We start from the raw sequence: 57,671 nt of genomic DNA, 5'->3' as shown, positions 1-57,671 counted from the left end.
TTCTGTCGTGTCTGTGGGGGCGTGGTAGTCCCTATGTGGGGGCACTCCAAAGTAAAGCCAGGGGATCCCGGCTTTATGTAAAGGGTAATGATCCGACGCCCTGAGCCAATCGACACGCTTTAGCTCCCGCCCAAGTGCTCCGGGGTGGTTAGCCTTGATACATAAGCTGTTTTCTGCGGTGATCCGTTGTCGGATCTGGTTGAAATTTTTAAAGCCTCTCTTACCTTCAAGGTAAATAGCATAGGGTCTACCCGGCCTGCCGATCATATCCAAATTTATTGCCAACTCTATCTGTTCACTAGTGGGAATCGAAGCTGGATTATTCAAGCGTTCAACCAGTGCATAACCTCCGAAGAGTCCCTGTTCCTCGGCATCTGTCGCCACAAACATCAAGTTTGCTCTTTCTGTATTATCTTGAGTGGCGGCGCTTTGAGCTGCGATTTGCAGCATCGCGGCCACTCCAGACGCATTATCATCGGCTCCCGGATGGACTTTGCCTGCTTTTTTTCCTAAATGATCATAATGGGCAATGACGATCCGCCATCGACTGCTTGGTGTGGGAGATTTCAGAACCCCGACTAAGTTGATCCCCTGACGTTGACTGAATTGGTAGTCGTAGGTAAAGGGGATTGCATAATCGACAACATCATCAGATTCGGACGAGGGTAACCAAGGAGTGAGCCCTATCTGTGCAAATCGCTGGGAGATAAACTCTCGACTCAGTTTGGCGCCCCGAGTCCCGGTTTTACGTCCTTGAAGTGCCGGAGAGGTGAGTTGGTTAATATCACTTTTCAGATCAGTGGTGTTGGCCCAGTCGGATGTCACTCTTGCCCTGCATGAGGGAGACGTGTCGGTAGTGCAGCCGGAAATTAAGGTGATAAGAGTGATGACCGATAGGATGTGTGCAATTATCCCTACCTTGTTTAAGCCATGCTCTTGGACGGCAGCCGGACATCTCTTTGACACAATCACCTCAACTCATTAAAAGGCCATACAGACAAGCTAGCAGTAGATGTGAGGGAATGATAGGTGAGAATGACTCCGGCAGAGCATGCCGGAGTCCGGTTTAATTAAAACTGAGCAAATCTCTCTACTTTTCTAACAGGGGTTTAAGGAATCGGGCCGTGTGAGACGCTTCATGTTCCGCTACCTGCTCTGGCGTACCTGTTACCAGAATGGTTCCGCCTCCCGAGCCTCCTTCAGGACCTAAATCGATGATCCAGTCGGCTGTCTTGATGACATCTAAGTTATGCTCGATGACCACGATAGTGTTGCCATGTGCTTTGAGTCTATGTAGAACGTCTAATAACAGCTGAATATCGGCGAAGTGCAACCCTGTCGTCGGTTCATCGAGAATATAGAGGGTCTGGCCGGTATCACGCTTGGAAAGCTCCTTAGCCAATTTGACTCGCTGAGCCTCACCGCCGGATAAGGTGGTCGCACTCTGTCCAAGGCTAATATAAGAGAGGCCGACTTCGATCAGGGTCTGCAGTTTACGAGCGATGGCTGGAACGGCATCGAAGAAGGGACGTGCTTCTTCGACGGTCATATCCAGCACCTCGTGGATACTCTTACCCTTGTATTTAACCTCTAAGGTTTCGCGGTTATACCGCTTACTCTTACAGCTGTCACAGGGTACATAGACATCAGGCAGGAAGTGCATCTCAACTTTAATGAGTCCATCACCCTGACAGGCTTCACAGCGTCCGCCTTTCACATTGAAAGAGAAACGACCTGGCTTGTAGCCACGGGTCCGAGATTCCTGAGTCGCCGCAAACAGCTCCCTTATCGGTGTGAAGATACCTGTATAGGTCGCAGGGTTCGATCTAGGGGTTCGGCCAATGGGACTCTGGTCAATATCGACCACCTTATCGCAATGATCCATCCCTTCGATACTTTTGTATGGCGCGGGCTCATCGACGGTTGCGCCGTTGAGTTGTCGGTGAGCAATCTTGTAAAAAGTATCGTTAATCAGTGTCGACTTTCCGGAGCCCGATACGCCCGTGACACAAGTGAACAAACCCACAGGGATCGTGAGATCGACATCTTTGAGGTTATTACCGCTAGCTCCAAACAGCTCGATAAGCTTATCGCCATTGTAGGCCACACGCTCTTCGGTGATGTGGATCTGTTTCTTGCCTGAGAGATATTGGCCGGTAATAGACTCTTCACAGTTGAGAATATCTTCTAACGTACCATCACTGATAACTTCACCACCGTGGACGCCTGCACCCGGACCGATATCAATAACATGATCGGCCATTTTTATGGCGTCTTCATCGTGTTCGACGACTATGACGGTATTTCCCAGATCCCTGAGATGGATGAGAGTTTGTAGCAGGCGTTCATTGTCACGTTGATGAAGGCCAATCGAGGGTTCATCGAGCACATACATCACACCGACCAGCCCCGCACCAATCTGGCTTGCGAGTCTGATACGTTGTGCCTCACCGCCTGAAAGAGTATCGGCCGAACGTGACAGGCTAAGGTAGTTCAGGCCGACGTTAACGAGGAAGCCTAATCTGTCGCGAACCTCTTTAAGGATCTTATCGGCGATCTGTGCCCTTTGGCCTGTGAGCTCTAGGTTTGAGAAATAGTCCATCGCTTCACCAATTGACCATTGGGTCAACATGGGAAGGTTCAGATCATTGATAAAGACATTTCTCGCCTCTTCACGCAGACGTGAACCGCCGCAGCTCTGACAAGACTGGGTGTTAATAAACTTAGCCAACTCTTCACGGACCGCATTAGACTCAGTTTCACGGTAACGTCTGTCCATGTTATTGAGAATGCCTTCGAAAGGATGGTTACGGACAACCACATCCCCACGGTCATTAATATATTTAAAGGCAATACTCTCGGTACCTGAACCATAGAGCACCAACTTTGTAACTTCTGCACTGAGCTCTTGAAATGGCTTTTCAATATCGAATTTATAATGTTCGGCCAGGGAGGTGAGCATCTGGAAGTAATAAAAGTTGCGTCTATCCCAGCCTCGAATCGCACCACCAGCCAATGAAAGTTCAGAGTTCATGATCACACGTTCAGAATCAAAAAACTGCTGTACGCCTAATCCGTCACAGGTGCCACAGGCTCCGGCCGGATTATTGAAGGAAAATATTCTCGGCTCGAGTTCAGCCATCGAGTAACCACAGTGAGGACAGGCAAAATTGGCGGAGAACAAGAGCTCTTCGCTCTGGGCTGGCTTGTCACTATCCATATTCGCGACGGTGACAATACCGCCGGAAAGTTCGAGGGCAGTCTCGAACGACTCGGCGAGCCTTTGCTTGATCTCTTCACGAACCTTAAATCGATCGACGACCACCTCGATGGTGTGCTTTACATGGAGTTCAAGCTCTGGCGGATCGGTGAGATCGCAGACCTCTCCATCGATGCGGGCGCGAATAAATCCTTGGGCAGAGAGACTGTCCAGCAGTTTTACATGTTCGCCTTTACGGTTATTGACCACAGGAGCCAGCAGCATCTGGCGACTGCCTTCGGGTAACTCAATGACTTTATCGACCATCTGGCTGATGGTTTGCGCCGCCAATGGTTGGCCATGAGTAGGACAGCGTGGCTCACCTACGCGTGCAAAGAGCAAACGCAGATAATCGTAGATCTCTGTGATGGTTCCCACTGTCGAACGTGGGTTATGAGACGTCGATTTTTGCTCGATCGATATGGCCGGACTTAAGCCTTCGATATGGTCGACATCGGGCTTCTCCATTAAGCTTAAAAATTGGCGCGCATAAGCCGATAGTGATTCGACGTAACGTCTCTGGCCTTCGGCATAGAGAGTATCGAATGCCAGAGACGATTTTCCCGATCCCGATAGGCCGGTAATTACGATTAACTTGTCTCTGGGAATTGTCAGGTTGATGTTTTTTAGATTGTGGGTGCGGGCGCCACGTACTTCAATCTTGTCCATCTTTCTCTCTGTATGCCGAATAAAAAAGAGATCGATTATCGCATAAAAATTGACTCAGGTCTCACTTATCAGCTTCCGTAATTATGTATTCATTTGAGCCTGTTCAGAGCTGTGAAGCAGAGTTTATAAGAGAAGCGGCCTGTTCGGCTAACCAGACCCCCCCCCCTTTTACCTGCCTATAGAATGCCTCTTTTATTATTTTCCTTTTGGGCTATTGAAATAATTTGTGATAAATACCAATTCCTATAAGTAGCTAGCCATTCAGCGGGAGTTCAAAGTTCTGTAGGCAAGACAGGCACTTGAAGCTAATAGTTATTCTATATCGAAAGTGTCTAACGAAGCCTGCGGTGCTTTGAAACCCGCCCTAAGGGAGACTCGCAGGCATTCTACTTCAGCGTTGCATTGACTCAAAAGGGAATAACCATTTTCGCATCAATGCGTCTTGAATTAAAAAGCCTGAGAGCCTCTGAACTGGTTACATATTTATAGGAATTGGTATAAACTTCGCGGCTTATTTATGTATTCAGATCAGGGCGGAATATGTCCAATAACGGACTCTCAAAGACCGAGAAAAAAGTCGCGTTTTCTCTAGCCAGTGTATTTGGTTTACGCATGATGGGCTTGTTTATGATCATGCCTGTCTTTGCACTTTACGGGCAGCACTTAGAAGGCTTCTCACCTTTGTGGGTGGGTATTGCGATTGGTGCATATGGTCTCACTCAGGCTGTATTACAGATCCCTATGGGGATCTTATCTGATAAGTTCGGGCGAAAGCCGATCATTCTTGCGGGCCTGCTACTGTTTGCATTCGGTAGCCTGGTCGCAGCCAATGCCGATACTATCTATGGTGTGGTCGCGGGTCGTGCAATTCAGGGAATGGGCGCCATTGCCGCCGCGGTACTGGCCTTGGCTGCCGATCTGACTCGTGATGAGCAGCGCACTAAAGTGATGGCAATTATCGGTATGTGTATCGGATTCTCCTTCGCACTCTCTTTGTTAGTCGGCCCTATCGTCGCTCAGTATCTCGGGTTGTCGGGTCTGTTTGCGATGACGGCGGGTTTAGCTGTATTGGGTATGCTCATTGTGCAATTGTTAGTGCCTACTCCAATCTCTCAGGCCCCTAAGGGCGATACTCTCGCTACACCGGCTAAATTAAAGGCGATGGTGACGGATCCTCAGCTGTTCAGGCTCGATGCGGGGATCTTTATTTTGCATTTAGTACTGACCGCAGTTTTTGTGGCACTGCCATTGGATCTTGTCGATGCCGGCTTGGTGAAAGAGAAGCATTGGATGCTTTATTTCCCGGCATTTATGGGCGCTTTCTTCCTGATGGTGCCGTTGATCATCATAGGTGTGAAGAAGAAAAATACTAAGGCGACTTTCCAGGTTGCTCTACTCCTTATGATGATGGCGTTGGGCGCGATGGCACTATTTGCCAATAACCTCATGGTATTGAGTGTTGCGGTAGTCCTGTTTTTTACCGGATTTAACTATTTAGAAGCCTCACTGCCCAGCTTGATCGCTAAGTTTTGTCCCGTAGGAGATAAAGGCTCGGCGATGGGAGTCTATTCTACCAGTCAGTTCCTGGGTGCCTTCTGTGGTGGTTTATTAGGCGGTGGTGCATATCAGTTAGTCGGAGCCGCTGGTGTGTTCGCGGTCGCGTTATTCTTAATGGCCATCTGGTTAGTATTGACCTTAGGTATGGAAAATCCGGTATTGCTGAAGAGCTATACCCTTGAAGCTACAGTGGAAGGTCGGGATCAAGCTAAAGCGATGGCGACCGAGTTATCTCAGCTTGCAGGGGTTGCCGAGGCAATCGTTGTGCTCGAGGAGAAAGTCGCATATTTAAAAGTTGATGAGCATTTCGATTTGAGAGAAGCTCGAGCTGTGTTAGGCTCTGTCAGTTAATTCGTGTTGGTGTGAAAATAGACCGATTTTTTCGTGGGAAGAGATCCGTTATGCGCTTAATCCTGATGGTATTAAGCCCGGACCAGACGTAAAATTTTTGTAATTTGTAAGAATATCTCAGGAGATTTCAATGGCCAGTCGTGGTGTCAATAAGGTAATTTTGGTCGGTAACTTAGGGAAAGACCCTGAAGTTCGTTACATGCCAAATGGCAATGCCGTAGCCAACTTTACAGTGGCGACGAGTGAGTCTTGGAAAGACCAACAAGGTCAGCCACAAGAGCGTACAGAGTGGCATAACATCGTTATGTATCGTCGTTTAGCGGAAATCGCAGGCGAGTACCTTAAGAAAGGTTCTAAGGTATATATCGAAGGTAAATTGCAAACCAGCAAGTGGCAGGATCAGTCTACTGGCCAAGATCGCTACAAGACAGAGATCAATGCTAACGAAATGCAGATGCTGGATAGCCGTGGTCAAGGTGGCGGACAACAAGGTGGCTATGGCCAACAGCAGGGTCAGCAACAGCAGAACCAGTACAATGCACCTCAGCAGCAGGCTCCGCAGCAAGGTTATGCACCTAAGCCGCAGCAAGCACCTCAGCAGGCTCCACAGCAAGGTTATGCACCTAAGCCGCAGCAAGCACAACAGCAAGCGCCTCAGCAGCAAGCTGCACCTGCTCAGCAGCCAGCTTATGCGCCAAAGCCTCAGCAAGCTGCACCTCAGCAGCGCCCAGCGCCTCAGCCTCAACAGCCAGCGCAAAATTTCACTCCAGATCTGGATGACGGTTGGGATGATGATATCCCGTTCTAGCCCGGAGCGTTTACGCTTAAGGTAAGAGATCTATTTAAAGCCCGGCATTGCCGGGCTTTTTTATACCCTCAGGATATGAAACTCAAAAGTCGTCACGCCCCTTTCGTAACTAACAAGTAGACTAGTGCTAACCACGTTATAATTTAAGTATTAAAACTAATGCGTTAGGTGTGGTAGTCACCAAGTGCCTTATGTTTGTCGCCCTCCCTCCCCCGCGCCCATTGTTCACAATTCGTGCGAACTTGGTTCGCAAATCTACGCGGTATTGTTTTTCGGTATTTAATATTGATTAATGACGATGGGGTTGAGAGTGCTTGTATCGGCTTTTTTCTAGTCAGCTAAGACTGTTGGCGAGATAGGGGCTGAAGGTTTTGTATTGTTTAAATAATTGATTTGAAGACATTTCAAGTGTATCAATTGGGAATGTTTTACATCAGGGACTGCCCAGTTTATGCCTAAGCTTTCATTACCAAGCGAATACGGCCATGTGACCTTCGATAAACCTGGAACGGCCGATCTCATGTATATGACGCGCTCGCCAATGCCGATATTAGCACCCGGCCAAGTACTGATTAAGGTGCACGCCGCCGGTGTCAATGGCCCGGATGTCGCGCAGCGCCGCGGGATCTACCCGCCTCCACAAGAGGCAAGCCCCATACTTGGACTAGAGGTCGCAGGGGAGATCTGTGTCGTCGCGAAGGGAGTGGAGCAGTGGGAGCCTGGCGATATGGTGTGCGCCTTAGTGCCCGGAGGTGGTTACGGCGAGTATGCGGTAGCCTATGCCCGTCACTGTCTGCCGGTGCCTTGTGGTTGGTCATTTCAACAGGCAGCCGCCATTCCAGAAACCTTTTTTACGGTCTGGGGAAACCTGTTTATGCGTGCAGGCTTGAAAGCTGGTGAAACCGTACTTATTAATGGGGCTTCGGGCGGTATAGGCAGTGCGGCCATCGTCTTGGCTAAGGCATTTGGTGCTCGCGTGATAGTGACCTCGGGGAGTGATGAGAAGTGTGCTTATTGTCGAAATCTGGGAGCCGACTTAGCTATCAACTACCAGGATGAGGATTTCGTCGAGCCTGTCATGGAATATACCCAAAACCAAGGTGTGGAGGTCGTATTTGATGTTGCTGGCGGCGATTTTATCAACCTGAACCTTAAAGTGTTAGCCATGGATGGACGAATGGTTTCTGTCGCCATGCAGCGCGGCGCTAAGGCGCAAGTTGATATCTTCCGTATCATGGCTAAGAGAATTAGTTGGGCGGGTTCAACCCTGCGCCCTCAGAGTGTAACGGCTAAAGCCGATATTGCTGAAGAACTCTTGGAATATGTGTGGCCAATGCTTCAGGAGTCGATAAAAGGTGGCTCTAATAAGTTGATTTCCAACTTAATCCCTAATATTTATGCTGAATTTCCTCTGGATGAGTGTGTTTGTGCTCATGAGTTAATGGAGTCGGGAGCCCATAGAGGCAAAATTGTATTGGCCCTTACCTGACATGATTATTAAAAATAAAAACTTGATTAACTGATTCTTTATACTAAATTCGATATGAGTTTAGAAATTCATTTATTGAAGCAATTCTCAGCGACTAAAATGAGATGGTTTGCTCGATACGGTGGGGAACATTGAGATGATGCTTCCCGATATTGTAATGGCATAGGTGAGTGAGATTAGGGACTGGCTTGCATCTCTAACTTAAGTATTTCTCCTGTATGTGTTGATTTAAGGGTATTGGCATATATGTATAACACAGTAAAGACAGCAGTCTGGTATGGCGAATTAAGAGCATCTAGTGGTAATGCTATCGTTATCCATGATAAACAATTTCCGGAAGCTTCGGCTGGGCGCATCTATCTCTATAATGCCGAGAGAGATTCGATAATTGAGTATGCTGAGGAGATCGTCAAAAACAATCTTCATGATCTGGACAAGAAGGCCGTGAAAGCTGCCGAAGAGGCTTACGGAAGCGCCTGGAGTGCTACTCGCTCCGAATTTATGCAAAAACATGAAGGTTGGGTTGAGGCAAATACAACTAAACATATCCCCCTGATTAAGAAGCCGACTCCCAGACCCAAACCCGATGAGGGCAATGATGATAAAGATATCAACAGTGAGGTCGATCTGGAGGGGTCTGAAAGCCTGGACCGTGAGTTTACCGACGGCTGGTCAGGTGGGCTGGAAGAATAATACTAATCGGTATAGATCAAAGCCCGGGCCCTATCATTCAGGTGCCGGGCTCTTTTTCTTTAAAATGTCTCGAATTGATAACGACTGATATGATGATAAACCTGACTTGGTTTTATCCAGGGATCGCCAAGTAACTCTGTTTGATTAGGTGCATCGGGGAGTTGTTGAGGTTCGATACAGACCGCTTGATGACGCTTTAATGTCTGCTTATTTCGGCCCGGGTTACCTTCAAGGAAGTTGGCGCCATAGACCTGTACACCCGGCTGATTGGTATACAGAGTCATGTTGCGACCAGATTCGGGGGCACTAAGATTACCGAAACGAATTAACTCTTTATCAGTATTTTTCATAAGATAACAGTGGTCCAATCCTCCTGTTTCTTGGAGCTCATCGGCCTCCTGAATGCTCGCCAGAGTTTTAGACTTCCTGAAATCCAAGTTACTGTCAGCCCCCGCTATGACATTGGTGGGGATCCCGGTTGAGTTCGTTGCCAGATATTCAGGGCTATCTATTTGCAGACGGTGGTTGCCGTTGCTGTCGGAGCGACTCCCCTCCAGGTTAAAGTAGCTATGCTGAGTCATGCTGAGTGGGCAGGCTTTGTCTGTGGCTGCAAAGATCTCTACATAGAGGTTATTTGCCACCAGACGGTAATCTAGCTGAATGTTACAGTTACCGGGGAATCCCATATCACCATCGGGGCTGACCAGACTCAAGCGAACACCATCGGGAAGCTGACCTATGTTCCACAGCTTTCTATTGAAGCCTTCCTGGCCGCCATGTAGACAGTTATTTGATTGATTTTTATCTAAATTATAATGCTCATCATCGAATGAGATCTGCCCGTTAGCAATTCTGTTTGCATAACGCCCGGCAATCGCGCCTAAATGAGCATCTTGGGCCAGATAATCTTCGGCCGAGTCACAACCCAGGACGATGTTGCCGCGTTCGCCGTCTCTGTCCGGTGTCCACAGAGAGCGGATGATGCCGCCCAGGCTTAATACTTCGAGGGCTAAGATGCCATTATCTATTCTGACACGCTCAATTTGACCACCACGGGGATCATCCCAGGGATCCAGCGGACGAAAACGTACCATAAAATGCATCCTTTCCTTTGTTGTTATATCTATTTCAGCCATTGTCCAAGGGAACAGCCGATAAGGTGTTAGAAGGTTAATAGACCTCTTTATCGATTCGTGTGGCCCCATCGCTGGCAGAGCAGAGGTAAACCGTGGGTTCCAGTCCTGTCTGTTTTGGGTACTCAGCTTCAATGGCTTCGACCACAGCGTCAGTCAGCTCATGGTCAACGAGAGCGACCACACAGCCACCAAAACCGCCGCCAGTCATTCTTACGCCGCCACGGGGGCCGATAACATCAGAGATTATCTCAACCAGTGTATCGATTTGAGGGACCGTGATCTCAAAGTCATCTCGCATAGAGGCATGAGATTGAGCCATGAGTTCGCTTAATGTGCTGATATCTCCGGCTTCCAGTGCATGACAGGCATTCTGAGTTCGCCTGTTTTCGGTAAGCACATGGCGGGCTCGTCGATAACACACATCCGACAGCTCAGATTTTGCGGCTTCAAGCTGAGAAAGTTCAAGGTGTCTCAGGGAATCCAGTCCAAAATGGCTTGCCACCTCTTCGCATTGTTCGCGGCGCAGGTTGTACTCGGAATCGACTAATCCACGTTGAACATTAGAATTGACTATGATGAGAATCAGGCTATCGGGTATATGAACGGGTTCGCTGTCAAAGTCTTCACAATCGATGAGTAGGGCGTGATCCTGTTCACCCAGGGCACTGATCATCTGATCCATGATCCCGCAGGCACATCCCACATACTGGTTCTCACCACGTTGCGCCATTTGAGCGACGGCAAGAGGAGAGAGCCTGAGTTGGCTGCAATCATTAACGGCTGTACCGAATGCGAGTTCCAGTGCCGCAGAGGATGAGAGGCCGGCGCCAAGAGGAACGTTACCGACGACTGCAATATCTAACCCCTTTGCGGGTAACCCTGATGCCGCCATTGCCGCTGTGAACCCTTTGAGATAATTGACCCAGCCATCTTCGGGTGTCATGACACCTTCCTGGCCGAAAGCCCACTCTTTTATCTCACCGGGAAAGGCATCGGAAACGGCGCGGTAGATATCATCCTCACGGCGTTTTACCGCAACGATGGTATGGAAGTTGATTGCTGCTGGCAGAACGAAGCCATCGTTATAGTCGGTGTGTTCACCAATCAAGTTTACCCGGCCCGGTGCCAGGTAAAGGTCATCAGCCGTAGTGCCAAAGGTTTGCACAAATAATTTGTTCGCGCGCTGTGCGGGGTTCGACATGTTTTAATTTTTCTCTATGAATATAAATGCCAGAGACCTGTTTATTTCCTTATGACAGGTTTGCTCGTTGCGATATTTTTTAGACTGTATACTTCGTTATATCACGACTTAACTCTGGCTGTAACTCAGTTTTTACAGAGTTAATCTATTTTTTTTCGTTTGTATCAGGGGTTAGGGTTGAATTTCTGAGTTTGATAATAAAATCTAATAAAATTAGAGCGGGCGATACACAAATCGAACGCTCTCTTTACATTTGGCTAACTTTCGACTGCCGCTAATTGTGGGTCTGTTCGCTGTGCAAAGACGAACTTGCTCAACAGCAAGGTGACCGTAATCGTAGCAACAAGGGTAATGGCCATCATATGAATAAAGTGGAATGGACTCCATATGAAGGTAAAGATGGCATAGATCAGCACGCCGAAGATAAGGCCTAGCTTGATGGCATTGGCATGTACATTTTTGAAGACCAGGGCGCAGATAAATGCGGCCAGTACCGGCATAGAATAGAGGCCGTTAAGCTGTTGCAGCAAGGAGATAATACTCTCAGATTTAGCGAAAATGGGCACAAGTACTACCGATATCAGAGTGAAAACCAGTGCCACCCGAGTCCCTATCTTACGGACGTCAGCATTGGGGTTAACATAGTTTTGATGGATATCGCAGGTATACAGTGCGGCGGCCGAGTTCAAACAAGAGTTAAATGAGCTCAATACGGCCCCGGCAATCACGGCCGCGAAGGCACCGGATAACCAAGGCGGCAGAATGTCACCCACCAATCTGCCATAAGCCACATCGCCAACATCGCCATATAGCTTGAAAGCCACTATACCGGGCAGTACCACAATGATAGGAACGATAAGCTTCATGATAACCGCGGCATATAGGCCCTTCTGTGCTTCCTTTACCGACTTTGCTGCCAGCGCTCTCTGGGTTATTACCATGTTGGTTCCCCAGTAGAATATCTGAATGAAGATCATCCCGGTTAATAGTGTATGCCAGGGAATATCAGACTGATTATCGCCAATAAGCGTGATGCGCTCGATAGGGACGCCGGAAAGATCCCAATTAACGGCGTTCATGGCGAGAAATGAGACCACTATGCCCATCAAGATAAGCCCTATTCCATTTAAACTGTCGGAGATCGCGATCGCCCTAAGACCACCGAAGATGGCATAAACGGCCCCGACAACGGCGAAGATGATCGCGAGTAGCGTGACGGGTATCTGTAAACCAAACATAGACTTCATAAACAGCGAACCGGTATAGAGGACCACTGGCAGTAATATGAAGGCATAGCCCAACATAAAGAGCACAGAGACCATGGCGCGAATGCCCTTGTCATTATATTTACGTTCGAGCAGTTCCGTGGTTGTGGTGCAGTTGTACTTGTAATAGATAGGGATGAGCCATTTAGCCAGAATTATCAGTCCCACGGCGGCGGCTATCTCCCACCAGGCGACGAGTAGCGCTTGAGCACCGTTCATCCCGACAATCTGCTCGGCGCTGATGTTCGTCATCATCAGGGAGCCGGCAACTACGACCCAGCTTAAGCCTCCGCCGGCAAGGAAGTAGTCTCTGCTGTCGCTGCTATCACGTTTGATATTGCGACACTTTAGGTAGGTGATTAATCCCACCGTTGACGTTAGGCCAAAAAATATGGCGAGCTGAACTATCTGTTCCATCTTGATTCCTTGTTTTTCTACTCTTATTTTTATTAATCAGCGACGGCAGACTGCTGAATCTCAGTTATTTAATTGAGCCTGACTTATACCGATTGGAGTTACTCTCGGGCCAGCTGTTGTAGTTGGCTCTGCGCCGTTACGGGGACGAGCCTGAACTCGAAACTCATCTTCTCGGCCTTAATTCTGTACTTGTCATGTACGGGGCGCCCCCATGAGGTATCGCCACCGACTCCCATCTGTTTGAGATCTATATTCCAGGTGACAAAATCACGGAGCGGGATCTCACCACCGTGGTTTTGGGTCACCGGGACTAACCCCGATGCCGAACCTTGTGCATCACCTGCTCTAAAGTCGATATCATTCAGGCTAAAGGGCCATAAGCTGGTTTGCATCTGGTTTGCCGCTACGGCCATCAGCCCGGTCCCAGCGCTGTTTCTGACTGCTGCATAGCTGATCTGGGTTCGTTGCCCAGTCTCCTGGGGACGTGAATACCGGTGAAATAATTTCTCTATCGGCAGTTGGTACCAACCTAAAGGATTACCTGAAGCTCTGTCTGCATAGGTTTCTTCGGGGCCGCGTCCGTAATAACTCAGGTAACGCTGATCAAAAGGCAGGCGAGTCGTAAAGCCAAATTTTGGCAGATCCGGCAGGCTGGCCTTGCCAGGGTTAAAGGTCGTCTTCACCATGAGTTCGCCACGCTTATTTACACGGTATTGGCTCACTAAGGTGAAACCTAATTTGAGATGCTGGTGGGTCACAATCAGGCCGTGCTCCTCGAACGGCTCGATGGACTCGAGGGTGAGTTGAGCCGCGGCATCTTGCCATACTCCTCCCCAGTCTGGCATGCCGTTACCTAAGTCATTATCTGTTGGCGCTCGCCAGAAGTTGGCCATTAAGGGGGCTTCGAGCCGGGATTCACCATCAATCTCTATCTCGGTTAACCAGCCGGAAGTTTTGGATATTGAATAGTGGTTATCCCCGTGGCTGAGTTGCCATCGAGTTTCTGCTTCCGCCAAACTGGTTGCCGTGCTGACGACAGATAGGTTCGGGCTGGCTTCCTGCAGTAAGTATTGAGCAAATGCCAACTCATGGCCTGCGGGGAGCAAAGGTCTGGGGACTGCCAGTGAAACAGAGAGTAGTAACCGGTATTCGTATCTGTTATCGAGTGGAAGCGCTAGCTTGCTTGTGAGCTTGATAGTGACAGATTTGGCTTCACCGGCCGCGATCACAGGCATGGGGTCCTGACCGCTCGCGACGGCTATGCCATCTTTTTGCAGCGACCAGCTCAGTGTCATTCCACTGGTGCTTTGAAAGTCATATTTGTTGGTTAGCCTGATACTGGCACTCTTGTCATCGAGATTGTCATCGAAAGTGCCATCGAACTTGAAATTATCGAACCCTATGGCTTGATAGACCTTCTTTACTTCACTCAGGTGAGGGTGCGGATTTCGGTCCGGATCGACTAAACCGTTATTGAGAAAGTTACCGTCTGTGGGCATATCCGGGTGGTAATCCTTTCCGTATGCCCAATACTCTTCTCCCTTGTCATTGGTGAACTTTAGCGATTGATCCACCCAGTCCCAGATAAAGCCGCCTTGCAGGTTCGGGTACTTTTCTATGACATCCCAGTAGTCCTGAAGGTTGCCAACCGAGTTGCCCATGGCGTGGGCATACTCAATCATGATCAGTGGCCGGTCGGTATGCTCTTTGGCGTATGTTTCAATTCGCTCAATAGAAGGGTACATAGGGGCGACGATATCGGTATAGGCGGCCATGCCTGCGGGTTCATACTGAACCGGACGACTGGGGTCACGCTGTTTAACCCACCGATAGAGTTGTTCAAACAGTTTTCCTTCGCCGGCCTCGTTACCCAGAGACCAGATGATAACCGATGGGTGGTTCTTATCCCGTTCAAGCATGCGCTCGATGCGGGCCAGATGGGCCGGATACCAACTCATTTCGTTACCGAGTTGGGTCTTTTCATCGATGGCGAGAGGATGAGATTCGATATTGGCTTCATCGATAACGTACATGCCGTACTTATCGGTCAGATGGAGCCAGTACGGATCGTTAGGGTAGTGAGAGGAGCGAACGGCATTGATGTTGCTTTGTTTCATCAAACGGATATCTTGTTCCATGCTCTCGCGGCTGACGACATGACCGGTCAGTGGGTCAGTTTCATGGCGGTCGACACCACGAATGGTGATGGCCCGCTTATTGACCAACAATTGCCCCGCCTTGATCTGTATGTGACGAAAACCGATATGTTGGCTACTGGCCTGCAATAACTGCCCCGAGTCATCTTTCATACTCACTATGAGCTGGTAGCGATTTGGTGTTTCGGCGTTCCATAGCAAGGGTGATACCAGCTTAGCCTCGAAATTGATGCTGTTATCCCCCTTCAATATCAGGCGCTGGCTGCCGCTTGCCTCAAGCTCGCCAGCTGGTGAAAATAGTTGATAGCCTACCGAGACAGGGGCTGCAGTTTGATGGTTTTTTAGCTTGAGGCTTAATGCCAGCTCCACTTTGTCTAAGCTGCTATTGAGTCTGTAATTTGCATCGATGTCGCCGATCCTCTGTTGAGGCGTGGCAAAGAGGTAGACATCCCGCTCGATGCCGCTCATGCGCAGCATATCCTGACTTTCAAGATAACTGGCGTCACTCCAGCGAATGATCTTCATCGAAAGCAGGTTTTTTCCCGGCTTGAGGTACTGAGTAATATTAAATTCGGCCGGCGTCTTAGCCCCTTGGCTGTAGCCAACCTCTGCGCCGTTAACCAATAGAGTCAGTGAGGATCTTGCGGCGCCCACATGGAAGAAAACCTGTTTGCCTTGCCAATCTTCGGGCAGGGTGAATTCGCGTCGATAACTGCCCGTCGGGTTATGATCTTCTGGGGCATCGGGCCAGCTGGTGGTGAAGGGGTAGCGCTCATCGAGGTAGATGGCATGACCGTAACCCTGCGTCTCCCAGTTACCGGGAACCTGAATGCTGCCCCAGTTCGTGGGTTCATAGTTGCTGTTGGCAAAGTCTTCAGGGACAGATGCAGGGTTAGGCGCATAATGAAACTGCCATATTCCATTCAGATCCATGAAATTTTTGCTATTTCGATAATTGTCGGCACTCGCCTTCAGGATTGAGCCATAGGCGAAGAAGCTGGCATGTGGAGGCTCTTTGTTGACCTCAAATACCGAGTGATCTTGCCATCGCTCCGCAGCTTGGGAAGTGAGGCTGCATAAGCCGAGGAATAGGGTGCTGGCAAGGGTGATGGCTTTTGACATTAAATGACCTTTTCTATTCTTGTTATTTATCATCGGTATCTGCAATTAATTATCTCGCCCAGACGATGGCAATATGACGATTATCGGGGCTGATAGCGATTCGGGAGGCGCTGTGGTGAGCCGGTGTCGGGGGAGCAAGTTGAGTGACCGCTTGCCACTGAGCACTTTGCCACTGAGTGCTTTGCCATTGGAGAGTCTGGTCTGTGTGATCTGTTTTTGATGTGACAGGCCAGGCTCTGAGCTGGTTTGCCTCAATATTGAAGATCCAGCCATTGCTGCTCCAACCATAATCCTCGCTGCCGTTACCAATACTGATAAGCGGTGTGTGGCTGCCGGAAATGGGGACAAACCGCTTGATCACCCTGTCGCCATCGGGCTGTTTATGCAGGTAACTGAAAGCCTTCTCGTTTGGAATGGCGTGAATACTACGACCGGCATTAGCGACGACAAAGTGCCGTTCATCTGCCTGCGCACCTAAAGGTTCGAAGTAGAGGCTATAGGCGTAACGCGCCCAGATTAGTGTGCCGAGAGAGGAATGATGGGTGTAATATCCACTGGGGATCATGCTATTTATGGCGCGTTGTCGGGGGGAGCCAGCTTTTTCAATCCAAACACTCTGGTGTGGCACGCCTTGTTCGACGACGTAACGAATGCCATTGGCTGCGGGTTGGGGAGAGTACTCACTCTCTTTTGGGGTATCTGTAAGTTGAGTGATCGCGGCTGTTGCTACTCCATCACGAATAAACTGGTACTGGTAGATATCGTTATGGAGGCCGCCCCTGTCAGAGGCAAACAAGATACTGCTGCTATCTAAGGTAAATGATGGTTGATTGTCATAGCCACTGCGATCTGTCAGTAATCGCCCGCTACCAATGCTCCAGCTGAGATCTTGATGATTAAATGCTAGTGGATGGAGGCTGATATCATAACCTGCAGCCAAGGAGGGCATAGCGATTATCGAAGCCAGCAGGGGGAGAGGTGATAGCCTAAGCAGGTTTATCAACTTAGCTGGTTTATTATTGCGTCTAAGCCGCCAGTGTTGTTTGTACTGGGACGGGTTAAGACTACTGTTTGGTGTAGGGGTCATCATAGTATTGTGCTTCCCATCTTACGTAGGATGGGAAATACAATACTAGATTGCTAGGATAATGTATACAATCGGCTTTTGGCTAACCTTTGTTTTTCATCTCTTCGGCGTTTGAGCGTGCCACATGGGAGTCCGGGAGAAGATCATTAACCACATGATCAACAAAACCAGCGCCCGCTGCTTCATAGAGGTTGTAGACACAATGAACACCAGACGCTTTAAGGGATTCAGCATCTTCACTGTATTGGACGATGGCACAGAGTTTACCTTTGTAGTTCAATCTCTGTAGTTGCTCGACCGCAAACTGGTTACCTATGTGGTGTGGCATTGCCAGCAAGACCAGCTCAAGATTCGGGGCATGCTCAAGCTTCTCCCAGAAGTCGGTATCTGATGCATCGCCCTGAACCACGTGTCGTTCATTCTGTTTGTGATAATCGACCAGCTCCTGCTTATGTTCTATACCTAAAATCTCACCGTCGAATTTGGCTTTCAGTTCATCATAGGCACCACTACCAATTCTACCCATACCTAAAATAAGGAACCTTGGATTGCCTACGCGTATCTCTCTATCCTCTGGATGCAGCGGGTGTTTCTCCAGTTTCTTTAGCCTGCCATGAAGCTTCTGGTAGAGGCGGCTGGAGCTTGCATTTAAAGGGGCGGCTACCAGGAAGCTGATACTCAAGGCTACGGCTAAAATGACCATCCATTGTGGTGGTAGCCATCCTTTACTTGTAGCAACGGCCGCCACAATCAACCCGAATTCACTGTAGTTGCCCAGATTAAACGAGGTCATCAGCGAGGTACGGGAGCGCAGTTTAAAGTGGGTTAACAGGTAGAGGAAAAGGGCGACCTTAACAGGAACGACTAACACTAATAGGGTGGCTAAACCTATGTCTGAGAGGGTCGGCAGTCCATTGAGGCCAACCGTTAAGAAGAAGGCAACAAGGAAGAGCTCTTTGAAATAGAAGAGTGACTTTGCCAGCTCCGATGATTTTGGGTGACCCGCTAATAAAATACCGATAATCAGCGCCCCTAAATCGGGCTTAAGACCGACGGCCTCGAATAGCCAGGCACCTAGAACCAGTGCCATCACTAGACCGAATAACACCAGAAGTTCGCCGTGACCGACGCGATCGAAGGCGCGATAGATAAGCGGTCTGGCAAAGGGCAGCAGCAATAACCCGAAGGCCCAGACTGAGGGGACATCCCCTTTCGAGATGGTCAGGAAAGCCACCGCAAAGATATCCTGCATGATCAAGATACCGATCGCGACCCGGCCGTAGAGTGATTGCATATCACCCTTATCTTCCAACACTTTGACGGCAAAAATCGTACTGGAGAAACTGAGTGCAAAGGCCAGCAGGGCCAGTTGATTGAGGTCGAGCCCGGTGAGTTGATCCAGTCCCAGCATTCCAAGTAGCTTGAGTAGCGGGATAAAAAACAACATGGAGCCCATCAGGTGCAGACTGGAGCCCGCCCAGACCTCGGCTTTGAATAAACTTCGGATATCTAATTTCAGGCCGATGGCAAACAGAAGTAAGGTGACGCCGAGCTCAGCCAACTGTTCCAGTAGAGGAAGACTCGATTCATCGATACCGAACAGAAACAGTACAAATCCCGCAACAAGATAGCCAATAAGAGGCGGTAGTCCTACTCGGCTGACTAACATACCGCAAGCTAAGGTGGTGATAAGGATGGCGGGTTCCATGTCTCTCCTGATGATATGAGGGTAACTACCTCTTATTGTATAAGAATTTGTTTAACTTTATATTAAAAATAGAAGAAAATGATTTGAAGTTTGAACTATTTACGCTAGGGAGCGGGCTGACTCGCTGTGGCGGGAGGGAAAGCGACCATTATTTAACCTAGATTCGGGATCGTGAGTGTCTGATTATTTAATCTATCCAGATAAAATAAAGGCCTTCGATTCCGTTGAATCGAAGGCCTAACTCTTCAGTTTAAGCTGGAGTATAAGTTTGCAGCTTATTTTTTCAGTAAGATATCTAAGTGGGCAGCGAAGGCATCGGGCTTCATAAAGCCGGTGACCCGTAGATCGTTACGAAGCTCGCCTTCGGCATCAAACATCAGCAAGGTAGGGAGACCCAGTACATCGTAGCTCTCCAGAAGCTCGATATCTAAGCTGTCATTCTTGGTGACATCGGCCTGAAGAAATACAATCTGTGCCAAACGAGCCTGAACTGCAGGGTCCTTAAAGGTCACTGCTTCGAACTCCTTACAGGCAACGCACCAGTCGGCATAGAGATCTAACATCACCGGCTTGCCCTGAGCCGAGGCCGCTTCGACCTCCGCTTTGAGGTCGGCGACAGACTTGATGCGTTTATGTCCATGAGCCTGTTCGGTGGCGACCTGAGTCTGAGTCTGAAATCCAAGTTTTGTCATTACGGCTTGTAGCCCATATGAGAAACTACCCAAGAGCATAAGGGTCAACAAAACAGAACGAACCGTTTGCTTCCAGTTAAAATCGGTGAGCTTGTTCTGGTGCATCAGGTATCCGACCAATGCTACGCCCCAAATCGACCAGAGCAGATCGGAGAGAAAATCAGGCCAGATCCTGCCTATCATAACGATGGACACGGCGATCAGCAGGAAGCCAAAGACCGTCTTGATAACATCCATCCAACTACCCGCTCTTGGCAGTAACTTACCACCAGAGGTACCTATGATAAGTAGCGGTAATCCCATACCCATACTCAGTACATATAGGGCCAGGAAGCCCTGAAGGAGGTCACCGGTTTGTGCTACGTATACCAAGGCTCCGGAAAGTGGTGCGGTTGTACATGGAGAGGCGACCAGACCCGAGATAATTCCCATAATGAAGACGCCAACAACATTGCCGCCTTTCTGATTGTTGGAGAAGCGGTTCATCTTCTCCTGCCAGCTGGACGGTAATTTGAGATCGTATAGGCCGAACATGGACAAACTTAATACGAAGAAGAGTATGGCTAATACTATGAGTACGGCCGGGTGTTGCAGGGCAGCCTGATATTTCATACCCGCCGACGCGACAACTAAACCGAGTATTGAGTAGGTTATCGCCATGCCCTGTACATAGACCATAGAGAGGCTGAATGCCTTCGCCGTAGAGAGCTTTTCCCCTTGTCCAACGATAATCCCGGATAGAATAGGGTACATAGGGAAGACGCAGGGGGTGAGTGCGAGGCCAATCCCCAGGCCGAAGAAGATCACTAAGGTCCAGAGTAAACTATCACCCGATAACATATTGCTCAGGCTATCTTGTTGCGTGATAGGAGCTTGGGCGGCTTCAGAATTAACTTGAGCGTTTGCAAGTTTTTCACCTGTCGGAAGCTCATTGCTCAGTAAGCCATCATTGATTTCAATTTTACTCAGCAAAGCTGTTTTCTTGGTTGGCGGATAACACAATGTACCTTCGGCACAGCCCATAAAGGTCACGGTCACAGTGCCGCCTTCGACAGCTTCTCTGATCGCGATGGGGATCTCAACGTATGAGTAGTAAACCTCCTGCTCGCCAAAATATTCATCATTGTGCGCCTTGCCGCGAGGGAGCGCTATTTCACCCAATGTTGCACCGTCTGCTTCAAACTTCAGCTTGTCACGGTACATGTAGTAGCCGTCGGCAATGACCCAGCTTACTTTCAGCTGTTCGCCTTGCTGCTGGAAGTCGAAAACGAAGGCCTCATCGACAGGCATCAGCTTAGGTTCATCTTTGAGGAAGCTGAACTTACTGCTGCTGAAAACGCCTTCACTGTGTGCCAAAGGCGATAACAGAAGTAGGGTTGAGAAAACTAATGTAAGAGCTAGGGTAAGTGTTTTTTTCATGGTGTTGTAGTTTCTTTTATCCAATCAAAATAAGCGGGTAACCCGTTAGTCAGGGAGACAGCAATGAGTTCAGGGACTTGGTAGGGATGCAGTTGCTTGACCTTCACCTCTAGGGCTGAATAGTTTTGTGCCGTGCACTTGATCTGCAGGTTAAACTCACTCTCTTCACAGATCTCATCTTCCCAACGATAGATTGAAGTCATAGGGGAGGAAATTTGTATACAAGCGGCAATTTTTGCCTCTACTAAAGCTTTCGCCAGCTTGGTAGCTGACTCTTTAGTGGGGCAAGTTGTCATCACTAACAAAAAATCATCTTGCATTGTATCTGCTGTCATCTCATTCAATAAATTAAAGCTGGCTTAAGCCTGCGTCGATAAACTAACCTAAGATATTCGTTTAGGTAGTTCGTGGTTATTTATGGAGCATACTTTACGTCTTTTCATATCGGCTTGCATTAAGGCATTGCTAAAATAGTGAGCTTATCCAAGTAAACTGAATCACGATATGGGCTAAACTTCAGCTTGCTTACTTGAAAATAGACCCGTTAAGCCCCATTTAGTTTTCATATTGTGTAAAATAGTTTTCATTAATGAGTAAATAGTTTTCTCATTGGTTAGTCGTTGTGAGGTCAGTGTGTTTTTCTTTCTATTAGTTATCTTCATCTTAGTTCCGGTTATAGAGCTAAACGTACTGATCCGTGTCGGTGAGTCGTTCGGGAGCTGGACCACCGTCGGTTTGGTATTTTTCACTGCGATTGTCGGCGTCTCTTTGGTTCGTAGCCAAGGGATCACAACACTAATGCAAGTGCAGCAAAAGCTTGCACGAGGCGAAGCACCCGGTCAGGAGATTGTCGAGGGGATGATGCTGGCGGTTGCCGGCCTGCTGTTGCTTATTCCGGGGTTTGTTACCGATGCCATTGGACTATTGCTGCTGACTCCCTTGACCCGCATCCCTGTTGCCGGCTTTCTTTACAAGCGAATGCAGATGAGAGTCGTTAAAAATGGTGGTTTTCATGCCGGGTTTGGTCCCGGCACCAACGGTACTCAAGGCCCCTTTGGTCATCACCCGTTTGATGATAGTAAGAGTCAAAACCCTGAAGGCGGTGAGACATTCGACGGTGATTTTGAGCATAAGCATGATCCCAGCGACAAGCGTCCGGAAAGCCATCAGATAGAAGATAAAGAAGATCCTAGGACCTAGGACCTAGGACCTTGTTCTTCGGATTCCTTGGATAAAACTTTTCTTCCTTACAATCTATCTGGCTGAACTTTCTGGTGTTTTTGTAGGGGAGTTTCATGAATCCCGAGACCCCTTTCCCCTGTATTTTATTCACGTGACTCAATATTCTATCGAGACTGGCACGGAATGCCGCTTGTTTTCTGGGGTTTAATAACCTTAGATAACTGTGGATCTTCATATGGTTAGGGAGGACTTCGAAGATGATGCAGCCGGTATGATGGATCTTATTGATCCATGCCAGTTCATTTATGATCTCTGCAGGAAGCTCAAGGTTTTCATCGGGATCTCGTCCATCCTCGAAGTAAGAGTGCAAGCGGGATTTATCCTCTAATGAAGGCACGCTTCCGACCTCGAAAGGTAACTGCTGCTCCGGATCGATAAGAAAAGGCTGTGTGGTATCATCACGTTCGAGGTGCAAGGTATCTCTGGCATTGAAGAAGCAAGCCTTAAACACTCCGATTCTTCTTATTCCTCTGGCCAGAGTGACCATATTGTTGACCGCTAAGGTCAATGCCGCTTTTTCCTCGGTTCGATACAGGGCCAGATTGGAATCGATAAAAACGCCGGTTTCTCGCCAGTGAATTGCCAGACCGCCTACAATCGAGTATTGACCGATACGACCGACAGCAGCGATAAACCCTTTCTCGGTATCGCCCATTCCCGCCATGAAGTTACGATAATATTTTTCTAACTGAAGGTCATCCATCTTTTCGATGGGATCTTCCGTATTATGTTCTTTCAGGAATGATTTTCGAGAGCTATAGATAACCGTCTCTACATCGCGTTCACGAGTGAGCTCCCAAATCGGGATCTCCTCTGTCAGCGGTGATTCATCTATATCGGGCAGGTGAAGTCGGTGGCTATGAAGCATACTCTTGAGGAAATAATCCCCTGCTTTATTCCGCTGGACCGGATTTTCACTGAGCATGCCATCTAAGGTTTTTGCCAGCTCTACGGGTAAACCTATGCTGGTGGCTGTTATCACCTTGCTGCCGAAACGACTCGCCTGACCCGATGCAATGGCATATAAGGTTGCTGCGACACCCTGCTCATCGAATCGGGTACTGGAGAGGGAGCCATTGAGTTGCTCCTCTCCAATAAAATAGACATCTCCCATTCTGGCGTTAGTATGTTGCTGATCATTTGAGAGAAGATCCATCACATTTCCATTGACCGGATTACCCAGAGCATCTCGTTGGGCAAATACCGCCGAGCCCCAATCAATAAGTGAAAGATGATTTGTCTTTATGTCGTAGACTAAGTTGGATGGCTTTATATCGCCATGCACCAAAGGACGACCGTGGTGCAGGTATTGCAGTATATTGGCAAGTTGCCTGGCGATATTCATGACCATAGCCACAGGCAGTGCGCCTCGTTTCAAGCAGAGTTGTTCGAGATCCTCACCCGGCGCCCTTGCCATGACCAAAATACCTTGTTTACCGGCATGGGCAAACTTGATAGCGGGAGGCACATTCGGATGCTTGACCTGAGCAAGCATAAACGCCTCCTCCTCGAGCCTATCCTGAACGTGTAGTGGCAGAGTGACGCGTGAGAATTTAAAAACATGAGCCTCGCCTTTGGGGTCGATGCCGGCAAATACAAACCCATAGGCGCCTTTACCAACAAGCTCCAACTCCTTATAGCCTAACTTACCCAGTTGTTGCTTACACAGGCGTATCCAGGCTCTGTGTTTGCGTGCATCATCGGCTTTAAGCAGATAGATTGACTGCTCTTCTGATATATAGAAGTGTTGCAGTTGTGGTGTTGGCTGTTGGCTTGTAGGCATCTTAGGTCATACACGCTTTCTTGAGTACTGGATTCATTAAATCAATAAGCTGAGAATAAGCCAACATTTATTATCGTTAATTATGATCTTATCAAGCGATTCATCAGTGGGTTGATCAACACCATGTTTGTTAGATCAAAAGGTGCCTATCGAACATTTTCGGTGATGATATTGACCTATATCAATTCTGTTACAATATTTCACAGGTAACCTCTTAGATAGAACTAATATATCTTTATAAACGTAAATAAGCCTCTTAGTTGATATTAGTAGGGGCATAATTGAAAGTGAGGAGGGGCATATGACAGAGTTAGACAAGGCCCTGTTAATAGAGTTACTCGAATACCCAAGGAAACGCATCGTTCAATCGATGGAGTTGAAATTTTGTCCTCATGCAGGCTTTTTCAATACCAGTGATGAGCAATGTCAATATTGCCATCAGGGGATGGAATGTATTTGGATGAATCACAACGACGAGTTAGTCGCGGTTGAGGAAAAATCAGTTCAGGAGATCAAACAACAGCTGTTGATCGCCGTAGATTTTATCGATTCCAGCTTGACTCCACATCACCTCTCCAGAAGAAACTGTGAGTGTGAAAATTGTATGTGGTTGAGAAAGGCACAGAAAGTATTAGCGATAAAATAAACATCTAATTTTTATAAATAAAAGTAGCTGCAGCACTTAACTCAGTTTGAATATTTTCTCTTTAAAGATTTAGTCTTAAAGACTTAAATTTTGCATCTCCGTTTTGTTCCCATTAGAGTATCGGAAAATTATTATTTCCAACATTTATGCTTGGCGGTAGTCATGCGTGTGTTGAGGTGAACAGGACAAATTATGGAACCCGGATTTTGGCATAGTAAATGGGATACTCAGCAGATAGGCTTTCATCGAAATGAGGTCAATCCGTTACTGGTAAAATATTGGCCTCGGCTGAACCTGAGTGAGCTAGCTAATGCCAGTGTGTTTGTCCCGCTTTGTGGTAAGACTCTGGATATCTGTTTTCTCGCCGAGTTAGGCCATGAGGTGATCGGCTGTGAGCTCAATCAGACAGCCGTGGAGCATTTTTTTACCGAAAATGATTTAAGTTATTCAACGAGCCGGGTAGGTGGGCTGCAAAAGTTCGTTACCGAACAGGTGAGTATCTACCAAGGTGACCTATTTTCTCTTTCTCCGGATGACTTATCCAGCCAAGAGCATCGAACCATCGGTGCTTTCTATGACAGGGCCGCACTCATCGCCTGGCCCGAAGAGATGCGCCTGGATTATGTGCAGAAGCTTGCTTCGCTCATTCCGCCAAAAAGTATCGGCCTGCTCGTTACCTTAGATTACCCCCAAGAGGCCTTGAAAGGCCCTCCGTTTGCCGTATCGAATGATTGGATAATGGCAAATATGGCGGAGTTTTTTGAAGTCGAAAGATTGGCCTGTGAAGATGTGCTCAGTGAAAACCCGAGGTTTATCAAGAAAGAGGTACCTTGGCTAACAGAATCTGTCTATCGGCTTGTAAGGAAGGGCGAATATAGCGCAGCTATTAGCTCATGAGCGAGAGTCATGGACGACGAACTGGCCTTGTAAATGGATTTACTTAGTAGAACGCTCGCAAGCTCACTTTGACGGCTTCGCCTGTTTATCTGAAAAGCAGCCTTATCTCATAGCCCAAAGGGCATCATCTTAGCCTTTACAGCGGAGCGCCGATTAGCGCGAAGGGTGTCGTCTTAGATTCTATAACAAAGTGTCCAATAGCCCGAAGGGCGTCGTCTTAGCTTTTATAGTGGAGCGTCTAATCACTTTTACAGCGAAGCGTCGACTAGCTACGTAGTAGCGTCATCTTAGTTTGATGCACAAAAAAAGCGACCATCGGGTCGCTTTTTTTATCTAAATTCGCGAAGCGAAATTAGAAGTTGTAACGTACACCAACAGTGAATACGTTGTCATCTTCTAGGTCAACTTTACCGGCTAAAGCAGTATAGTCACCTTCGTACATAGCGTAGTGGCCATATACCATAGTTGATTTAGCGATCTTGTAGTCAGCACCAACAGTGATAGTAGTGATGTTTACATCAGTTGTTTCAGCTGTCTGGATGCCAGAACGCTTAGCGTAAAGACCAAGACCTGCTTCATCTTTACCGTATTCAGCTTTAAGGTTAACGCCGTTTAGGTTGTATGCAACGTTGACGAAGTAAGTGTTACCTTCAAGGTTAGGCTTGCTGATGCTTTCAGAGTTTTGGAACAGACCGCCTAGCTTGAAGCCAGCAACCTTAACTTGAGCAACACCACGGTAAGCATCCATGTCGGCGATGCCCTTGTTGTATGCACCAGCAACGTAGAAGTTTTGAGCCTTAAGCTTCTTATCACCGATAGTCGCGCTTAATGCGTACTGGTCATCAGCATTTTCAACACCAGCTTGAACGTTATCAGTCATCAGGTAAGTCGCGTTAAGCGTTACCAGATCGGCAATCTTTGGAGAGTAGTACCAGATACCATCGGCTACACGTGATTGTGCACCCACAAGACGGTCGATATCGGCGTTAGAGTTACCGAATAGGTCAATGCCACCTTCAGATTGCTTGAATACTGAGTCGTTACGACCAACAAGTACAGTACCTGCAGTAGTCTTAAGACCTAGGAAAGTGTTACGAGCCTTGAAAACATCGCTGTTAGAAGAGGTGTTTTCAACCTGAAATTCCATCTGGTAGATCACGTCGATGTTGTTAGCGATAGTCTCGCTACCTTTAACGCCTACGTGAGAGAAGTTGTTCTCTAGAACAGTGCCTTCTTTTCCTTCGCGAGAAGTCAGGCCATTGTCAGAGTTAGTCACAGACAGATCCAGACGACCGTAGAAGTTAGGGCCTTCGGCTAGCGCGCCAAATGAAGCCATAGTCAGTACTGATGCAACTGTTGCAGAGATTAGTGTTTTTTTCATGTTTTGAGTGCTCCCAAGAACCTAAGTTCTTCTCCATTTATAAATGGTTATTTATGGTTTTTAATTTTGCTACAAGGGTCCATTCTTGTAACAATCATGAGCTCGGATTTTACAGTTTTATCTCGATAAAATTGTGGGCTAGATCATGTTTTTGCCTTCTCTAGCATCCATAGCATGCGTTTTTGTCACAAGTTTGCACTCAAAGTTTAAAAAACAAGCTGAAGAGGTAAAGTGCTTACTTTATATCTACCTATAATTAGGTGGGCTAACAATTATATACAGAACGGGGTGCGGGATCGTTAAGGAAAAGCTAAAATTGTAAACCTAATGATGCCGCGGCTTGCGAGAAGATTTAACAATTGGTCGCGATGGGATATGACATGGCTTTGAGTGTCATGGTCATTCATTATATTTTATTGGGAACAATTGCGAACTTGGAAAAACAGTAGGGAAAAGTGGTTTCTGGGGCTGGATTAAATTGATTTTTATCGGTTATATTAGTAAAAAGCGACCAATGGCCGCTTTTTATATAAATTCATACTAACTGGTTAGGATTGCTGCTAGTTTTTTTCGATTGGAAAAATTCTAGCCCTTGTCCCGTTTGGTTAGAAGTCGTAACGCATACCGACAGTGATGATATCGTCATTCAGGCTTTGCGTGACACTGTTTAGCATCAAGTCACCATCGAACTTAGTGTAGTGTCCGTAAAACAATGTGCTCTTGCTGACACGATAGTCTGCACCGATACTGAATTGCTGCAGATCGACATTAGACACAGTTTCCATCGCTCCGCCATCGGTATTGCCAACGAATCTGCTCACATACTTACCAAGACCCGAGTTGTCGTTACCATACATGGCTTTTAACTTCAGGTTACCCATAACGTAAGCGGCGTTAACGAAGTAAGTGTCGCCTTCCAGATTTGAATACTTATCGTCTAAGTGTTCACTGTTCTGATAGAAGCCACCTAAGATCACATCACCCAGTTTCACTTGTGCCACACCGCGATAGGCCTTGATATCATCGATACCATCGGTATAAGCACCCGATACGAAGTAGTTTTGTGCTTTCAGTGCTTTGTCACCTATGGTGGCACTTAACGCATACATGTTGCCCGCATCTATGCGGTCATTGGTTGTGTCATCATAGGAGACATAGTTATCTTCAACCAGGTAAGTTGCGTTGAATGTCACTAAGTCGGCAATCTTTGGTGAGTAATAGCTGATACCATCGGCGCTGCGAGACTGTCCGGCAGCAAGAAGATCGATATCTGAGTTGGTATTACCGAAGAGATCGAAGCCACCTTCTGCGGCTTTGAATACGGTGTCATTACGACCAACAAGGGCAGTACCGGCAACGCTCTTAAGGCCTAAGTAGGTGTTACGGGCCCCGAAGGTGTCTCCTGAGTTGTCGAAGTTCGTTACGCCAAACTCCATCTGGTAGATCACTTCAAAGTTTTCATTGATCTTCTCGGTGCCTTTAACACCTAACCATGAGAAGTTGTTTTCAATTATGGTGCCCGATTTCTGGTTTTGTGTAGCGACACCGAGATCAGAATTGGTGAATGCAAGATCTGCACGGCCATAGAAATTTGGGCCGTCAGCGAGAGCTGAGAAAGAGGTGATTGCTAGTGTCGATATGATTGATGCAGACAGAACCGTTTTCTTCATTTTTGTATTCCTGTGGCTAGTTGTTTTAACAGCATTTTCTGCTGTCGAGCATTAAGTAAGGCTTGAAAAATTCATGCTGGTAAAGGCTGTGCGATTTAGTGGATGCCAGCCTGTTGAATCTGTAATTGTCGATCGGATTCTGTCATAGATAGGGAACTTTCTTTTGTGATCTTCGTCACGATCGGTGGATCTTGTGTGATATCAGTCATCTTGATTTACAAAGGTTTATACCGATCTAAATATATAATTAACAGTATTAACTACAGTCGGTAAGCTAAGATGGATTTTAGTGAAATTGGTTAACAGGTGTGTGAGTGGCTTGACGGATAAACTTGTTTTAGTTTTTATGGTTGAAATGAGATAAAATTACTCCACTTAATTACTCGTCTGCCACGGTAGTTTAGTCACTATGCTATGCCATTGTGACTTGAAACGGCCAAAGTGGCAGATGTTTAGATGACTAAATATCCTCGTTGGAGTTCGTGTTGGAAGAAGTGATGCTTTCTGAAGCATATATAAATCGATTTGCAGGTATTGGCCGTTTATATGGTCAAAAAGCATTAGCGCAATTCGCGCAGTCACATGTTGCCGTTGTCGGTATCGGTGGTGTGGGAACTTGGGTCGCTGAATCGTTGGCAAGAAGTGGGATCGGTGAGATCACCTTGATCGATCTCGATGATATCTGCGTGACCAATACCAACCGCCAAATTCATGCCTTAAAAGAGACGATCGGTGAATCAAAGGTTGAGGTGATGGCTGAGCGTATTTTGCAGATCAACCCGGAGTGTAAGGTCAACCAAGTGGAAGACTTTATTACAGTGGAAAATCTGGGGGAATACTTTATCGGCAAGAAGCAGGATGGCCCACTTGACTATGTGGTGGACTGTATCGATGCCGTTAAACCCAAGGCGGCGCTTATTGCCTGGTGTAAGAGGCAAAAGCTTCCCATAGTGACTGTGGGTGGCGCGGGCGGTCAGATCGACCCGACGCAGGTTCAGGTTGCGGATTTAGCGAAAACTTACCAAGACCCTCTATTGGCAAAAGTGCGAAACCTGTTACGCCGGGAACATAACTTCTCTAAGAATGTGCAACGACGATTCAGTATAGAAGCGGTTTTCTCTACCGAGCAGCTGGTTTATCCGCAAGCAGATGGCAGCGTATGCAATACCAAGGCGAATGCCGATGGCAGCATGCGCATGGACTGCGCATCCGGCTTTGGTGCGGTGACTGTGGTTACCGGTACATTTGGATTTGTTGCCGCGAGTCGGGTGTTGACTAAGCTGGCAAGAAAAGTGCTTTAAATAGTAACAGAGTACAATAGTAAGCTGAGCTGTAGTAAAGAGTGTGGTGAAAAATTGATGGCCCCAGCTTGCAGGTCGTCAATTAGCAGATCTTCAATCCTGAGTATCAGAGTCAGGCGTCGTCAGTACAATGACGTCGCCTGTTTTCAATTGGTCTTTCGTCACTGAGCGTCCATTTAGCGCCTAAGTCATTTATCAAGTTGACTCCAATTAACTCTGCCGTATCTTTGGCAACACTTTAAATTAACCAAACTTTGATCAAAATCTAATGTTTGCCCAAAATGACTTGATAGACTCAGGTCACTTTTACTTTTGGTAGTCTTCTTATGAGACAAGCACTGTTAGAACGTTTCCTGCGTTATATTAAGATTGATACTCAGTCTGATGGTCAAAATCTTGAGTCCCCTAGTACTTCATCGCAATTTGAATTTGCGAAGCTGCTAAAGCTGGAGCTCGAAGAGTTGGGATTCCATAGAGTTGAACTCTCCGATAAGGGCTACTTGTCTGCGAGCGTACCTAAAACCATCGAGGGTGTACCCTGTATAGGGTTTATCGCACATTTAGATACCGCTCCGGATTTCAGTGGCGCGAATGTGACTCCTCAACTGATCAGTGACTATGATGGCAGCGAGATAAAGCTGGGCGAAGATGAATTATTGAGTCCCGAGCTGTTTCCTGACATGCTCAAATACTTAGGTAAAACCTTAATCACTACCGATGGTACCAGCTTGTTAGGTGGTGATGATAAGGCGGGCGTATCTGAAATTATTACGGCATTACATTTCCTTTTAAAACATCCGGAGATCTCGCACGGAGAGATACGCCTATGCTTTACTCCCGATGAGGAGATAGGACGAGGTGCCGATCATTTTGATGTTCCGGAGTTCGGTGCACAGTGGGCTTACACCATAGATGGTGGCCAGCTCGGTGAGCTTGAATTTGAAAATTTCAATGCCGCAACGGCGGTGATCACTGCAAAAGGTAACAATTGCCACCCAGGAACGGCCTATGGGGTGATGGTGAATGCCCAAACTATGGCCGCTCGCTTCCATGCCAAGATGCCATTGCATGATACGCCTGAGGGCAGTAAAGACTATGATGGTTTTTTCCACCTAATCAATATGCAGGGGCTAACCGAAGAAGCCGAGCTTACCTATATAATTCGGGATTTCGATCTGGAACTATTTGAAAAAAGGAAGACTTGGTTAACGGAGCGCGTCAAGAGCTACAATGCCGATCTTGTTCTTGGTAGCTTAGAGATTGAGATGACCGATAGTTATTTTAATATGAAGGAGCAGATCTTACCTTATCCTCATATTATCGATATTGCTGAACAAGCCATAACTAATCAGGGTGTTACTCCGTTGATTAAGCCTATTAGAGGCGGTACCGATGGTTCGAGACTCTCTTATATGGGATTACCTTGCCCCAATATCTTTACCGGCGGACATAATTTCCATGGCAAACACGAATATATCTGCCTCGAGTCAATGGAGAAGGCTGTCGATGTGATCATCGATATCTGTAAACTTACCGCCGAACAGCAGTAGGTCTAGCAACAAAAAGCCTAGCTTTAATGTCCTGTTAAAGGATGACGGTGATTCTCCTGGAGAAGGCTGTCGTCCTATTGTCCATCCATCGACATCTGTAAGCTCACAGCCGAAGAGCAACAAGTCTAGCTTTAACGCCCTATTAAAGGATTACGTTGATTCTCCTGGAGAAGGCTGTCGTTCCTATTGTCCATCCATCGATATCTGTAAACTGACGGCCGAAGAGCAACAAGCCTAGGTTGATTGAGTATTTCAGCTGGCTGAGAATGTCAGCTGAAAGTTTCAGGTAGAAAGTCTGTGCCTGAATCATGATACGGAACAGTTACCGGGAAAGAGATAAGGAAGCTAGCTCCACCCAAGTCACTCTCGGGTTCAAATTTGATATTTCCCTTTAATAAAGTGGCAGCATTAAATGCAGCTGATAAGCCCAGACCTGTCCCGCCCTGACTACGGTTAGTGGTATAAAATGGCTCAAAAATATGTGTCGAAGCCTCTTTAGATATACCGGAACCATTATCTTGTATTGAAATATGGAGTTGATCCTCTTTCAATTGAGCCTTGATTAAAATGATGCCATTTTCCATTTGCTTGAAGGCGTGTGAGTAAGCATTTGACAGGATATTGGTGATGATCTGCTTTAATAGGCTTTGGTTGGCTGTTATCTCGAGATCAGGATCCAGGTCGAATTGAACATCCACATGTTGCTCACCGAATAGAATCTTCATGGCTTCATGATTATCCACCAGACTCTGTTTTAAATTGAAGCTGCGCTTTTCTTCTAAACTTTGCTGTGCGGCAACGGTTTTAAACTTTTGAATCAGGGTGCTTGCACGCGTGATATTACTGACGATTAGTTCACAACTCTCTTGATACTCTTCCAGAATAGAATTGATCTCCTCCAGAGTCGCATTCTCACTGTGGATTAACTTGATTAACTCTTGGATGTGAATGAGCTGAGAGCTGGCTGCCGTCAAACAGATCCCAATGGGTGTGTTTATTTCATGTGCGACACCCGATACCAGGCCACCTAAAGCCGCCATCTTCTCTTGCTCAACCAGCACTTCCTGGGCACGCTTAAGTACGAGCAAAGATTGCTCTAACTCTTGGGTGCGTTCTTTCACTTGCCTCGATAGCTCATCTTTATAGCTGGTTTCTAACTCGAGTAAACGCTCTCTATCTGCCAGAGATTCCTGAAGTTCCTGTTTAGATTTTTTTATATCGGAGAAGGAGCGACGAATTTGATTTTGCATGCCATTAATCGCAAGCGATACTTGCTGGAACTCATCTTCTTTCTTGTTATTTTTATCAAAAGTAAGGGGGATAGCAGGGGAGTCGAGATCTATCTGTTGGCAATATTGACTTAAACTGTGTAGGTGTCGGGTTACAAAATACCAGACTAAAAAAAGGATGAAGCCAGCAACGATAAAGGTTTTTATCGCATTTGAAAGTAAGATAATAATGGCGCGGTCCAGTAGTTTGTCATAAACGGCTTTCAGATCTGCCTGGACTAATAGGGTACCTACGGGGATGCTGTCACTACCTGAGCTGTAAAATAGCTCAAAAGACTTCTCTATCGTATTTTCTGGTGTAGGTGCACCGGCAATCCATATCTGACCACTATCATCATTAATTGAGATATAGGTAATATCAGGCAATTGAATCAGGCCATTGAGCTGAGTGTTGATTAAACGTTCGTCGATGACCCAGATGCTGGCAGCCAGCACATCTAAATTCACTTTTTCGATACTGCTAAATTGACGAGATATTCTATCGACATCGCCCTTATAGTCATTGACGAGTTGAAAGCCTGTTGTCAGTAGGGTGATGATGGAGCTAAATAAGACTATCGACAAAGTCAGCTTTCGACCTATGGGGCTTTTAATTAACCGGCCTGTAAATGTCTGCATGAACCCTTTTCTGCACCTCGAAGTAAGTAATTATGTTCAATTATGGTGTCAGCTATCCATAAATTGTGCTGCCTTTTGTAGCTATAAGCATAGACCGCTTCTAGCGTTATTGATCAAGTTAGTGCGTTAAAAACAAAGATAAAAGCAGAAATGTCGGCAATGGAACAATTTCATTAATTTATGGCATTATTTTTGCTTTGTATCTTAGTAAGTACAGAATTTTGACACTAGGTCTTCATATGCAGAAACTAAAATTTCAACTCACTAAGCAATCGGCCCCTAAACAGCTTATCTTCAGCTCGATGCTCTGGTTAGCTATAGTGAGCGGTGCGCTGCTATTTATACCTAAAGCACTGCTATCGGCATTGAATTTGGACGAGGCCGTCACAGCTAACTCTCATTTTATAGGCTTAGGTTTAATTATCGGTGTTGCCTATCTCATGACACAAGTGCTTAACTATTTTCTGGATGAAGCGATTGGTTATTTTAAGAACAAACGTAACACAGAGATCATCGAGGAGAAAGTAAAGCTACTCGATCCAACGGAAAGGGCCCTTTTGAGAGAATTTTTTCTCCAAGGCGAGACCGTTTTGACGTTGCCGCAAAATGAACCTGCTGTGAGTAGTCTACTTTCAACAAATATTATTGAACATCTAGGTAACCAGAAACATTATGCTATTCAAGGGCCAACGGCAGACTATAAGATCTCGATGCGAGCTAGAGTCTACCTAAATCGACAAGTCTTAAGGTTACCAGCGGGTGAACCAAGTCAAGAAGAGATGCAAAACCTAATAAAGGCGAGACCACCTTTTGCTCATAATCTGGTCAGTGCCCGAAAGCATGCGGCTTGAATGTTGGCCAACCTAGGATTATCGTTCAGCGAAAAACTGTGAGAATATTAGAGAGAAACAGATAAAAAGATGGGGGCTTCATTGCCCCCATTGCATTAGAAACAGCAAAAAATATTGCTGTTTCATCGAAACCTTGTGTTTATTCTGGCTTAGACTTGTGAATAAACAACCAAATGAGATAGGACATGATGCCTATAGTGGTGAAGATGACTATCATCGACATTAATCCTATCGGATTACCAAACATTAAATCTAACCAGAAAGCCATGAGCGAAATCCTTTTTCACAATACCTGTATTCATTACTCCTCCCTAAATTAGTCTTGTTTCGCTGTCAGCAAGCTGATCTCGATCAATAAAGTTGGCATAAATTTGAACAAGTTGAACCTTGCCCGGGAGAAAAGTCAGCGCTATCTGCGCTTTCGGAGCAGGCTTTTACCTTCAATATCCATCTCGAAAATGATAAATCACATCACTAAAATTATGATGTTTGGTTAGCTATAAGGGTAAAGAGTAAAATTTGTCCGCTTAACACTGTTCCCCTTTTAAAAGGCTTGCCATTATCATCTGCAAAGGTATAATCGCCGTCACTTACTGAGGTCTTAGCTTCAGTTAGTCTATTTGATTAAGCCGGTGTGGTGGAATTGGTAGACACGACGGATTCAAAATCCGTTGCTTTCGAGCGTGACGGTTCAAGTCCGTCCTCCGGTACCAAACTTTAAAACCTTGCTAACGCAGGGTTTTTTTGTATCTTGCATATAGTAAATCTTCAAATATCCCTTTCTATCTTCTCATTTTCAAGTACCAGAATAGCTACCTTTGCATAATTTTTATGAATTCAGGTAGAGATCCATTTTGGCATTGTTGTCGGTGCAATTTAGAAACTCGATGGTATCGGTCTAAAGGTTGCGCTGTGGCTTTCGGTCGAGTTACTCGTCAATACCGCGGTATGATGCAAGAGTGGCAAGATCTTGGTGTGCTTAACTATGAGATGGAGTCTTCGACGCTATTTACCATGTGTGCATCTCAAGGCTGGCGCGCGGCATGTGTTGCCGGTGTGATTGTAAACCGCACACAGCAAGAGATCCCTGATGAAGCTACGATGAAGAAAACTGAAGTGAGCGCCGTGTCTATCGTCGTCGCTGCAGCCAAGAAACTTCTGGCTTAAACCGACAGCTTCAATACCATTTGGTATAAGTTAATAAAAAGGCGCCTCAGGCGCCTTTTTTGATCGGACTTTTTAATCAAGACGTGGTTAAGAGTATTTAACCATAATCCCTTTTAGAAGTGATACTTAGCGATAACCGAATAGGTGTTTTGATCGACGCCTTTTACACCGTACTTGTTCTTCCAGTAATCGTACTCAACGCCAACAAGAAATTTGTTTTTCTTATGGCTACCGAAGATCACTGCACCCAGATCATATTTCAGCTGAGGGTTGAAATGAAAGTTCTCTTCATAGCCCTGGTTATCGGCAGAAAATACCCAGTCAAAGAAGCCATCGAATACGATGTTCGAATTGCCAACGGGAAAGTCCATTCTAAAGGCGGGAGTTAACTGCCAACCATCACTGATATTGCCGCTGCTGATGGCATCGCGGCGGTAGGTGTTGAGTTGAAAGTAGCTAAAATATGGGATGGTAATGTCCATGCCGAGGCCATACAGGAAGCTCTTAACCGGCCCTTCACCCTCTTCGAAGGTCATGGCCAGAGAGAGATCCGTTACGGGACCAAAGCCGATCTGCTTGCCGGAAATTTTACCGGCACTGAGTCGGGTCGAGATCTCGCCGTAGGTAGTGCTGTCGCTGCTGACGTTTGAACCGTTGAAATAGATCAGATCCTGAAACGCAAACCAGTCACCATATTGCCATGCGCCGGCTGTTTCGAAGGTGAAAGTAGTTTGTTTGTCGGACGGTGCCAGATCGTAATTGTCACCGTATAACGCGGTGACGCTGGCATCCCACCAGTGGATCATATTATCGGCCATCGCCTGTGGTGTGGTGAGTAGTGCCAGTAAAAGCCATTTTTTGTTCATCTCATTACCTTTTTATTAATGTAGCCAATAGGCTGTTATCTATTACACGCTTTGCAATCTGTGTTGCATATATAGTTCTTACTGACTCATGGTTTTTCACCGTTGACTCAAACCTACTCACTCAATGACTATCACTTAAGTATCACTCAAGTCGATGCCGCTTAGGTCTGTGGTCAGAGCCACTTAGTCTGCTGAGCCTGAGCGCTTGGCCTTTGCTTTTAGCATGAGTCGTTAAACGTTAGCCGTTATTGGTCAGTGCGCTCCCCTTGGATTGACCGATACGCGTTAATAGGAAGTAACCTATTGAAGCTATCATCAAAGAGTCAATCGATGGGATCCCCGATAGGGTAAACCAGCCATTTACCGTGCAAAAGCCCACCAATGAACCCACACACCAAGCCACAAAAGTCATTGGCTTAATGGCAGGATCTTGTTGTAAGCAGGCTTCATCATAGCCGTTACGACGATTGATAAAGAAGTCGGCAATGTAGATCCCTGCGATGGGAGGGGTCGCGATTCCCAAGAACAACAAGAATGGAATAAACCACGCCATAATATCCATGCTACCCACGATTGCCGCCAAGATACCGAGCACTACGGTTAGCTGCCATTTAGGGAACTTAGTAAACAGCGTTGATACCACTAAGGTGCCCTGGAACATGTTACCCGCGTTACCTGTGATACAAGCAAACACCAGCAAAATAGCTGCAGGTAGAGTGCTGCCAATAATCGCCATGGCAGATAATAGCGAGCCTTCAGAGGTCATAGACCCTGGTATAGCGCCGACAAGGAAGAGCACAGGATAGGCTAAGCCAAAGGTTAATATACCCGCTAATACCGCATGCTTACGATTGTGAACAAAGCTGCCAAAATCGGGTGAGGTGGCCACTAAGACGATAATGGTACCCACAACCGATGACACGGCTGCACCGAAACTTAGGTCACTGACTTTTTCGACCAATGGTACCGAGGCGGTTAATGCCATATAAAGGATCACAAACATCAACAGCACAATGATGGGCACGGCAAATTTTGATACCTTGCCTAACGCTTCAAAGCCAAAGGCGGTAGAAGCAACAAAAATAACACAACCAAGGGCCACAATAAGCGCCACGGGTAGCTCAAGCCCAAATTGTGTTGCCAGCAGATCATGCACGCTGTGGCCAAACATGTTCGCTGTCACCGCTATCCAGCCAAACAAGCTGATGGCCATGATGACATTGATGGCGATAGCGCCTTTGCTGCCAAAGGAGTATTTCACAATGCCGTATGTGGGCAGGCGAGCCTGCTCACCAATGGCAATGTTGATCACCGCAAGCACGGTTAAGATTAAGCTGCCCACAGCAATCACCGCTGCTGCAGAGCCTAATGTTAACTGGCTACCGAGACTCGATGAGGCTAATAGCACTGGGGTAACAAGGATCCCTAGCAGGATCATTGCGATTTGAGCACCGGAGGCGGTGTTGGATTGTTCAGTATTATTTCTGCTACTCATAATTAGTACGCCTTAAATTCACAACTGAATGTGATTGAAGAGATTCCAAAGACAATCGGTGGTGACTTGTCGATGTTATTGTTATTTGTGTATCTCGATTTATGCGTTAATGGTTTATGCCTTGGTTGTCTTGATATAATTGCGCCATCCACCGGTCTCGGTGATTTCACTCTGTCCTTCGACCAGCCATGGCTCACCTAACACCCCAAGTACTTCGCTACCATCGGCAAGCTTTACTTTACCGATAGCAAGGCCTGCAGGCTCATTGCTCAATACCGCTGCGAAGGCTTCCATAGGCAGTTCCCACACTTCAAGGTCGACACTGTTGCTTGGGGCTGTGGTGCGGATCATCGCTGGGTGAACATCATTGATTGACCATAGGCGGTAATGCTGGTCGGTTTTATCTTCACGAATGAATTTACCGCCCACATTGATTAAGTTTGGGTTGAGTTCAAGGTCACGCATTAGGGTGCCGTTTACTGCTAAAAGAGTTGTTTTAGACATAAGATTTACTCCGTAAAAAAGGGCCCGGCCATGCCGGACCTAAATAATTATTAGTGATTGCGGATCCAGGTGCCCGTTGCACCATCAATGGCTTCGATAACTGCGCTGGCTTTAGTGATAAGCCCTGCGCCATTTGGGTTACCTGCTAAGAATTGCAATAAGGCGTCGACTTTAGGCTTCATTGACCCTTCGCCAAATTGGCCTTCCTCACCCAGTTTTTGCGCTTGTGCAGGATCCAATTGACTTAGCCACTCTTGCTCTGGGGTGCCAAAATTGATGGCAACCTTTTCAACGCCAGTTGGAATAATCAGCATGTCGGCGTGTAACTCTTTGGCGAGCATGGCTGAAGCCACATCTTTATCGATGACCGCCTCAACGCCCACCAAATCTCCTTGCGCATTGCGTTCAACCGGAATGCCACCACCGCCAGCGGCGATGATGAGCGCGCCACTGCCGAGCAGGGTTTTAATACTGTCGATCTCGATGATCTCTCGTGGGCTAGGGCTCGCCACGCAGCGGCGCCACCCGCGTCCTGAGTCTTCCATAATGTGCCAACCTAATTCGGTGGCATATTGCTCGGCTGTGGCTTTATCCATAAATGAACCAATGGGCTTATTCGGCGCTTGGAACGCAGGATCATTGGTATCCACGCGGGTTTGGGTTACGAGTGTGACCACTGGGCGAGCAATGCCGCGTCGGCTTAACTCATTGCTTAATGCCTTTTGGAACATATAGCCAATGGCACCTTGGGTATCGCCAACCGCGTAATCAACCGGAACGGGGTCGACTTCATGGGCGGCCAGCTCAGAGCGGCGCAGAATAAAGCCGACTTGAGGGCCATTGCCGTGGGTTAATACCAAATCCCAACCGCGTTCAATTAAATCCACCAAGTAACCTACGTTATTCACTACCGTTTGGTACTGCTCATTGATGGAGCAGTGGTCATCATTGTCTATCAACGCATTGCCGCCAAAGGCGACGACTGCTAAAGGTTTTTTAGTCATAGGTATTCCTAGTGTTCACGTTGAGCGGCAAAGGTTTGTAAAGCATCAACAAAGCACTGCATTGGTGCTGTGGTGATCCCCGCGCCAATTTGGCCTACACCCGCTTGTTTATGGGCGATACCTGTGTTGATGATGGGTAACACAGAGTGATCGGCAACCTTGCGCGCATCGATACCCGCCGCTGTTGGGGCAAAGTTAAGTGCTGGCAAGGTAAAGGCTGGGTTACCGCCTAAGGTGATTGCCTGCATTGCGCGGCTATTATTGGTCGCATCAATCGGCGTGCCGCCGACAAACTTAACAATCGCTGGCGATGAGGCCATGGCAAAACCACCGACACCAGCGGTTTCAGTAATGGCGCTATCGCCTAAATCTGCCGCTGCATCTTCGACGCCATAACCTGGGAAAAACAGCCCATCAACAGGGTTTGCTGGTGCTTGGAACCAAGTGTTACCAGTGCCAGAAAGGCGGATACCAAAGTTAACCCCGTTACGCGCCATTACTGTTACCATGGTGCTGTTAGGGATATTCTCGGCCGCTTTAAGCATGCACTTACACGCTGCCATCGACAGGTTTAAGAAGAAATGATCGTTGGCGGTGATAAAACTAATCACTCGCTGGATCTGCTCTTTGGGCTCAGCAGTATTAAGCAGTGCTGGTACCAGCTGTTTTAACAGTAAGCCGGTTGCTGCCGCATTACGGTTATGTACTTCATCACCCATGTGCAGGGCTTGGGCCATAATGGGCTTTAGCTCGATAGGGCCAGATTGAACCAACATGGCTTTCATCGCTTGTGCCAGCTCAGTTCCCATCCACTCTAGGCGTTCAATCACGGCTGGGCTATTGGCACCAAAACGCAGTACTTTTCCTAAGCCTTCATTAAAGTTGCTGTAGACGCGCTCATTACCATTGTTTGGGTTTTCGACCACCCACAACGGCATTGAACGGCTAATGATCCCAGCCATTGGGCCAACGGCATCAAAGTGATGACAAGGCTCGAAGGTCACTTCACCTGCGTGGATCAGTGCCTCTGCTTGCTCTAGGTCGTCGGCCCATTTTTCAAATAAGATGGCACCTAAAATCGCCCCTTGTACTGGGCCACACATCTCCTGCCACGGAATTGGTGGGCCTGCATGTAGAATCAGTTTTTTCTCTGCCAGCGTGGGTATCGCCTCGCCAGCTAGCATCACATCAACCAACATAGGTTGGGCGGCTAAGTAGCGCTCCATGGCCGTTTGGTTGGCAAGTTCAATCTCTGGTTGGTTGAGTAATTCTGCTAGGGCTAAGCCGCCTTGACGATCGCCACCTGCTGGAGGTTGCCAGTTCATGGCTATCGCTTCACCGCCGGCACGTTCAATGTTAGAGGCGAAACTTGCTAGGCCTGCATTGAGGACTGTCAGTTTCTGAGTGAAAAGTGCTTTCATTTGAATTACCTATTTAGCAAAGTTGAGAAGTGAATTTCGCAGCAAGGTGCGCAGCATCGGCATTGCTATCTGCAATTAATACCCCGGCCTCGCTCAAGGCATCACGGGTTAAATCACGAGACTGGGGATCTAACTCTGTGCCGCACACATGGGCAATAAACAGTGGCGCAGTGGCTGTTTTGCTGCGAACTGTGTCAATCACATCAAGTAGCTCAGTCAGTGGGGCTTCTGAAGCGCCATAACCTAACACCACATCAAACAGGATCACGGCGGTGCCTGGGTCTTGAGCATCTTGTAAAATGCGCTGGTTACGCAATGTGGGGTCGATCATCGGGTGCGGACGACCTTGGGTGAAGGCGTCATCACCGAGATCCACTATGGTGTGTTGCTGGCTTGTCCATACGTCATCAAGCTGGCTGTTACCTTGGGTCGGCGTGTTTGAATAACCATTTATGCCATATTGGCTGGCAATAATTTGCGCTTCGAAGCAGAAGGTACCGCCGGCAAAGACACCTCTAATATAACGCTGGCTAGGCAGTAACTTGGTGCTTAGCTTGGTTAACACTGAGTCATCTTTTGGCTGAGTTTGTACTGCAGGAATCGCTTGCTGGTTTAACACTGCCACTGCAACTTCGGCAGAATGGGCCAATGAGTGAGCAGCATAAACACCATCGAGTGCCATTGAGGAATCTGCCGCGCCAAGAAAATGCACAACAACCGGTTTGTTCACCTGGGCTGCGGTGGCTAAGATCTGTTCTGCAATCGCCTTTGCTGGTGGCTTAGAGATCAGTACTATCACCTTAGTGGCCTCATCATCGGCAAGTGCCTGCAGTCCATGCAGCATAGAGATACCGCCCACATCTTGGTGTAGATCATGACCGCCCGTGCCTAACGCTTGCGATACGCCTTCACCCCGTTGATGAATGCGGCAGGTTGCTTCTTGTAGCCCGGTACCGGATGCTGCGACAACGCCAATCGCGCCGCGGCGCACGACGTTTGCAAAGCCAAGGGGGATGCCGTTGATAATGGCGGTGCCGCAATCGGGTCCCATCACCATCAGTTCTTTTTGCTGGGCCAGTTGTTTGATGGTGCGCTCATCGACTACCGATACATTGTCGCTAAACATCATCACGTTCAGCCCAAGATTTAAGGCTTTTATCGCCTCTGCGGCGGCATATTCACCTGGGACAGAGATCATCGCCAGATTAGCATCAGGATGCTGGGTTAACCCAAGCGCAAAGCTGGTCAGTGGCTGAGAGAACTGCTGGCTGTCATTGACCGCATCGGGTTTTGCCGTGAGCGCCTCAAATGCGATTTCAATCGCTTCTTGGCATGCCGCCTGGTCGCCTTTTACCGCGACAACAAGATCATTGGGCTTAGCAATAATATAGCTGCCAAAACCGGCGTCTGTCATGCGCGCTAAGTTTGCTTCTGTGCCCATAGCAACAGAGGCTTCATCTATGCCACTCATTTTATTGAGGCGGGCTGAAATCTGCATCAAGGAAACGGAATCCTGATAGAGATTTTCAAATTTTTTATATTTAATGGTCATATAAGCACCTGTTAAAATTAGTTTTAATTCAGTAATACGTTATTGAGGCAATACAAGATTCCAGCAAGGGTATCGGCACCGGAGCTGGCTCCAATATTGAGGTTAGCCATCACTCTGTGGTTAAGTGTCGAGGCATCCGTTGCCGTAAATAAATCATGTATTAGCCATTGCACTGGGTGCGAAAAATGGTGAAAAAGAGCCAATGTTAAATAATGTGCGCTAATCTCATTGGTCTTATTAATATCTAACTGTATTGCTGTCTTTATATGATTAAAAAGAGTTTCGGCTTGCGGATGCACTGTTTTTAAACTGGACAGTACCGCTAATACGCCTATTAAAAAGTCATCACCTGATGGTGTGAGTCCCTTACCATGGCCTATATTTTTAGCTAATTTATCTGAATGAATATAAATACAGTTTGGGAGTGTTAATCCTAAGTGTTGAATATATTCAGCTGCAGAGTTAATCGTTAACTGTTTCTTACTGGAAATATATTTTCCAAGTAAGGCTTCCGTCATACCGACATTATTTTTAATGCGGTAATGATTAATCGTTAATAACGCTGGAGCTTGTTGCCACTGGATGGCAGTAAGGGTATTAATTTCTAAGTTTAAAGTGGACTTTAGCCGTATCATGCCACCTCGCATAAATAGCGTGTCGCCCACGTTTATCTTGTTGGTTAATGCCCCTATTGACTCGAAATCACACTGATATGCAGTGGGAGTGGCTGATAAACGTGTATCAAGAAGGGATACCCAAGGCGTGTCAACCAGATCGGTTTTGATATTCATCGACCGCCGAAAAACGCTGTGCACCTTGCCATTAAATGATGTTGTTGGGCAAAGGTATCCCTTAGTGAGCGAGAGCATCATCTCTTCGACTTACTTAAGTCCTTCGATAATATTTTCGCTATTTGATACCCAACCGAATATCGCGCCCTGCGCCTTGAGCATATCAAGGGTCGATTGATGGAATTCGGGAAAGTAAGACCCAACACAATCTTCAGGCACAATGCACTCATAGCCGCGGTCATTGGCTTCTCGCACTGTAGTACCAACGCACACTTCGGTGGTGACGCCACATACAATCAAAGTTTTGATATTGTTGTTTTGGAGGATTAGGTGCAGATCGGTTTGGTAAAATGCCCCTTTACCTGGTTTGTCGATAATCGGCTCGCCAGCGATAGGGTAAAGCTCAGGAATGATATCGTGACCAGCTTCGCCGCGGATAAGAATACGGCCTTTTGGCCCTTTCTCGCCGATAAAGGTTTTGCCGCCACGGGTTAGTTTTGCTGGTGGGCAGTCGGTTAAATCGGCGCGGTGACCCTCGCGGGTATGGATAACCATGATCCCAGCTTCACGGGCGGTGTCTAGTAATTTTCCACAAGGTTCAATCGCGCTGCGCACTAAAGAGACATCGTTACCTAGCGCTTCGCCAAACCCACCAGGCTCAACAAAGTCTCGCTGCATATCAATGACGACTAATGCAGTCGTAGCAGGATCGAAATTCAATGCAAATGGTTCGGCTTGAAATAATCTAGTCATAATTTAATAACCTTTTATAATAATTGGGCCGGGTTAACTCAAAGTGGTTAACACGGTTTGATAGTATCGGGCTAATATTGATTAAAAAAGTGATAAAATCAGGCTTGTGAAATCAAATAATTTGATTGTTTAACGTGTTAAAGCGACCGCTCTCTCAATACGATGATGCGTATAGGGCGCAGGTCTCGTATTAACTCGTATTGGGTTAATATGCGTCAAAATTTTTGACGCATCGCTTCGTTTTAATTGTTTAATGAGGCAGGGGAAGTGTGAGCTAGCTCACATGCTGGTTACCCAGGAGGTGATGCAGGCACTATTGGGTGCGTTATCGCGGTATTAGTCGCACCACTGATTGGCGTTTTGGGGTTGCATTAAGTACTCAATACACCAATTTAATACCGGACTTTCACGATTTGCGTGCCAGGCATAAAACAGCTGGGTGGGTTGCTTGTGCTCGACAATGGCCTTTTTAATCACCTGACCTAAATCGAGCGAGGTTTTAATACGGTGATGCGGGATATAGCCTATCCCTACGCCACGCTCAATTAAGGCTATTGCCGTTGATAACTCTGGTGCATAAATGATTTTTTGTCCGGTGAGGGACCAGGCATCTTGTGGCAGGATATGTTTGGCGGTGTCTTTAACCACAATAACGGGATATTGTCGTAGCTGCTCGGCCGTTAATACATTGATTTGACTGGCTAACGGCGAAGATTGTGCCACGATAAAATCCCACTCAATTTTACCAATTGATTGAGAAACCACCCCTTCCATTTTAGGAGTTGAGTGCGGCGCGCCAATCACCAGATCAGCTCGTCTATCATAAAGTGCATCCCAGCAGCCGTTGTACACCTCAGTGGTGACTGAAATTTTAGTGGATGGGAACTGCTGATTAAGTTGCGCGATTAAATCGATTAACCCATCACGATTTATAATGTTGTTAATCGCAATATTAAAGGTGGCATCAACACCTGTGTAGATCATGGCGCTGTTACGTACCAGCTCGTCGTAGGTATCGAGCATCCACTGACTATGATCAATAAAATATTGCCCTGCTGGGGTGAGTTTAATCTGTCGTCCCTTGCGGTCAAATAGATTAAAGCCAAGCTCTTCTTCCATCTTTTTTACGGTATAACTGACGGCAGAAGGTACGCGATTGAGTCGTTCAGCTGCAACGGCAAAACTCCCTGATTTAGCGATCAGATGAATGGTTTTAAAGGCTTCCTTAGACAAAGGCATGTAGAGATTCGCTTTTGGTAAATGTTTGGCAGTATATGCTTTTGGACGTACTAAGCAAATCCCTTCAGTTGACTCTATGCTGGGGGACTATGAAATCGAGTGGTTAAGTTTGAGCATTGCATCGTGATTGGCATTAAGCTGCGTCATGTTGTTCCAAAAATTGAGCCTATCTGCGACAGTATCCCCAATAAAAAGGTTAAAGGTGTTCGCCCACTCATTCTGATTGGGGTGAGTAATACTGGAAGCGTGAATACTAGACAGTTTTACGAACGTTTTAACCTGTTTATTCGCTAACTTTTCTAATAACTCGTGAGCTTACGAGAGCATAGTGCAACTTCTTAAATTTAATCTGATTTAATAAATAACAGATTAAATTTGAGGTTAACTTAATGGATATTCCTGAGTCACTGTCCACGCTCGCTGCTGATTTCAACACCTGGCGTAAACAAAAAGCAAAAATCAGCACCCCGGTGCCTGATAGCTTACGTCAGCGGGCAATTTCGTTACTCGACTACCATCAAACTGGTCAAGTCACTGCAGCGCTGCGTATTACCACGCTTCAGCTTACTCAGTGGCGGCTGGCACTCCAGCTCGATGCCCCCACCTCTTTTGTTGAAATAACGTCTCAGGCCTTTCCCCTGAGTTTGGATTGTGGACTTAGCAGGTATACGTTGGAACTCTTCAATCCGCCACTTATCAAACTCACGGATCATCTCTTGATCAATGGAAGTAATGAACATGCGATCGAAGTAGGGGATATGGTATTTACGTAGGGCACCTATGTAATCTTTGTAGATTACCTTGCCACCGCCATGCAGCAATTCACTCTGCATCTGGTCAATGGCTTTCTCTGCCACATCTTTAAAGCGTTTACTGTCGAATAAGGTATTGGTCTCGGCTCGTATTTCATAATCCATGAAGATACGGTGTGCCATAGCAATAGCCTCATTCAGGTCTGTTTTCTTGGTAGCCTTGGCGTACCATTTACCGTACAGCACGAAGCGGCAGTACCAGTACTTACTGTTACTCTGAAGGTCGACGTAGAGTTTGTCTGAGATGTTGTGACGCTCGATTTGTTTGCTGTTATTCCATCACAATGAAAAATGCAAATTCTTGCAAAGAATTTGCAAAGGTGTTTTTTGTGATTTTTATCTATTGATATTATTGAGTATTTTTAGAGGTGTTCTTTTCAAAATCCGTTGCTTTCGAGCGTGACGGTTCAAGTCCGTCCTCCGGTACCAAACTTTAAAACCTTGCTAACGCAGGGTTTTTTTGTATCTGGCGTATAGTAAATCCCTTAACCTGCCTTTCTTCGTTTCAACTTCTAATTATTTAGAATGCTACCTTTGCATGGTTTGCCAAAGCACTGTAAGGCTTGTTTAGTGTAGTTACTGGCTAACTTCTTTAACTCATTTCTGCACCTATGCGTGTTAGAGCGACTGTTCTGGTCAAGCTCTATGTTTGGTATCAAATTTGATCTACCACTACACCTACTTTTATTTTGCTAGTTTTCCCCTAGCGTTTTTCACTTAAGTGTTTGCCTTATATTTTACGAAGAGTATATTCTGGCTGTGTGGCTGCTAGTTGAAAATGTATAACTAATTAAAATAATGAGGAATTCATCTTGATGGCTTTCCCTTTTACGCATAAGGAAAGAAAATGGAATATTTTATAGGAGCTATTGTTCTCTATATTTTGTATCGATGGATATCAGGGGGGGAGAGCTCAAGTACGACTAAAAAAGCCAAAGATAGAAATGTATCGCCGCAAACATCAGCGAATAGAACTAGTTCCTCTGCTTCACCCAGCATTAATACATCATCAATTTCTTCATACGACAGAAGTGATGATGACGAATTTGCAACGTTCACGATCGAGACAAACTTTGGTTATGAACCAGAAAAATCATCTAATAAACAAAAGGGTAGATGGATTGGAGAAAGTGAACAGCTAACTATTAATGGTCGAAAACTCAAAAAGGGTCTTTTCTACTTTGGTGGAGTAATGGATTCTCTGGATGGATATGGAATAGAGCCATCGTTAGTTGATGAAAAGAGGCCTGTATCTAAACCTCCTCTAAATGAAAATGCAGAAACACATTCTGATGACTCCTTGGGTTACTGGCCAAGCTACGCATCACTATCGCAAGGCTGTAGAGGAGCATATCTCGATTGGTTAGCTTCAGAGCGTTCAAATCCCAATACACCAATTGGGTATATTTTCATTTATTTCTACGGTTTTGAACGAAGAATCATAGCAAACAAAGCTACCTCTGATGTCTCTGACTCTGAGTTCATAGCTGTCTTCGACGAAGTTCTACGCTTAAATAAAGTATTTAGTGCCAATCGTTCATTTAATCGATATTCATCTGACTTCCTAGAATTGATGACTCTACTCAGGCCTTCTTTACTTGAATATAAGATGGACGAAATTCCTGATACGAATAATGCTTTATCATTCAAAATCAAACTAGCTAATACAGTTATTAATGAACAGCCAGTGGGAGTTAAGTTAGCTCTAGCTTGGTTGAAAAATACTTTTGAGTATTCTCTCAAAATGCCCGCCAGAAGATGCGAAGAAGAATTTAAAACACTTTTTGAAATCCGTTTTGCGCAAAAGTTTGGTGAAGGTATATCTGTTAAGCCTAATAAAACCAAGCTGTGTCTTTCGTATAATGCGGCAAGTAATGGCATTCACGGGGTCGATTTAGCTGTTGAAGAATTACCAGATCCGAGCATTCTAAAAGGGCCTATTAAGAAACTAATTCCCATTGCAGAAAGCTGTACCGAGGAGCTGGCAAGTTACAGCCGATATTTGGGTAAGGCTGAGACTTCTAAAAATGATATTGCAGCGTTAATGCTATTGCCTAAAGAGTTGGTAAATGAGTCAAACTCCCCTGTTATTGGAGAATTTAAAAAGTGGGCTGAACAAGTCATAGAAAACCAAGATGGGCTTACTACTGTTAAAGAGTTTTGGTCCCACACTGGGATGCCATTTCCGAAGGCCATAAATAAAAAAGAACACGAGCTACTAAGCAATCTAGCGACCAAAGCTAATATAGGAATTGCCCCAGATCAACGCTTTCATCAAGCAAAGGTTAAAGTTGATGGCAATATTGTACTGTTCACACCTGCTCATGGTGAGTTCTTTGAACCAAGCCTAGCATTCAATCAAGTTAGCTTAGCTATGAGGCTTGGCGCAATGGTAGCAACAATCGATGGCTACGTTGATCAAGAGGAGAAGCTTGTACTGCAAAGGCTGGTTGATCAAGATGAAAATATCAGTCCATCAGAAAAAAACTCACTCAAAGCCTATTTGATCTGGAGATTAAATAGCCCTGCAAATACAGCTGGATTGAAAGCAAGAATTGAAAAGCTTAAAACTAATGAAATCGAGTTTCTAAAGAAGTTCATGATTTCCATAGCATTAGCTGATGGGAAAGTAGATTCATCAGAAATAAAACAAATCGAAAAACTCTACACCTCACTTGGGTTGGATAGGTCTCTTGTTACTAGTGATATCCATAACTTAACTTCCTCGAATAGCCGTACTTTCACTCGTTCGGAAAGTACCAATACTAGCGCCAATACATTTAAATTGGATGAAGGCATTTTGGCTATGCACGAGAGTGAAACAAGTGACGCCAAGACCATGTTGGAAAATATTTTTGCGGTTGATGGTGAGCCTGAAATGGAGGTTATTAGCGAGCAAGCAGAGCCAGATGGATTGGACCATGCTCATAAAGAGTTATTCGATACATTGCTCATTAAAGAAACATGGTCGCGTAATGAAGTTAATGAGTTTTGTGGCAAGCTTAGCCTCATGGTCGATGGTGCGATAGAAACGATCAATGACTGGGCTTATGAAAAAGTAGATGCTCCTGTTTTGGATGATGATGGTGACATCTATGTCGATCTTGAAATTGTTGAAGAGTTAAAAGGATAAATGATGATTGCGAAAAAAATACGGTCTAAAGAAAGAGATGCAATTATCCAGTCTTTAAAGTCAGGAGTGACGCCAAAAGTAGGAATCCAACACATTCAAGTGGGTCGAGTAAAAGAGCTAAAAGCGCTTATTCAAGATATTGAACGCGTCTCAGATGGTGGCTCTGCTTTTAGGCTCATTATTGGAGAGTATGGTTCAGGGAAAACATTCTTTTTGAGTGTTGTAAGATCAATCGCTCTTGAAAGAAAATTGGTTGCCGTTAATGCTGATCTATCACCGGATCGCCGTATTCATGCTTCATCAGGTCAAGCTCGTAATCTTTACTCTGAGTTAATGCGTAACATGTCGACACGGAATAAGTCTGATGGTAACGCTCTAACAAGTGTCGTTGAAAAATTTATTACTGAAGCGAGAAAAGAAGCTGATGCATCAAACAAAGAAATAACCGTTGTTATTCATGAGCGCCTTTCGTCTTTATCAGAGTTAGTCGGAGGATACGACTTTGCCAAAGTTATCGAAGCATACTGGCTAGGGCATGAGCAAGATAATGATGACTTGAAAAGTCATGCTATCAAGTGGCTTAGAGCGGAGTATTCAACGAAGACGGATGCTCGTAAAGACTTAGGTGTCAGAAGCATAATCACGGATGCATCCTTTTACGACTCTCTAAAACTTTTAAGTCTATTTGTTAGGCAAGCAGGGTACCAAGGCTTGATTGTTAACCTCGATGAATTGGTTAATTTGTACAAGCTACATAGCACTCAAGCAAGAACATCAAATTATGAGCAAATTCTAAGAATGCTTAATGATTGTTTACAAGGGTCAGCGGAGCACCTTGGTTTTCTACTAGGTGGTACGCCGGAGTTCTTATTAGATCCGCGAAAGGGGCTATACAGTTATGACGCTCTTCAGTCTCGTCTAGCAGGAAATACATTTGCTAAGCAAGCAGGTGTAATCGACTACTCCTCACCAGCACTGCATCTGGCTAGCCTTACACCAGAAGAGCTGTATATTCTTTTGAAAAATTTACGACACGTTTATGCTTCTGGTGACCAATCACAGTACCTTGTGCCCGATGAAGCGCTTAAATCATTTCTTCACCACTGTAGTCAAACAGTTGGGGATGCTTATTTCAGGACACCTCGTAATACGATAAAAGCCTTCTTAGACATGCTTGCGGTAGTTGATCAGAATCCATCTATTGTATGGGACAGTTTAATTTCATCGGTCTCTATTGAAGAAGAAAAACCCTCAGATGTCGAACTTGAGGTCGAAGAGAGTGAAGATGGACTTGCTGACTTTAAACTATGATCGACGAATATAAAAAGCTAGACATCAGAGTTCAGCAATGGATCTTTAAGCAAGGCTGGGCAAACTTAAGAGAAATACAATGCTTGTCTATAGAGCCGATACTATCTGCCGAAACTGATGTTCTGATCAGTGCTTCAACAGCAGCTGGTAAGACGGAAGCTTTTTTCTTACCAGCAATAAGTGCCATTGCAGATCAAAAAGAAGGGGTCGGTATTCTATATATCAGTCCATTAAAAGCCTTAATAAATGATCAAGATAGACGTTTAGAGAGCCTTTCGGATTCACTGGATATACCTGTTACCCCATGGCACGGTGATAGCCTACAAAGTAGGAAGAATAAATTAAGGCGTTCACCAGCTGGCATTGTACTGATTACCCCTGAATCACTTGAGTCGCTGCTAGTTCGTGATGCCGGATGGGTAAAGTCTGCATTTTCTAATTTAAAATATATCGTGATTGATGAATTTCATGCCTTTCTAGGCACCGAGCGTGGACATCACTTACTTTCCCTGCTTCATCGTTTGGAGCATCTTCTGGGGAGACTGAAGTCACCAATTCCCAGAACTGCATTGAGTGCAACCCTCGGTGAATTGGAAAAGGTGCCATTGTCACTTAGACCAACCCAATCCTTACCGTGCAAAATAATTAAAGATTCGCACTCTACATCAACATTTAAGATTCAAGTTAAAGGTTATGTAAATTCGGCTGGTGTAGATGATAAGGCTCCTGTCGATGCGGAATACCAAATATGCCAAGATTTGTTTAAATTTTGCCGTGGAGGTAATCATTTAGTCTTTGCAAACAGTCGAAAGCGGACTGAAAGTATTGCTGCAACATTAAGTGATTTTTGTGACCAAAAAATCGTACCTAATGAGTTTTTCCCTCATCATGGTTCACTCTCGAAAGAACTTAGGGAAAGCTTGGAAAAGCGACTTCAAAAAGAGCAATTACCTACGACAGCAGTTTGTACAATGACACTAGAATTGGGTATTGATATTGGAAAAGTAAATTCGGTTGTTCAGGTAACCGCTCCTCATTCCATTTCTAGTTTAAGGCAACGAATGGGGCGTTCAGGGCGGCGTGGAGGTCCATCGATACTTCGAATGTTGATCGCTGAAGATGAGCTAACGAAAGATTCCAGTGTTATCGATAAACTCCGATTGGAGTTAGTGCAATCCCTCGCAATGATCAGGCTACTAATTGGCAATAAATGGTATGAGCCTGCAGATACATCCCTTTACCATTTTTCAGCGCTTCTACATCAGACACTTGCAGTCATTGCGCAATGGGGTGGGATTAGAGCGGAGCAGTTGTTTAAATTGCTTTGTAAGGAAGGTCCTTTTCAGAATGTCGGAGTTGAGAACTATAAAGCTCTTCTGATTCATATGGGACAAACTGAACTGATAACGCAGTTAGGTAACGGTGAGATTGTTTTAGGGCTATTAGGTGAGCGAATTACAAATCACTATTCATTTTATGCTGTATTCAAAACTCCAGAAGAATTCAGGGTTATTAGTGGCGTAAATACAATTGGAACACTGCCTGTTGATTCACTTGTGTTAGTTGGCCAGCACATTATTTTTGCTGGAAAGCGCTGGAGAGTCAAAGATGTCGATACCGACAAAAAAGTAATCTACGTAGAGTTCGCCAAAGGGGGGAAGCCGCCAAAGTTCGGTGGTGGCGGGATGTCAATTCATGACGTCGTGCGCCAAGAAATGTATCGCATGCTTAAAGAAGGCGATTACAGGATATCAGTCGGCGACCAAAAAGTAGATTTTGCAGATACTTCTGCTAAAGAGCTATTCCATGAAAGTATAGGTTTTTTTAATACAGCTGGGCTAACGAACAGGTCATTGCTACAGGCTGGTAATACAACCTACATATTCACATGGTTGGGAGACAAAATAGTAAATACGATCGTAGCTCTTCTTATTAGTGAAGGCTATGAAGCCGGCGCCTATGCAGGCGTTATAGAGGTTGAAAAAACATCGCTTGAAGATGTTAAAACGTCATTGCAAACTCTAGCCCAAGCCCAATTGCCTAACGAAACAATGCTAGCCGAATCTGTATTAGAAAAACAGATTGAAAAGTTTGATGAGTTCTTGCCTGAGGATGTCTTATGTATTGGATATGGAACCAAAACATTTGATACAAATGGCGCCCAAAAATGGCTAGAGAGGTTCTCATTGGAAGCTGGGTAGTTTAATGTTTGTGGTGAAGTGGCCTGGTAAAAACTGGAGGGATATGTACTAGGGCGATAACAACATTGCTACCGCCCTCGGCTTTACTATTTCCTAGCAGTTGTTTCCGCGTGGTGGTGCAGTGAAGTCCCACTTAAATTCAGCATTAGGATCCCGTAATGAATTGGCATGACGGTTAAATGTATCCTGGGCTTCTTTGAGTGTGTGGAAGCCTTCACAGCGACCATAGGGATAGCCTTCGGTTCTTTGCTTAGCCTCGCGGTAGCTTTTGACAATACCGACTATTGCACCAACAAAAACGACATAGAACGGATAATGGCTCTTGAGTGTTTGTTTAACTTTCTTCATAAAATCTTCTCCAATGAGGTAGAGTCAAATTGCCCTACAACTTGGATTTACAGTTTTAGAAAAAGCAGAGTTATTCGGTGGTAACAACTACGTCATAGGCTTTTATTCCCAGGCTATAAGCGAGGAAGTTTTGCTCCCATATTGGGTGAATTTCGCTTGCTTGCTCTAGTGTTGTCACCCCCATCAGGTGTTGAAATATTCCGTTATCAAAGTCGAAGTCCAGCTCCTTGGTTAGCTCGGCTATGTATCCAACACCCACAAAGCTAAAGTCGGTGATGTAGCAGATTCGCCATTGGTCGCCATGATCTGCATTAGCCTCTTTCTCTAGCCTGACCTCTACTGGATGAAACCCACCACTTTCAGCTGAGTAGTTAGGGTCTCTGAAGTTGATGGTAACGGCTGAGGCCGCCTCATGCTCGCTGATAAGATCTGCTAAATGCAGGGCAAACATGGGTGATATGGGCAAGCAGAGGTCTTGGTGTTTTATCTTGATGGTCATAGTGACGTCCTGTTGGCGGCGTGAAAGAAAGCATGGCCCGACTTAGATCAGGCACCTGCTTTGTGTATTGGTGGTTAAGGTCATTGCGTGTCTATTACTTCTTACCGTTAGTCTTATCTTTCTTTGTGCCCGGCTTATCTCCCTTGGTGAGCAAGTGGTCGAGCTCGCCAGCCACCACCGCCTCGATAATGGTGTCGATGGTGCTAACTAAGTCCTCCTCTTCGCCAACTTCAATGGCGTGCATCCCTTTTTGCAGCTCCAGTGGTTTGTTACCGCTACGTACCTCGAAGTAATAACGGTTGTTGCGCTTGTAGAACCAAGGGCTGACCTTCTTCGGTACCTGTACCTTTTCCTTCTCGCCAGTCTCTTCATCTTTGACCCACTTTTCACGGTAGAAGGTATGCACTTCGTTTTCGATAAGGGCTGTGGCCAATATCTTTTGCTGGCCGAGTTTGGTGAGTAGTTTCTCCCTTCGTTGAATGAGTGGGTTGCTACTGCCGTCGGCTGGGCGAACGGTGACCTTGAGTGAACTCAATAATGCTGTTGTCATGGTGATTACCTTTTGTGGTTGGTGGGTGTACTCATGAATGGCCTAGCCCTGTGTAGGGTTAGACGTCATGGTGTTTAACGGGTATGACTTACGGTTGGTGTTACTACTTGAAGCCGATGGTTCTGTTGCCGGGCTTACTGTTGTTTTCGGTGGTGAGAATGGCTAGGCAGTCATCGGTGGTTAGCTTGAAATGATTCAGTTTTTGACGCCGCTTTAAGATAGAAAAGTCGCCTGGGGTCAGCAGTTTAAGCAAACTTAGAGAGTCTATTGTCTGAGTCGACAGCGTATCTGTGCTTGTGACGCTCCTAAAGAGATTCTGAGCTTGTTTCTCTGTCAGATAATCAAACGATAGCTTGAAATCAAATCGGCGCATCACAGCTCTATCTAGACGCTCTGAGAAATTAGTTGCAGCGAAGAATGGCTGATTGAAACACTCCATCTGTGTCAGCAATTCGTTGACTTGTTGTATCTCCCAGCTGGCGTTTAAGCCACCTCTGTCTAGCAGCAGGCTATCCACCTCATCGAAGAACAAGATGCTGTTGTTATTGTCGGCCTGTTGAAAGATACGGGCGATATTCTTCTCGCTTTCCCCCACGTACTTACCGAGTACATCGGAGCACCTAATGGTCACCAGCTCGCGGTTGCAGCTATTGGCCAAGTGCTCAACCACCGCCGTTTTGCCTGTGCCAGGTGGACCTACTAACAAGGTGCGGATATCGCATTGTTGGTTCATGGTCTTCTCTAACTGGCCAATGGCTTGGTTACCGCCCTTGATATTGAGGTACTCGGTAGAGAAGGGAAGTTGTGGCTTATAGCTATTGGTATGGATGTTGTAGCCACAGGCTTCTAAGTTGCTTTTAACCATGGTATCGATATTGTGCTCGGCAGCCTTACCCGTGAGCCCTACAGCATGGCTGACAAATGCGGCATTAGTGACGTTGGCGGGGGCGACATTAGGGCGTGACGCCAATTGTTTCTTAAATACTTTGGATACCCTTAGCCCTTTGAAGCTGTTGTCCATCAGGCTCTCCATCACTCGGTTATCAGGAATGCTGACATTGAGGATATAGGAGAAGCGGCGAATGCAGCTGTTGGGGATGGCATCAATATGATTGGTTATCCAAACCGTGGGTATGGTGTTTTGCTCCATCAGCTCATGCAAAATGTCTTTGCCGCAGCCTTGGTGGGAAATACTTTGTTCAAAGACATCTTCGCACTCGTCAATCAACAGCAGTGTCTTCTCATCGGGAGATACCAGCCTTTGCACTAGGGTGAGGTATTGCAACCTGAGGTTGGCACTAGAGACCTCCTTCTGGTATTTGGGTTTGATATCCTTCAGCTCACTCCCTATGGGCTTAATGGCTAAAAGGTGCGAGTGGGTCTTATCGGCCAGTACCTTGGCGAGTTCAGACTTACCCGTACCGGGCAACCCATAGAGCAGAACATTGATACCCGGCGTGGAGTGATTAATCGTGATATCAAGGAACTGGAGCAAGGTGTCACACTCAAGGTGGCTGAAGTGGCGTAACTTCAGCTCTGATTTGGGCTTAGATTGTATGAAGGGTTCAATCAGATTGACGTAATATTTCACCCTAGGACCGAGCAGCAAGTTAACGATGGGCTGCGGTATATTCATAAAATCAATCAATTCATTATCGAAGAATTGGTCAAACAGGCCCGTGGTGGCTAACGCCTTCAGAATTTGAATTAACAGGCCTTCCTCAAGGTCAAGCATTGATGAAAACATGGCGTTGGCATAGTTATCCTCTGGCAATATTTTGTTGATGAAGTCGAATAGACCGCGATTAGCATTCATCACCACGATAAATTTAACCACCTTCCAGCTATCATTTGGTAGTCCGAGTCCTTTAGCTAGCAGTTGGCAGTTGTGATCTAAGTCGGGTGTCTTGGTCGGGGTTAACCTAGCCTTTAAATGGCGTCGGATAGCCTTGAGCTTGTTGGTTGAATTCTTATCAAAGCCTTTGCCGCACAGCACTTTAATCATGCGGCTTGTGACGTATTCAAGGTCTGAGTTGCCGATAAACCCAGAGGCTAGGGCGTTATAGGCATAGGTGGTCGCACAGCCTTGGTGTCCCCGTATGGGGGATGCTTCCACTATTAAGTTATCAAAAGGATGAGGGGGTTCGAGATGGACTCTAGTCATGTTGACCTCCATCTAGCTGGCCATTAAGTTGGTCATTAAGTTGATAGTTCAGTTGGTCAATAGCCTCTCTCATAACCGATTCATCACGCTTGTCATAGATTTGCGTGGTGGTGACGTTGGCATGGCCTGCCAGTTTGCTGGCGGTACTTAAATCGACCTTCTGGTTAAGTAGTTCGGTAATGAAGGTGCGGCGTAAATCGTGTGGTGAAATGGTGATGCCTGTGGCGGCTAAGGTACGTGCTTTGACAATCTGATAGAGGGCGGCACTACTGAGTCCACGATCATGCTTAATGACATTATTCCAGATGGGATTAAACAAGTCCCCAGGTCGATGAGTTCTTACCCTGAGCCAGTTGTCGATATAGGTTAATGCCCATATGGGTATCGGCTGCTTACGTGGTTTCTTACCCTTGCCGGATTTGACCGTCAAGGTGTGTTTATCAAGGTGGATATCACTGACTGTCAGGTTGGCTAACTCAAAGCGTCTTAGGCCAGTACTCAGGAACAAGGCCAATATGCAGCAGTCCCGTTTGCCGATGTACCGCTTGTCTAGATAGCAGGTGTTAATCAACTCGCCCACGCTACCGGATGATAACGCCTTACCTCGGCTACTCGGGTTGATGGCTAGCCGCTTAACCGCTTGCACCTGCCGCCATTGAATATCGTCCACCACGCCCATCAGGAAGCCAGTCTTAACAATGGCCTTGAGTGCGAACACCACTAGATTGACGGTTCGGGGAGACTTCCCCTCATCCAATCTGTGGCGTTTAACGTATTCGATTTGAGCGTAGTTCAGAGTGTGAAATGGCTGTGCTTCCACTTCACCTTTCCATTTGAACAACTTGAGTACAGTGTTTAGCTGACTGCGCAGCGGTCTACGCCCACTGGGCGCAAGGCGTGACAAAAACAACGCCGTCGGAGTTTGATTGTTCATAAGGGGAGCCTAGATAGAGCGCGAAGAACTTCGCGCTGATATCGCTATTATATCAGGCTGCTGAGAACGGTTTTAGTGGGCATTTCAGACGGTTGGTTTTCATTGAGGGTTAACGAGGTACCAATCTTTCATGAGCTTTATCATGTTGTCTATCTACAGCGTTAGAATTAGCTCATAGTGTAGAGGCGCTGACACCCGACTACTACTCCCCGGGTTTGATACGGTAGTACTTTTGATTTTAGATATTTTCTTGACCGGATTATGAATATGTCCAGACAATATCCAAGTAGGACTAAGTAAGCCTGAATCAATAGCTGCTCTAATTGACTCACAGCCATAATCACCACTGTTATCATTAGATACATCTAATCCATAGGGAGGTTGATGGTAAAGAATAACTTCACAAGAGCGGTAGTCTTCAAGCCTGCTATCACCATAGGGAATACAGCCAAAAGTTATACCATTGATGGTGGTTATCTTTCTATCGGTGAAAACATTTTTAGAACCTAGCTCGTTGATCCATTCAGATGAACTGATCATCACGAGCCTGTAAATAATTTTGTGTAACTACCTTTCAATCAGTACCCTACATGGGTCAATGGAAGGTAGAACATGAACAAAAAAGAACTAGAAGCATTCGCTAAGGAAGCTGCAAAAGGCATTAAAACTG

Annotated in this window: 44 protein-coding genes, 1 tRNA gene and 1 pseudogene (1 of these 46 running past the window's edge); 15 read left to right on the top strand and 31 right to left on the bottom strand. The window is 46.2% G+C overall.

Annotated elements, in window-relative coordinates; all coding sequences use genetic code 11:
* Both EKG38_RS16965 and uvrA read right to left on the bottom strand, forming a co-directional pair.
* On the bottom strand, positions 1 to 966 hold the 5' portion of the coding sequence (locus EKG38_RS16965; RefSeq protein ID WP_126521410.1) for a M28 family peptidase. Its footprint begins 99 nt before the window's first position; the window shows 966 of its 1,065 coding nt (coding positions 1–966); it begins with the start codon at positions 964 to 966; its stop codon lies off the left edge, out of view.
* A gap of 124 nt (positions 967 to 1,090) precedes the next feature.
* The gene (gene uvrA, locus EKG38_RS16960; RefSeq protein ID WP_126521409.1) at positions 1,091 to 3,928 is read right to left on the bottom strand and encodes an excinuclease ABC subunit UvrA; all 2,838 of its coding nucleotides are present in this window, start codon (positions 3,926 to 3,928) and stop codon (positions 1,091 to 1,093) included.
* 540 nt (positions 3,929 to 4,468) lie between these two features.
* On the opposite strand from uvrA, the gene EKG38_RS16955 reads away from it, so the two are divergent.
* From EKG38_RS16955 to EKG38_RS16940, 4 genes are all read left to right on the top strand, one after another.
* Positions 4,469 to 5,836, top strand: coding sequence for an MFS transporter (locus EKG38_RS16955; protein ID WP_126521408.1), 1,368 nt, complete (start codon positions 4,469 to 4,471; stop codon positions 5,834 to 5,836).
* Between the two features lie 130 nt (positions 5,837 to 5,966).
* Positions 5,967 to 6,644, top strand: a complete 678-nt coding sequence (locus tag EKG38_RS16950) for a single-stranded DNA-binding protein (RefSeq protein ID WP_126521407.1) — start codon at positions 5,967 to 5,969, stop codon at positions 6,642 to 6,644.
* A gap of 451 nt (positions 6,645 to 7,095) precedes the next feature.
* The gene (locus tag EKG38_RS16945) at positions 7,096 to 8,133 is read left to right on the top strand and encodes an NAD(P)H-quinone oxidoreductase (RefSeq protein WP_126521406.1); all 1,038 of its coding nucleotides are present in this window, start codon (positions 7,096 to 7,098) and stop codon (positions 8,131 to 8,133) included.
* Between the two features lie 246 nt (positions 8,134 to 8,379).
* On the top strand, positions 8,380 to 8,826 hold the full coding sequence (locus tag EKG38_RS16940; protein ID WP_126521405.1) for a hypothetical protein: 447 nt from the start codon (positions 8,380 to 8,382) through the stop codon (positions 8,824 to 8,826).
* A gap of 59 nt (positions 8,827 to 8,885) precedes the next feature.
* Here EKG38_RS16940 and EKG38_RS16935 read toward each other — a convergent pair whose 3' ends face one another.
* The 8 genes from EKG38_RS16935 to cutA form a co-directional block, all read right to left on the bottom strand.
* Complete coding sequence (locus EKG38_RS16935; protein WP_126521404.1) at positions 8,886 to 9,920, bottom strand: aldose epimerase family protein; 1,035 nt, start codon at positions 9,918 to 9,920, stop codon at positions 8,886 to 8,888.
* 76 nt (positions 9,921 to 9,996) lie between these two features.
* The gene (gene galK / locus EKG38_RS16930) at positions 9,997 to 11,163 is read right to left on the bottom strand and encodes a galactokinase (RefSeq protein ID WP_126521403.1); all 1,167 of its coding nucleotides are present in this window, start codon (positions 11,161 to 11,163) and stop codon (positions 9,997 to 9,999) included.
* 257 nt (positions 11,164 to 11,420) lie between these two features.
* Positions 11,421 to 12,845: a solute:sodium symporter family transporter gene (locus EKG38_RS16925; protein WP_126521402.1), complete on the bottom strand. Its 1,425-nt coding sequence runs from the start codon at positions 12,843 to 12,845 to the stop codon at positions 11,421 to 11,423.
* Positions 12,846 to 12,943: 98 nt separating this feature from the next.
* A complete protein-coding gene (locus EKG38_RS16920; protein ID WP_126521401.1) occupies positions 12,944 to 16,123 on the bottom strand; it encodes a glycoside hydrolase family 2 TIM barrel-domain containing protein in 3,180 nt (1,059 codons plus the stop codon).
* A gap of 49 nt (positions 16,124 to 16,172) precedes the next feature.
* Complete coding sequence (locus tag EKG38_RS16915) at positions 16,173 to 17,213, bottom strand: TolB-like translocation protein (protein ID WP_126521400.1); 1,041 nt, start codon at positions 17,211 to 17,213, stop codon at positions 16,173 to 16,175.
* A 79-nt stretch (positions 17,214 to 17,292) separates the two neighbouring features.
* Complete coding sequence (locus tag EKG38_RS16910; protein ID WP_126521399.1) at positions 17,293 to 18,918, bottom strand: cation:proton antiporter domain-containing protein; 1,626 nt, start codon at positions 18,916 to 18,918, stop codon at positions 17,293 to 17,295.
* A gap of 275 nt (positions 18,919 to 19,193) precedes the next feature.
* A complete protein-coding gene (locus EKG38_RS16905; protein ID WP_126521398.1) occupies positions 19,194 to 21,029 on the bottom strand; it encodes a protein-disulfide reductase DsbD in 1,836 nt (611 codons plus the stop codon).
* Positions 21,026 to 21,349: a divalent-cation tolerance protein CutA gene (gene cutA / locus EKG38_RS16900; RefSeq protein ID WP_185826893.1), complete on the bottom strand. Its 324-nt coding sequence runs from the start codon at positions 21,347 to 21,349 to the stop codon at positions 21,026 to 21,028. Before cutA ends, EKG38_RS16905 begins: the two co-directional genes overlap by 4 nt.
* A 313-nt stretch (positions 21,350 to 21,662) precedes the next feature.
* Here cutA and EKG38_RS16895 point away from each other — a divergent pair, with 313 nt between their 5' ends.
* The gene (locus EKG38_RS16895) at positions 21,663 to 22,229 is read left to right on the top strand and encodes an FxsA family protein (RefSeq protein ID WP_126521396.1); all 567 of its coding nucleotides are present in this window, start codon (positions 21,663 to 21,665) and stop codon (positions 22,227 to 22,229) included.
* On the opposite strand, the gene EKG38_RS16890 is transcribed toward EKG38_RS16895, so the two are convergent.
* A complete protein-coding gene (locus EKG38_RS16890; RefSeq protein WP_126521395.1) occupies positions 22,219 to 24,054 on the bottom strand; it encodes a protein kinase domain-containing protein in 1,836 nt (611 codons plus the stop codon). The two genes, EKG38_RS16895 and EKG38_RS16890, sit on opposite strands and share 11 nt — an antisense overlap.
* Before the next feature lie 301 nt (positions 24,055 to 24,355).
* Between EKG38_RS16890 and EKG38_RS16885 the strand changes: the two genes are divergently transcribed.
* On the top strand, positions 24,356 to 24,700 hold the full coding sequence (locus EKG38_RS16885; RefSeq protein WP_126521394.1) for a hypothetical protein: 345 nt from the start codon (positions 24,356 to 24,358) through the stop codon (positions 24,698 to 24,700).
* A 192-nt stretch (positions 24,701 to 24,892) separates the two neighbouring features.
* The gene (locus tag EKG38_RS16880) at positions 24,893 to 25,597 is read left to right on the top strand and encodes a thiopurine S-methyltransferase (protein WP_126521393.1); all 705 of its coding nucleotides are present in this window, start codon (positions 24,893 to 24,895) and stop codon (positions 25,595 to 25,597) included.
* Positions 25,598 to 25,949: 352 nt separating this feature from the next.
* Here the strand turns inward: EKG38_RS16880 and EKG38_RS16875 are convergent, their stop codons facing one another.
* Together EKG38_RS16875 and EKG38_RS16870 are read right to left on the bottom strand one after the other, a co-directional pair.
* Complete coding sequence (locus EKG38_RS16875) at positions 25,950 to 26,978, bottom strand: porin (protein ID WP_126521392.1); 1,029 nt, start codon at positions 26,976 to 26,978, stop codon at positions 25,950 to 25,952.
* A gap of 605 nt (positions 26,979 to 27,583) precedes the next feature.
* Positions 27,584 to 28,648 carry a porin gene (locus tag EKG38_RS16870; RefSeq protein ID WP_126521391.1) on the bottom strand — a complete coding sequence of 355 codons (1,065 nt, stop codon included), beginning with the start codon at positions 28,646 to 28,648 and terminating at the stop codon, positions 27,584 to 27,586.
* A 497-nt stretch (positions 28,649 to 29,145) separates the two neighbouring features.
* Here EKG38_RS16870 and tcdA point away from each other — a divergent pair, with 497 nt between their 5' ends.
* The gene (gene tcdA / locus EKG38_RS16865; RefSeq protein ID WP_185826890.1) at positions 29,146 to 29,949 is read left to right on the top strand and encodes a tRNA cyclic N6-threonylcarbamoyladenosine(37) synthase TcdA; all 804 of its coding nucleotides are present in this window, start codon (positions 29,146 to 29,148) and stop codon (positions 29,947 to 29,949) included.
* Between the two features lie 326 nt (positions 29,950 to 30,275).
* Positions 30,276 to 31,499: a peptidase T gene (gene pepT / locus EKG38_RS16860; protein WP_126521389.1), complete on the top strand. Its 1,224-nt coding sequence runs from the start codon at positions 30,276 to 30,278 to the stop codon at positions 31,497 to 31,499.
* Between the two features lie 269 nt (positions 31,500 to 31,768).
* On the opposite strand, the gene EKG38_RS16855 is transcribed toward pepT, so the two are convergent.
* Entirely contained in the window at positions 31,769 to 33,406 is a 1,638-nt protein-coding gene (locus EKG38_RS16855; protein ID WP_126521388.1) for a sensor histidine kinase, read from the bottom strand.
* A 239-nt stretch (positions 33,407 to 33,645) separates the two neighbouring features.
* Between EKG38_RS16855 and EKG38_RS16850 the strand changes: the two genes are divergently transcribed.
* Positions 33,646 to 34,257 carry a superinfection exclusion B family protein gene (locus tag EKG38_RS16850; RefSeq protein WP_126521387.1) on the top strand — a complete coding sequence of 204 codons (612 nt, stop codon included), beginning with the start codon at positions 33,646 to 33,648 and terminating at the stop codon, positions 34,255 to 34,257.
* A 139-nt stretch (positions 34,258 to 34,396) separates the two neighbouring features.
* Here EKG38_RS16850 and EKG38_RS16845 read toward each other — a convergent pair whose 3' ends face one another.
* Positions 34,397 to 34,525: a DUF3149 domain-containing protein gene (locus EKG38_RS16845; protein WP_126521386.1), complete on the bottom strand. Its 129-nt coding sequence runs from the start codon at positions 34,523 to 34,525 to the stop codon at positions 34,397 to 34,399.
* A 360-nt stretch (positions 34,526 to 34,885) separates the two neighbouring features.
* On the opposite strand from EKG38_RS16845, the gene EKG38_RS16840 reads away from it, so the two are divergent.
* Positions 34,886 to 34,970: transfer RNA gene (locus EKG38_RS16840), tRNA-Leu, on the top strand.
* A 208-nt stretch (positions 34,971 to 35,178) separates the two neighbouring features.
* A pseudogene (locus tag EKG38_RS16835) lies at positions 35,179 to 35,424 on the top strand (phosphorylase family protein); the annotation flags it as partial.
* Between the two features lie 113 nt (positions 35,425 to 35,537).
* On the opposite strand, the gene EKG38_RS16830 reads toward EKG38_RS16835, so the two are convergent.
* From EKG38_RS16830 to EKG38_RS16785, 10 genes are all read right to left on the bottom strand, one after another.
* On the bottom strand, positions 35,538 to 36,290 hold the full coding sequence (locus EKG38_RS16830) for an outer membrane protein OmpK (protein ID WP_126521385.1): 753 nt from the start codon (positions 36,288 to 36,290) through the stop codon (positions 35,538 to 35,540).
* Positions 36,291 to 36,528: 238 nt separating this feature from the next.
* Positions 36,529 to 37,785, bottom strand: a complete 1,257-nt coding sequence (locus EKG38_RS16825; protein WP_126521384.1) for a cytosine permease — start codon at positions 37,783 to 37,785, stop codon at positions 36,529 to 36,531.
* 114 nt (positions 37,786 to 37,899) lie between these two features.
* Positions 37,900 to 38,289, bottom strand: coding sequence for an allophanate hydrolase-related protein (locus EKG38_RS16820; protein WP_126521383.1), 390 nt, complete (start codon positions 38,287 to 38,289; stop codon positions 37,900 to 37,902).
* Positions 38,290 to 38,339: 50 nt separating this feature from the next.
* Positions 38,340 to 39,293 (bottom strand): carbamate kinase, encoded by a 954-nt coding sequence (locus EKG38_RS16815; RefSeq protein ID WP_126521382.1) that lies wholly within the window; start codon positions 39,291 to 39,293, stop codon positions 38,340 to 38,342.
* A gap of 8 nt (positions 39,294 to 39,301) precedes the next feature.
* Positions 39,302 to 40,714, bottom strand: a complete 1,413-nt coding sequence (locus tag EKG38_RS16810; protein WP_126521381.1) for a YlbE family protein — start codon at positions 40,712 to 40,714, stop codon at positions 39,302 to 39,304.
* Between the two features lie 13 nt (positions 40,715 to 40,727).
* Entirely contained in the window at positions 40,728 to 42,266 is a 1,539-nt protein-coding gene (fdrA, locus tag EKG38_RS16805) for an acyl-CoA synthetase FdrA (RefSeq protein WP_126521380.1), read from the bottom strand.
* A 23-nt stretch (positions 42,267 to 42,289) separates the two neighbouring features.
* Complete coding sequence (locus EKG38_RS16800) at positions 42,290 to 43,135, bottom strand: oxamate carbamoyltransferase subunit AllH family protein (RefSeq protein ID WP_500691053.1); 846 nt, start codon at positions 43,133 to 43,135, stop codon at positions 42,290 to 42,292.
* A 12-nt stretch (positions 43,136 to 43,147) separates the two neighbouring features.
* A complete protein-coding gene (locus tag EKG38_RS16795; RefSeq protein WP_126521378.1) occupies positions 43,148 to 43,810 on the bottom strand; it encodes a cysteine hydrolase family protein in 663 nt (220 codons plus the stop codon).
* A 336-nt stretch (positions 43,811 to 44,146) separates the two neighbouring features.
* Entirely contained in the window at positions 44,147 to 45,049 is a 903-nt protein-coding gene (locus EKG38_RS16790) for a LysR substrate-binding domain-containing protein (RefSeq protein WP_126521377.1), read from the bottom strand.
* Between the two features lie 503 nt (positions 45,050 to 45,552).
* Complete coding sequence (locus EKG38_RS16785) at positions 45,553 to 46,047, bottom strand: hypothetical protein (protein ID WP_126521376.1); 495 nt, start codon at positions 46,045 to 46,047, stop codon at positions 45,553 to 45,555.
* A gap of 661 nt (positions 46,048 to 46,708) precedes the next feature.
* Between EKG38_RS16785 and EKG38_RS16780 the strand changes: the two genes are divergently transcribed.
* From EKG38_RS16780 to EKG38_RS16770, 3 genes are read left to right on the top strand one after another with little or no spacing between them, the layout of a single operon-like run.
* Positions 46,709 to 48,994 carry a tellurite resistance TerB family protein gene (locus tag EKG38_RS16780; protein ID WP_126521375.1) on the top strand — a complete coding sequence of 762 codons (2,286 nt, stop codon included), beginning with the start codon at positions 46,709 to 46,711 and terminating at the stop codon, positions 48,992 to 48,994.
* Entirely contained in the window at positions 48,995 to 50,305 is a 1,311-nt protein-coding gene (locus tag EKG38_RS16775; RefSeq protein WP_246033201.1) for an ATP-binding protein, read from the top strand.
* Positions 50,302 to 52,506: a DEAD/DEAH box helicase gene (locus tag EKG38_RS16770; protein ID WP_126521374.1), complete on the top strand. Its 2,205-nt coding sequence runs from the start codon at positions 50,302 to 50,304 to the stop codon at positions 52,504 to 52,506. The genes EKG38_RS16775 and EKG38_RS16770 overlap by 4 nt, the downstream gene beginning before the upstream one ends.
* 93 nt (positions 52,507 to 52,599) lie before the next feature.
* Here EKG38_RS16770 and EKG38_RS16765 read toward each other — a convergent pair whose 3' ends face one another.
* The 6 genes from EKG38_RS16765 to EKG38_RS16740 form a co-directional block, all read right to left on the bottom strand.
* A complete protein-coding gene (locus tag EKG38_RS16765) occupies positions 52,600 to 52,854 on the bottom strand; it encodes an RNase H1/viroplasmin domain-containing protein (protein ID WP_126521373.1) in 255 nt (84 codons plus the stop codon).
* 70 nt (positions 52,855 to 52,924) lie between these two features.
* Positions 52,925 to 53,353, bottom strand: coding sequence for a DUF2787 family protein (locus EKG38_RS16760; protein WP_126521372.1), 429 nt, complete (start codon positions 53,351 to 53,353; stop codon positions 52,925 to 52,927).
* A gap of 94 nt (positions 53,354 to 53,447) precedes the next feature.
* Positions 53,448 to 53,903 (bottom strand): DUF6641 family protein, encoded by a 456-nt coding sequence (locus EKG38_RS16755; protein ID WP_126521371.1) that lies wholly within the window; start codon positions 53,901 to 53,903, stop codon positions 53,448 to 53,450.
* Between the two features lie 103 nt (positions 53,904 to 54,006).
* Positions 54,007 to 56,067, bottom strand: coding sequence for an AAA family ATPase (locus EKG38_RS16750; protein ID WP_126521370.1), 2,061 nt, complete (start codon positions 56,065 to 56,067; stop codon positions 54,007 to 54,009).
* Positions 56,060 to 57,001 carry a tyrosine-type recombinase/integrase gene (locus tag EKG38_RS16745; protein WP_126521369.1) on the bottom strand — a complete coding sequence of 314 codons (942 nt, stop codon included), beginning with the start codon at positions 56,999 to 57,001 and terminating at the stop codon, positions 56,060 to 56,062. Before EKG38_RS16745 ends, EKG38_RS16750 begins: the two co-directional genes overlap by 8 nt.
* Before the next feature lie 153 nt (positions 57,002 to 57,154).
* A complete protein-coding gene (locus EKG38_RS16740; RefSeq protein ID WP_126521368.1) occupies positions 57,155 to 57,541 on the bottom strand; it encodes a metallophosphoesterase family protein in 387 nt (128 codons plus the stop codon).
* Positions 57,542 to 57,671: the final 130 nt, after the last annotated feature.

This window comes from Shewanella canadensis, from assembly GCF_003966225.1.
GTDB classification, from domain to species: domain Bacteria; phylum Pseudomonadota; class Gammaproteobacteria; order Enterobacterales; family Shewanellaceae; genus Shewanella; species Shewanella canadensis.
The sequence above is the reverse complement of the archived record's forward strand: the minus strand, read 5'-3'. Positions and strand labels throughout refer to the sequence as shown.

Coding starts and splice junctions, on each gene's coding strand:
- uvrA (WP_126521409.1), bottom strand. CDS start 3,928: ATGGACAAGATTGAAGTACGTGGCGCCCGCACCCACAATCTAAAAAAC.
- EKG38_RS16955 (WP_126521408.1), top strand. CDS start 4,469: ATGTCCAATAACGGACTCTCAAAGACCGAGAAAAAAGTCGCGTTTTCT.
- EKG38_RS16950 (WP_126521407.1), top strand. CDS start 5,967: ATGGCCAGTCGTGGTGTCAATAAGGTAATTTTGGTCGGTAACTTAGGG.
- EKG38_RS16945 (WP_126521406.1), top strand. CDS start 7,096: ATGCCTAAGCTTTCATTACCAAGCGAATACGGCCATGTGACCTTCGAT.
- EKG38_RS16940 (WP_126521405.1), top strand. CDS start 8,380: ATGTATAACACAGTAAAGACAGCAGTCTGGTATGGCGAATTAAGAGCA.
- EKG38_RS16935 (WP_126521404.1), bottom strand. CDS start 9,920: ATGGTACGTTTTCGTCCGCTGGATCCCTGGGATGATCCCCGTGGTGGT.
- galK (WP_126521403.1), bottom strand. CDS start 11,163: ATGTCGAACCCCGCACAGCGCGCGAACAAATTATTTGTGCAAACCTTT.
- EKG38_RS16925 (WP_126521402.1), bottom strand. CDS start 12,845: ATGGAACAGATAGTTCAGCTCGCCATATTTTTTGGCCTAACGTCAACG.
- EKG38_RS16920 (WP_126521401.1), bottom strand. CDS start 16,123: ATGTCAAAAGCCATCACCCTTGCCAGCACCCTATTCCTCGGCTTATGC.
- EKG38_RS16915 (WP_126521400.1), bottom strand. CDS start 17,213: ATGATGACCCCTACACCAAACAGTAGTCTTAACCCGTCCCAGTACAAA.
- EKG38_RS16910 (WP_126521399.1), bottom strand. CDS start 18,918: ATGGAACCCGCCATCCTTATCACCACCTTAGCTTGCGGTATGTTAGTC.
- EKG38_RS16905 (WP_126521398.1), bottom strand. CDS start 21,029: ATGAAAAAAACACTTACCCTAGCTCTTACATTAGTTTTCTCAACCCTA.
- cutA (WP_185826893.1), bottom strand. CDS start 21,349: ATGCAAGATGATTTTTTGTTAGTGATGACAACTTGCCCCACTAAAGAG.
- EKG38_RS16890 (WP_126521395.1), bottom strand. CDS start 24,054: ATGCCTACAAGCCAACAGCCAACACCACAACTGCAACACTTCTATATA.
- EKG38_RS16885 (WP_126521394.1), top strand. CDS start 24,356: ATGACAGAGTTAGACAAGGCCCTGTTAATAGAGTTACTCGAATACCCA.
- EKG38_RS16880 (WP_126521393.1), top strand. CDS start 24,893: ATGGAACCCGGATTTTGGCATAGTAAATGGGATACTCAGCAGATAGGC.
- EKG38_RS16875 (WP_126521392.1), bottom strand. CDS start 26,978: ATGAAAAAAACACTAATCTCTGCAACAGTTGCATCAGTACTGACTATG.
- EKG38_RS16870 (WP_126521391.1), bottom strand. CDS start 28,648: ATGAAGAAAACGGTTCTGTCTGCATCAATCATATCGACACTAGCAATC.
- tcdA (WP_185826890.1), top strand. CDS start 29,146: ATGCTTTCTGAAGCATATATAAATCGATTTGCAGGTATTGGCCGTTTA.
- pepT (WP_126521389.1), top strand. CDS start 30,276: ATGAGACAAGCACTGTTAGAACGTTTCCTGCGTTATATTAAGATTGAT.
- EKG38_RS16855 (WP_126521388.1), bottom strand. CDS start 33,406: ATGCAGACATTTACAGGCCGGTTAATTAAAAGCCCCATAGGTCGAAAG.
- EKG38_RS16850 (WP_126521387.1), top strand. CDS start 33,646: ATGCAGAAACTAAAATTTCAACTCACTAAGCAATCGGCCCCTAAACAG.
- EKG38_RS16845 (WP_126521386.1), bottom strand. CDS start 34,525: ATGGCTTTCTGGTTAGATTTAATGTTTGGTAATCCGATAGGATTAATG.
- EKG38_RS16830 (WP_126521385.1), bottom strand. CDS start 36,290: ATGAACAAAAAATGGCTTTTACTGGCACTACTCACCACACCACAGGCG.
- EKG38_RS16825 (WP_126521384.1), bottom strand. CDS start 37,785: ATGAGTAGCAGAAATAATACTGAACAATCCAACACCGCCTCCGGTGCT.
- EKG38_RS16820 (WP_126521383.1), bottom strand. CDS start 38,289: ATGTCTAAAACAACTCTTTTAGCAGTAAACGGCACCCTAATGCGTGAC.
- EKG38_RS16815 (WP_126521382.1), bottom strand. CDS start 39,293: ATGACTAAAAAACCTTTAGCAGTCGTCGCCTTTGGCGGCAATGCGTTG.
- EKG38_RS16810 (WP_126521381.1), bottom strand. CDS start 40,714: ATGAAAGCACTTTTCACTCAGAAACTGACAGTCCTCAATGCAGGCCTA.
- fdrA (WP_126521380.1), bottom strand. CDS start 42,266: ATGACCATTAAATATAAAAAATTTGAAAATCTCTATCAGGATTCCGTT.
- EKG38_RS16800 (WP_500691053.1), bottom strand. CDS start 43,135: ATGCTCTCGCTCACTAAGGGATACCTTTGCCCAACAACATCATTTAAT.
- EKG38_RS16795 (WP_126521378.1), bottom strand. CDS start 43,810: ATGACTAGATTATTTCAAGCCGAACCATTTGCATTGAATTTCGATCCT.
- EKG38_RS16790 (WP_126521377.1), bottom strand. CDS start 45,049: ATGCCTTTGTCTAAGGAAGCCTTTAAAACCATTCATCTGATCGCTAAA.
- EKG38_RS16780 (WP_126521375.1), top strand. CDS start 46,709: ATGGAATATTTTATAGGAGCTATTGTTCTCTATATTTTGTATCGATGG.
- EKG38_RS16775 (WP_246033201.1), top strand. CDS start 48,995: ATGATGATTGCGAAAAAAATACGGTCTAAAGAAAGAGATGCAATTATC.
- EKG38_RS16770 (WP_126521374.1), top strand. CDS start 50,302: ATGATCGACGAATATAAAAAGCTAGACATCAGAGTTCAGCAATGGATC.
- EKG38_RS16765 (WP_126521373.1), bottom strand. CDS start 52,854: ATGAAGAAAGTTAAACAAACACTCAAGAGCCATTATCCGTTCTATGTC.
- EKG38_RS16760 (WP_126521372.1), bottom strand. CDS start 53,353: ATGACCATCAAGATAAAACACCAAGACCTCTGCTTGCCCATATCACCC.
- EKG38_RS16755 (WP_126521371.1), bottom strand. CDS start 53,903: ATGACAACAGCATTATTGAGTTCACTCAAGGTCACCGTTCGCCCAGCC.
- EKG38_RS16750 (WP_126521370.1), bottom strand. CDS start 56,067: ATGACTAGAGTCCATCTCGAACCCCCTCATCCTTTTGATAACTTAATA.
- EKG38_RS16745 (WP_126521369.1), bottom strand. CDS start 57,001: ATGAACAATCAAACTCCGACGGCGTTGTTTTTGTCACGCCTTGCGCCC.
- EKG38_RS16740 (WP_126521368.1), bottom strand. CDS start 57,541: ATGATCAGTTCATCTGAATGGATCAACGAGCTAGGTTCTAAAAATGTT.